Raw genomic sequence first — 57671 nt, forward strand, 5'->3', positions numbered from 1 at the left:
GAGCCGATCTGGTAGAGCGAGTCCGTGGTGGACTCGACGCCGGTGGCGGTGTTGAGGGTGCCGGCGGCGAACTCGTGCAGCTCTCCTTGGTGCAGGTACGCCAGCGCCGCGCCGGGAACCTCGTACTCGGCGATCAGCTCGGGGAGCCGCTGACCCATTGCTCCAGCCACGCGATGATCCTTTCGTTGTAGTCGAAGCGGTGTGAGGGCCGGCCGTTCAGGATGAACAGGTGGGAGGCCCCCGGGTAACGCACGAGCCTGGCGGGCACCCGCCGCTCGCGCAGCGCGGTGAACCACTGCTCGGCCTGGCCGACGGGGCACCGGTCGTCGTTCTCGCCGTGCAGGAGGAGGGTGGGCGCGGTGACCTCGCCGACGCGGGTCAGCGGGGACTGGGCGGCCAGGTCTCCCGGGCATTCGTACGCCGTGATCGCGTGCCCCATGTCGGACGTGCCGGACATGCTGGTCAGGTCGGTGACGGCGCCTCCGGCGATCGCCGCCTTGAACCGGTCGGTGGCGCCGCTCAGCCAGCACGTCATGTAGCCGCCGTAGCTGTAGCCGGTGACGGCCAGCCGGTCGGGGTCGGCGACGCCGTCGGCCACCAGCGTGTCGATGGCGGCCAGGAAGTCCTGGGTGTCGGCGAGCCCCCAGGAGCCGACGGCGGCGGTGTAGAACGCCTCGCCGTAGCCGTCGCTGCCGCGCGGGTTGAGCGCGAGCACCGTCCAGCCCTTGGCGGCCAGGGCCTGGTGGTAGAGGTGGAAGCCGTCGAGCACGGGGGTCCAGGCGTTGTGCGGGCCGCCGTGGACGTCAAGGAGGAGCGGGCCCGGGGCGGTGGCGTTCTCGTCGCGCAGCAGGTAACCCTCGACCTCGGTGCCGTCGGGGGCGGTGAAGGTGCGGCGGACCGGCACGTACGGGTCCAGGTCGGCGATCGCGTGATCGGTGAGCCGGCGCGCGGTCGTCCCGCCCGGCTCCAGGAGGTAGACCTCGCCGGCGCTGTGCGGGGTCGCGGCCACGTAGGCGACCCGGCCCGCCGCGGTGCTCGCGCCCGCCACGCTGACGTCCTCGGGGACGATCTTGCGGGCGAGTTCGCCGTCCGGGATCCGGTACAGGTGCGTGCAGCCGCCGTCGCGCACGCAGAACAGCAGGTCGCCGTCGCCGAGCAGGGCCGGGGAGGCGCCGGGGTAGCCGGGATGGCCGGTCATCACGTTGCGGTCCAGGCCCGTCTCGACCTCGGCCGCGCCGCCTGGACCCAGCGTGTACAGGCGGGTGTGGCCGACGGGGTTGCCCTTGAGCGCGGCGGTGACCAGCCGCTCGCCGAGCCACCACACGCCGGCGCAGATGAGCCCCGGCTCGGTCAGCCGCTCCGGCTCGCCTCCGGTGGCGGGCAGGACATATACGGCGCCGCCCGGCCGCAGGTCGCGGTCGTCGTCCGGGTTCGCCACGTACGCCAGCCGCGTGCCGTCCGGCGACCAGGACGGCGCCCCCGCGTGGAAGTCGCCCTCGGTGACCTGCCGCGTCTCCCCCGACCAGACGTCCGTCACGAACAGGTGCGTGGTGATCCCGCGCAGCAGCCCGCTGCCGTCGGCCTTGTGGTCGAGCCGGTCGGCGACGACGGGCGCGTTCGGGTCGGGCGCCCGGCCGCCGGGGCCGACCGGCCCGGCGTAGGCGATCCGGGTCCCGTCCGGCGACCAGCACGCGGGACCGGCGCCGAGCGCCGCCCCGGTCAGCAGGCTCGGCTCGCCGCCGTCCATGGGCAGCAGGTGCAGTTGCGGCGCGCCGTCCACCTGCCGCAGGAACGCCAGCCTCCGCCCGTCGGGCGACCAGCGGGGCGCGCTGCCCTCGGCCAGGCGGCGCGGCTCGGCGCCGGGGACGGCGAGCCAGATCTCGGTGTGGTTCTCGTCGGCGTCCCGGTCGATCGTGGTGAGCGTGTACGCGACCGCGCCGCCGTCCGGACGCAGGGCCGGGTCAGAAGGCACGGCGAAGCGGAAGAGGTCGTCGAGGTCGATACGAGGCATATCGAAACCGTAGGGCACCCGTACCCCATCTGCTTCGGTCTGCACGACGAACACCGGGCCCCGCGTTGTGTCCCACGCCAACCCGAGGGGCCGTGTGGGGCTCTGGTCGGGGACAATGAAGAAGAGGACGTTAGGGTGAAGATCCTCCGCCGGTTTCGGCAAGACTCACTCCCCGAGCAGCGGACCCCGCAGGGTGCCCGAAAGATTGGATGGTCAGCCATGGTTGGCAAGCCGGAACGGCAGGTGGCCGTGTTCGGTGCCGGCTACATCGGTCTGGTGACCGGTGCCTGCCTCGCCGAGCTGGGTCACCGGGTGGTGATCCGGGACATCAACCCGGAGAAGGTGGACCTGCTGCGCTCCGGCGACGTGCCGATCTACGAGCCGGGCCTCGGTGACATGATCGCCAGGAACAAGGAACGCCTGACCTTCACCCTGGATCTGCGGGAGGCGCTGGACGGCGCGGAGGTCGCGTACGTGTGCGTGGACACTCCCCCGTCGCCCTCCGGCGACGCCGACCTGTCGCGGCTCTGGACGGTCATCAGGTCCCTGGAGGGCGCCGAGCACCTGAAGGCCGTGGTGGTGAAGTCGACCGTGCCGGTGGGCACCGGCGCGCGGGTGCGGGCCACGCTGGACGAGGCGGGCCTGACCCACGTCGGCTACGCCGCCAACCCGGAGTTCACCGCCGAGGGACGGGCGGTCAGCGACTTCATGCGCCCCGACCGCATCGTCATCGGCTCCTCCGACGAGGCCACCGCCACGCTGATCTCGGAGCTGCACGACGGCGTGGACGGGCCGGTCGTGGTGATGGACGTGCGCTCGGCCGAGATGGTCAAGCTGGCCTCCAACGCCCTGCTCGCCACGAAGATCAGCTTCATCAACGAGATCGCCACCCTGTGCGAGAAGACCGGCGCCGACGTCGAGGAGGTCGCGCACGCCGTCGGCCTGGACCACCGCCTGGGCACCCACTTCCTGCGGCCCGGCATCGGCTGGGGCGGCTCCTGCTTCCCCAAGGACTCCGAGGCGCTGCGGCAGCTGGCCAGCAACACCGGCTACCACCTGCAGCTCCTGTCGGCCGTGATCGAGGTCAACAACCTGCAGAAGCGCCGCGCCATCCAGAAGCTGAAGGACGAGCTGGGCACGCTGGCCGGCACCCGGGTGGCGCTGCTCGGCCTGACGTTCAAGCCGGGCACCGACGACATGCGCGAGGCCACGAGCACGGTGCTGGCGAGCCGGCTGCTGGCGGAGGGCGCCGAGGTGCGCTGCTGGGATCCGATGGCCCGCCCGGCCGAGACGGACCCGTGGACCTCGACGACCCGCCACGACACGCCCGAGCTGGCGCTGGAGGGCGCCGACGCGGCGATCCTGGTCACCGAGTGGCCGCAGCTCACCGAGGTCGACTGGGCCAAGGCCGCCGCGGCGATGCGCCGCCCGGTGCTCTTCGACGGCCGCAACCTGCTCGATCCGGCGCGGATGCGCGCCCTGGGGTACACGTACATGAGCGTCGGGAGGCCGTAGTCCGCGCGGAATAATCCGTTGCGGTGCGGCGCTGTAGCCCGCACCATGTTGCTCATGTTCCTGCACGCTCACCTTGCGACGCCCGCGGCACTGCTGCCCGGCGCGTTCGAGCGTGCCTGCGACGGCCTGGAGCGCTGACCTCTTCCCGTTAGTCCCGGAGTGACCCGGCGGGGGGAGGTTGACGACCCTGACGGGTCACCGAGGCTTCGAGATCGCAGAGAAGGAATCATGGCCAAGCAGGCCTACGTACGTAACAAGCCGCATCTCAACATCGGCACGATGGGGCACGTCGACCACGGCAAGACCACGCTGACCGCGGCCATCACCAAGGTGCTGGCGGAGCGCGGGCAGGCCACGTACACGCCGTTCGAGCGGATCGACCGGACGCCTGAGGAGGCGTCCAGGGGCATCACGATCAACATCTCGCACGTCGAGTACGAGACCGCGACCCGGCACTACGCCCACGTGGACATGCCCGGGCACGCCGACTACGTGAAGAACATGATCACGGGGGCGGCGCAGCTCGACGGCGCGATCCTCGTCGTGTCCGCGCACGACGGGATCATGCCGCAGACCAGGGAGCACGTGCTGCTGGCCCGGCGGGTCGGCGTCGAGCACCTGGTCGTGGCCGTCAACAAGGCCGACGGCGCCGACCCGGAGCTGATCGACCTGGTCGAGCTGGAGCTGGGCGACCTGCTGACCGAGCAGGGCTACCACGGCGTGCCGATGGTCCGGGTGTCCGGGCTGCGGGCGCTGGAGGGCGACCCGGTCTGGACGGCCTCGGTCGAGGCGCTGCTCCAGGCGGTGGACGAGCACATCCCCGTGCCCGTGCGGTACGTGGACGCGCCGTTCCTCATGCCGGTCGAGAACGTGCTGACGGTCACGGGGCGGGGAACCGTCGTCACCGGCGCCATCGAGCGCGGCACGGTCCGCGTCGGCGACACCGTCGAGGCGGTCGGGTTCGGTGACGGGTTCTCCGCGGTCGTGACGGGCGTGGAGACGTTCGGCAAGACGATGGAGCAGGGCGAGGCCGGCGACAACGCCGCCGTGCTGCTGCGCGGGGTTCGCCGCGAGCAGGTCCGGCGGGGGATGGTGCTGGCCGCGCCCGGCAGCCAGCAGGCCCGGGGGTCGTTCACCGCGCGCGTCTACCTCCTGACGCCGGAGGAGGGCGGGCGGCGCCGGCCCATCGGCTCCGGGTACCGGCCGCAGTTCTACCTGCGCACGACGGACGTGCCTGGTGAGCTGGTCCTGCCCGGCGGTGACGGCGCCAGCCCGGGTGAGACGGTCGAGGTGTCGGTGGAGCTGGGCAAGGCGGTCGCGGTCGAGCCGGGGCTCGGCTTCGCGATCCGCGAGGGCGGCCTCACGGTCGGCGCGGGCACGGTACTCACCGTCCCGTAGCGGCGCTCACCGGCCGACGGTGCTCGCCGGGTGCTTCGAGGAGGGCCGGGTCCCGCGTTGTGCGGGGCCCGGCTTTTTCGCGTTATCGGGGGTCGAAGCGGACCCTGAGGGTGGCGCGGCGGGCCAGCAGGTCGTAGGCGGGCAGCGTGCCGGGGCCGCAGGTGGCCGTGCCGATGCCCTGGTGGGCGAGGTCCAAGTGCAGGTGCACCCGCTCCCCCGCCACCAGGTCGGGCCGGTGACGGGCCGCGGTCAGCTCGGCGTTGCTCCAGCGGCGCGCGGTCAGCGCGAACGTGGGCTCCCCCGACACCCGGAACCCGCCCAGCTCGGCCCACCGCACCTCACCCCGGCGCCCGTTCTCCTGCGGATACACGTACGGCGTCTGCAGCTCCTCCACCGTGGCCGACCAGCGGCCCAGGCGGGCACCCAGACCCGTGTCCGGGTACATCTCCCCCGGCCCCAGCCCGAACCACGTCACCCGGTCCACCGCCCGGCCCGGCAGCGTCATCGTCACGCCGAGCCGCGGGATCGGGGTGCGCCAGTCGCCCTGGGGCTCGATGTCCAGCAGCAGCCGCAGCCCGCCGTCATACGTCCACCGGTACGTCGCGATCATCCCGAGATCGGTGGCGGCCGCCGCGACCCGGGTCCGCACGGTCAGCCCTTCGGCTCCCTCGCCGGCCGAGACGTCGTCCACCCGGTGGGTGAGCCGGTGCAGGCCGAGCCCGCGCCACTGGCTCTCCAGGCCGCCGTACCTGTCGTTGTCGGTCGGAGCCCGCCACAGGTCGAGCCGCGGCCCCTCCACCTCCGTGCCGAACAGCCGCACGAGCCGTCCGGTGGCCGCATCGAACGCGCAGTCGCCCGCGACCAGCCGCCCGGCACCCGCAAAAGCCCCAGTGGAAGACCCAGCGGAAGACCCGGTGGAAGCCCCGGCGGCCTCGGGCGGCGCGGCGCTGTCGCGCACGAACGCCACGATGGTCTCCACCGGCCGGTCCGCGGGCCGCGCCAGCAGCGCCTGTCCCCAGGCGACCTCGTGCCCGGCCGCCGCCCACGGCTGGTCGGCGGCCAGTTCGGCGCGTACGGTCAGCCAGCGCTCGCCGGACGGGCCGGCCGACAGATCGGGCAGTTCGCACACGCCGCCGTCGGCGGGCACGTCGAGCCGGTGCTCGGCGATGGTCTCGCCCTCGACCTGCACGGTGGCCGTGAAGCGCAGCAGGGACAGGTCCGTGAAGCCGTAGCCGTTGACGACCCGCACCACCCCGTCGCCGAACTCGAACCTGACCGGCTCGAACACCTTCTTCAGGTCGATCAGGCCGGGCGAGGGCGTACGGTCGGGGAACACCAGCCCGTCGATCACGAAGTTACCGTCGTGCACGGGCTCGCCGTAGTCGCCGCCGTAGGCGTACCCGAGGCCGGGATGCGCCAGCCCGTGGTCGATCCACTCCCAGATGAACCCGCCGGCCAGCCGCGGATACCGCTCGAACAGCTCCTGGTACTCGGCCAGCCCGCCGGGCCCGTTGCCCATCGCGTGGGCGTACTCGCACTGCAGGAACGGCATCGCCCGCCGCCGCGCGTCCAGCCCGGGATCGTCCAGGGGGTCCTCCTCGCGCCGGCCGATGGCCTCGACCTCGGCGTGGGAGGCGTACATGCGGGAGTAGACATCGGTGTGCGCGCAGGAGCGGTCGCCCTCGTAGTGCAGCGGCCTGGAAGGGTCGCGCTCGCGGGTCCAGTCGGCCATGACGGCCAGGTTGCGGCCCACGCCGGCCTCGTTGCCCAGGGACCACATGATGACGCTGGGGTGGTTCTTGTCGCGTTCGACCATTCTGCGCATGCGGTCGAGCAGCGCGTCGGCGTAGCGCGGGTCGTCGGTGGGGTTGGCGCGCCAGCCGACCTGGCCGAAGCCGTGGGTCTCCAGGTCGCACTCGTCGATCACCCACAGGCCCAGCTCGTCGCACAGGTCGAGGAAGTCCGGGTGCGGCGGGTAGTGGCTGGTCCTGACGGCGTTGACGTTGTGCCGCTTCATGAGCAGCACGTCCTCGCGCATCGTCCCGTACGGCACCGCGCGGCCGTGCTCGGGGTGGAACTCGTGCCGGTTGACGCCCTTGAGCAGCAGCGGGCGGCCGTTGGCCAGGAGCACGCCGTCCTCGATGGAGATCGTACGGAAGCCGACGCGCAGCCGTACCGTCTCCTCCTGGCCGCTCACCACGGCCTCGTACAGGCGCGGCGTCTCCGCCGTCCACGGCTCCACGTCCACCGTGACCTCGCCGCCCGGCTCCAGCCCCGCGACGCCCAGCTCGGGGACGCTCAGCGTGCCCGAGCCCTCGGCGAAGGTCAGCGTGCCCCTTCCGCCGCCGTCGTAGGCGGCGCGGACGAAGACGTCCGCGGTGGAGCGGGTGAGGGTGACGTCGCGGAAGATGCCGGGCAGCCACCACATGTCCTGGTCTTCGAGGTACGTGGCCGCCGACCACTGGTGTACCCGCACGGCCAGCACGTTACGGCCCGGACGCAGGTACGGCCCGGCGTCGTACTCGACGGGCAGCCGGCTGCCGGTCGAGAAGCCCAGCTCGTGGCCGTTGAGCCAGACGCGGGCGAAGGACTCGGCGCCCTCGAACCGCAGCCGGCCGCCCGTCCAGCCCTCGGGCAGGTCGAAGGCGCGGCGGTAGTCGCCGGTCGGGTTCTCGTCGGGGACGCGCGGCGGATCCATCGGGATCGGGAAGGAAACGTTGGTGTAGGCCGGGGCGCCGTGGCCGTGCAGGACCCAGTGGGACGGGACGGGGAGGTCGTCCCAGCCCGCGTCGTCGTAGTCGGGGCGGGCGAAGTCGTCGGGGACGTTCGCGGCGGGCGACAGGCGGAAGCGCCAGGTGCCGTTGAGGTCGATGGCGGGGGCGTCGGAGCGGAGTGCGGCCCTGGGGGCGAGGCGGCCGGATCCGGGGGTGAAAGTGTGGAGGTCCATTTCCGCCGAGCCTAAGGCTTCACCCCGCCCCCGTCAGCGATGGGCCCCTCCAACGCCCGCCCGCCCCATCGACGCCCGGCACCCGGCCGCCCCTCCAGCGCCCGGCTGCCCCTTCAGCGTCCGGCCCTCCAGCGGCCCGCGCCCCATCGACGCCCGGCCCTCCAACGGCCGGCTGTCCCTTCAGCGTTCGGTTCCTGCGGGGCCTGAGGTCGAGGCTGCCAGGTAACCCGCCAGCAGGGCCTCCGCGACAGCGCCCACAGCGTCGTCGCCGGGCAGGAAGGAAGGGCTGTGCAGCCCGCTCTCGGTGTCCACGCCCACGAACATCATCAGCGACGTCGCCACGTCGCCGTAACGGGCGAAGTCGTCGGCCCCGCACGAACGCAGCTCGTCGTTCACCGTCCACCCGTGCTCCCGCAGCCTCTCGCCCGCCCGTACGGCCAGGTCGTGGTCGTTGACCAGGATCGGCTCCCCGTTCATGATCTCGACCTCGGCGGCGCAGCCGTACGCGCTGGCGGTGTCCTCGGCGACCTGCGCGAACCGGCCGTGCAGCCGCACGCGCCAGTCCTGCGACATGGTGCGCAGCGTGCCCCTGGCGACCGCCTCGCCGGGCACCGCGTTGGGCGTGGTGCCCGCGTTCACCGTGCCGAACGTGACCACGGTCGGCGTCATCGGGTCGGCGGCCCGGCTGACGAGCTGCTGCGCGGCCACGATCACCTGTGACATGGCCAGCACGGGGTCGCGGGTGAGGTGCGGGTACGCGGCGTGCCCGTCGGCCCCCTTGACGGTCACCCTGAACTCGTCGGAGGAGGCGTTCACCGGGCCCGGGGTGCAGGCGATGGTGCCCTCGGGCAGGATCGGCTGGACGTGGGCGCCGATCATGGCGTGCACGCGCTGCCGTTCGAGCACCCCCGATTCGACGACGTCGGACGCCCCTGAGGGGTAGGTCTCCTCGCGCGGCTGCAACACGACCACGAGCGGCGCGAGCCCTCCCCCGGTAACGGCCTCGATCGCCGCCGCCACGGCCCCTGCGGCCGCCGCCTCCGACACGATCTCCGCCTCGGCCTCGACGAACTCCTGCACCGCCTCCACAGCCACCCCGGCAGGCACACCTCCGGCAGGCCCTCCATCGCCCCGCCCGGCACCGCCTCCCCTCCCGGCCCCTTCAGCACGCTCAGCACCGCCGCGACCAGCGGTCCCTTCGACACGCTCAGCACCGCTGCGGCCGACGGTCCCTTCAGCACGCTCAGCGTCGCCGCGGGTGCCGGTCCCTTCGCCATCCTCAGCGCCGCTGCGGGTGGCGGCCCTTTCGGAGGGTTCGGCAGCGCTTCCTGTGGCGGCCTCTGCGGCGTTCTCGGGGCCGCATTCGGCGGCGGTCGCGGCGGCGGCGTCGGTGGCGGCCTTGGCGGCTCCCTCCGCCGCCGCTTCGGCGAGCACTTCCGGGTGCAGCTCGGGAACCTGCCCGGAGGCCGTGGCGGCGACGGCGCGGGCGAGCGCCACCACGGCGGCCAGGTGCACGTCGTGGCCGCAGGCGTGCATGGCGCCGTTGGCGGCGGCCCAGGGAACGCCGGTCCGCTCGACGATCGGCAGCGCGTCCAGCTCGCCCCGCACCCCGACCGCCGGGCCGGACCCGCCGATCCGCAGTACGGCCCCCGTACCGGCCACATGCTCAACCGCCCCGCCGGGCAGCGCGTCGAGCAGCCGCTTCAGCGTCGGCCCCTCCTGCCCGGACACGCGCGGCGCGGCGTGCAACTCCCGCCGCAGGGCCACGGCGGCGGGCAGTTCGCGCCGCAGCGCCGCCCGCAACGCCACCTCCACCCCGGCCCGGCGCCGCTCAAGACCCTCACCGGCACCGTGACCGGCCGTCGCCCCGCGATGCTCAAGCCCCTCGCCGGCGCCGTGACCGCCTCTCGTCCCGCGCGCCCGCGAGCCCCCGTTCATCCCGCGCCCGTCCGTGCTCATCCCCCGACCCCTGCCATGCAAAGTCCTTTCATCTCCGGCCCAAGCCGTAGACGCTTCCCCGTGAGGCGGCACTCAACCCGCACCCGTCCCTCTCATCCCCCGCTTCACAACCCATAGACCCGCCGCGCGTTCTCGACCCCCACCATGCCCGCCACCCGAACGGCCTGCGCCGCCGACCACTCCCCCTCGGTCACGAAGTCGCCCAGCACCCGGGCCATCGCTCGCCGCCACAACAACGCCCCCAGATAGTGCAGCTCGGCCGGCCCCCAGGCGTCCGACGAGAAGAGGATCTTCGCGAACGGCGCCACCTCCAGGCTCTCCGCCACCACCGCCACGCACCGCGCCCCCGTGTAGTTCACGCCCAGCCCCACGTCGAAGAACACGTTCGGGTACGCCTGCGCCAGAAACCCCGCCTGCCGCTGGTACGGATAACAGTGCAGCAACAACAGCGGCACCCCGGTGGGCTCGGCCAGCTCGATCAGCTCCCGCAGCAGCAGCGGATCCGAACGCCGCAGATCCAGGTCGGGATCCCCGTACCCGATGTGGAACTGCAACGGCAACCCCCGCTCCAGCCCCGCCCAGATGAGGTGCCGCAGCAGCACGGGATCGGCGACCCGCCCGCCCCCGCCGGCCAGCCACCGCCCGGCGGCGTCGGTGACCTCCGCCGGGGTGGGCGGCGCGGGGTCGAAGTCGAGCCCGCACCGGTAGGCGGCGACGGTCTTGAGCCCGCGCGCCGTACGCGTACGCTCCTCCAGCGCCTCCCCGAACCGATCCGCGAAGGACGCTGCCGTGCACCCGGCGGCGGCCACCCGCTCGGCCACGCTCTCCAGCCGCACCACCTCGTCCGCGGGCACCCCCGTGGCCTCGGCCATCCCGGCGGGCCCGAGCAGTTCCTCGCCCCGGTAGCCGGTCTCGACCAGCCAGTGCCCGACCCCGGCGGCGCCGAGCAGCAGCCGGTTGACCTCCACGGCGCCGAGCCTGGCGCGCCTGGCCAGGTACTCCTCGGGCGCGCAGAACGGGTCGAGCCCGAGCACGGGCGCGCAGTGGCGCAGGATGGCGTACCCGAGCTGGGAGTCGAACTGCGTCATCCACTCCGGCACGGGCCGGTCGGACTCGGTGATCATCTCCTCGAACGCCAGCCGCGACAGGTCGTGCGAGCAGGCCCCGTGCACGTGGTGGTCCACCAGCGGCAGTTCCTCGATGGCACGGGCGAGCCCGGTGGGCACGAGGTCGAGCTCAAGGGACATCGGCGTTCCTCCCACCGTGGGGTACCCCGCTCTCGTACCCGCGCCCCGGCGCCGGACACACGAGGGCCCCGTGGGACGAAGACCGTCCCACGGGGCCGACAGAGGAGAGGTCAGGCGGCGGCCCTGGCGGTCAGGGACACGTTCGCCTGCTTGGTGACCCCATTGACCGTGACGGCCACCGTCACCTGTCCCCGCCGTAGCGCCGTCAGCGTCCCGGCGGCCGGGTCGAGCACGGCGACGTGCCAGGGCTTGGCCGTCAGGCGGGTGCCGACGTGCAGGTTCGGCGAGCCGGACCACTTGGCCGACACCGGGTAGGCGGCCGGAACCGTCCGCGCGCCCTGCTTGACGGCGGCGCTCACCGTGCCGGGCGTGCCGAGGGCGACGGTGGCGGGCGCGGTGAGGGTGAGCTCGTCCACGTGCGGCCGCACCTGCGTGCCGATCCAGTCGGGCGCGTCGGCGAACCAGTTGCGCTTGACGTGCTCGGCCTCGGCCCGCGTCACCGGGTCCACGCCCCACAACGACCAGCCGGTGAACCCGCCGTCCTCGGGGGCGGTGGCGGGGTTCTTGCCGGAGTTGCCGTTGATGAAGTACGGCACCGCGTCCACCCGCGAGGCGTGGAAGGTCCCCACGTGCGCCCCGATGTAGGCGGCGCCCTTGCCGGTGGTGCGCTGGAAGTCGGCCAGCCAGCCCTCCACGAGCGCGGCCTCCTTGCGGTCGCCGAGCTGGCTGCCCTTGCCGGGCGTGGGGTCGCGCGGCGGCACGTGGAACAGCACCGCGACCGACCCGATCGAGCCGTCCTTGGCCGCCGCGTCGAGGCGGTCGCGCAGCAGGGCCACCTGGTCGTAGCCGCCGCCCCGCAGGTTCAGGCGGGAGGTGTCCAGGGTGATGAAGCGGGTGCCCTTGTGGTCGAAGGTCCGGTACGTGTCGCCGAAGGCGGCCTTGAAGTTGTCGATCTTGCCGCCCATGACCTCATGGTTGCCCGGAACATAGTGATATTTCACCGTTCCGCCGAGCTCCTCGTCGAGGATCTTCTTCGCCAGCGCGAAGTCCTCGGGAGACGCCTCGTCCACCAGGTCACCGTTGATCACCAGGAAGTCCGGCTTGGCGGCCTTGATCTCGCGCAACGTCCTGCGCGCGTTCTTGACGATGTCGCTGTCCGGGTCCCGGGCCACGAACTGCGCGTCGGACATGACCGCGAACCGCCACGGCATCTTCGACACCTCGGCCTGGACCACCGGGTCGGCCACCTCGGGCGCGGCCGGGGCCTCGACCGACGGCGGCACCTTGGCGACCAGGCCGTCGATGAGGATCTCGTTGGTGTACTTGACGTCGGCCTTGGTCTCGGCCACGTAGAAGCGCCGCAGCTTGAGCGGGTAGTTGACGCCCGGCGGCACGGTGAACTCGACGTACTTCCAGCCGGTCCACGTCATGTACGGCCCGCGCAGGATCTGCGACTGCCCGAGCGCGTCGTAGAACTCCAGGCTCGGCCACTCCCCCTTGCCGGTGGAGTGGATCCAGAGCCCGAACGCCTGCGGCTGCCCCGCAACCTCGATCTGCTGAGGCGGGCTGGCGTAGGCGGCGCGGGTGGCGGTGGAGGTGGTGAAGTCGTAGGAGAGCTTCAGCCCGCCCCCGGTCTGACCCGGCGCGGCCGACAGAGAGCCGGTGGCGCGGGCGGCGGCGAACGTCCAGGAGGCCGCGTCCTCGAAGTCGGCGACCGGCTTGTCCTCGAACCCGACCGTGACCGGCAGCGCGGTGGTCAGCCTGCCGACCTTGGCGGTGATCAGGCCGGAGCCGGTGGCCTGCTTGGCCTTGACGGTGAAGTAGCCCTGCTCGGCGGCGCTGACCTCGAAGAGGTTCTTGTCGTAGTCGAGCGTGAGGTCGCCGGGCTCGATCGGCGCGGAGTTGCCGTTGCGGTCGTATCCGACCACGCCGAACGTCGCCGTGCCGCCCTGTCCCGCCATGCCGATCCGGTCGGCGGTGACGCCGAGCCGCTGGAGGGGCTGCAGCACGGTCAGCTCGATGGTGCCCTTGGCGTTGCCGCGCGAGGCGGTGACCGTGCTCTGGCCGGGCACGAGGGCGTGGAACTTGCCGTCGCGCACGACGCCGTGCACGACCGGGCTGGAGCGCCAGGACGGCGTGCCGGCGGCGGGCCCGTACGTCTCGTCATAGCCGACGGCGGTCAGCCGCCTGGTGAGGCCGGGGAAGACCCGCTCGGGACGGCCGCCCGCGACGGGCCCGAGGCCGGGCGCCTTGGCGGGGTCGCTCGCGGTCTCCAGCCAGAAGCCCTTGAGCCTGCCGCTGCCCTCGGGCGCGTAGAGCGCCAGGCCGTTGGGGACGTGGCGCTCGCCGCCGTCCGACGGGCTGTTCTCCACCTGGACGCCGGCGGAGCCGGGCTCGCGGGCCAGCATCGTGGAGGAGCCGCCGCCGTCGAGGTTGAGCGCGTGGGCCGCGCCGAGGTCCTTCATCATCGCGGCCAGCTCGTTGAGCGTGACGCCGCGGCTGTCGACCTGGCGGCCGTCCACGGTCAGCAGGTACATCTTCCTGCCGTCGGCGGAGAACCCGACGGCGGTACGCGGGTGCGCGGCCGTGTCGGTGGAGTTCTGCACGGCGCCGTCCTTGACCAGCACCCAGTTGCCGCCCACGGCGGCCTTGACCTCGCCGCCTTCCGACGGCTTGGGCCGGTACTTCACGTCCACCCGGTCGCCGGCCTTCAGCGCGGCCAGCGCGGTGGCCCCGGCGTCGCGGCCCAGCAGGATGGTGGTGCCGGCGGGGATGGGGCCGGTGCCGGCGGCGGTGCGTACCTCGGAGACCACGCCGTCCACCAGCACGACCTCGGCGACGGACGTGGCGCCCTCGACGGCGCGGGCCCGGTTGTAGGAGCCCCACAGCGGCGTGAACAGCCCCGCGCCGTCGCGCTGCACGATCTGGTTGAACTGGGTGAGCGCGATCGGCGAGCCGCCGGCCGGGGTGGCGGTGCCCTCGAAGTACATCTTGAGCACGCGCCCGACGCCGTCACCGGTGATCGCGACGGCGTTCTCGTGGCCGGCGACCGGCGACTGGATCAGCTTGCCGTCCTGCACGCCGATGCCCTGGGCGGCGCCGGAGTTGTTGATGTCGAAGAAGTCGCCGTTGACGGCCGCGACGGCCTTCGAGCGCGTGGCGGGGCCGGACAGCGGCTCGGTCTTGGACACCTCGCCCGAAAACACGTAGTCCGCCTTCGCACCGCCGAGGTCGGCGGTGACGGCGTCCGCGCGCAGCCAGCCGGCGGCGTCGTAGGTGTCGAACGAGGTCAGCGAGATGCCCGGCGCGACGGGCCGGGTCTTCTTGGCGGTCTCCATCCGCTGCTGAACCGGCTGGGCCAGCAGTGTGGAGGAGGCCGGATAGGACGACGCCTGGGGCGTGTCCTCTGCGGGAGGAGCGGGGTCGGCCTGCGCGGGTGCGCCGAAGGCCACGGGGCCTAACACGAGCGCGGCGGCGGCCAGGAATCGGAGGGTCTGCACGACCGAACTCAATCGCTCGTGGATATAACTTTCAAGACCAAAGAGTGAACTAAAAGAAAATTTCAAAGCTTGTCCGCCCGCCACCTCGCCTTCAGGATGGGCGGAGTGGATCGAGAGGCGTTCTACCGCGACCCTTATCCCGTCTACGCCCAGGCCCGCGCCGCCCCCGGCCTAACCTTCGCCGACGAGCTGGGCGACTGGCTGGTGGTCAGGCACGCCGACGTACGCGAGGTGCTGAGCAGGCCCGCCGACTACTCCTCCCGGGGCGCGTTACGGCCGGACGTGCTGCCGGGCCCGCGCGCCCTGGCCGAGCTGGCGGACGCGCCCGGCGGCACTCCCGTGGTGCTGAGCAGCGACGGCGAGGCCCACACCCGTTACCGCAGGCCGCTGGGGCGCGGCCTGTCACCGGCGAGGGTCACGGCCGCGCTGCCGTTCGTGCGCGCCACCGCCGGCGACCTGATCGCCTCCTTCGCGCACGCGGGTGGCGTGGAGTGGATGTCCGGCTACGCCCGCCCGCTGCCCGCCGCCGTCATCGGCCACCTGCTGGGCCTGGACCCGGCCGACGTCCCCGCCGCCATCGGCGCGGGCAATCGCGCCGAGGAGCTGGTGTTCACCCCCATGCCGGAGGAGGAGCAGGTCGCCGCCGCCCGCGACGTGGTGGCGCTGCGGCACCTGCTGGACGCCCACGCCCGCGACTCGGCGGCGAGCGAGAACCTCACCGGCGAACTGGTCCGCGCGCTGAACGACCGGGACGAGATCGTGGCCAACGTGCAGAACGTCATGCTGGCGGGCCACCTCACCACGACGGCGCTGCTCGGCAGCACCGTGCACCACCTGCTGCGCGACCGCCGCCAGTGGGAGCTGCTGTGCGCGCGCCCAGAGCTGGCCTCCGCCGCGATCGAGGAGACCGTCAGGTACGAGGCGCCGGTGCAGGGCTTCCGCCGCACGGTCACCAGGCCGCTCACGCTGGCCGGCACGGAGCTGGCCGAGGGCGAGACGGTGTTCGTGGCGTTCGGCTCGGCCGGGCGGGACGCGACGGTGTTCGAGCGGCCGGACGAGTTCGACATCGAACGGGAGCCGGTGCGGCACCTGTCGTTCGGGCACGGGGTGCACGCCTGCCCCGGCGCGCTGCTGGCCCGCGAGCAGCTCAGGATCACCCTTGAGCTGCTCGCCCGCGAACTCCCCGGCCTACGTCTCGCCCGCCAGGACGTCGTCATGGCGGCCACGCTCATCCACCGGGCCCCCGAGGAGCTCTTCCTGACCTGGTGAGCCCGATGAGCGCACCCCCGCGTGCAGCACCAGCGGCACGGCGAGCGCCACCGCCATGGACAGCACGGCCGTGCCCGAGTCGTTGACCAGCATGCCCACGACGCCGCTGACCAGCGCGCCGATGAGCCCGGCCCGCAACATGGGCGCCCGCGCGAACGCCGCGGGCACCACGCCCGCGCTCACCTGCGCCGGCCGCAGCACCGCGAACACCAGGAACACCAGTCCGGCCAGCACGATCGGCATGAGGTTGGGCGAGAGCATGGTGTGCAACATGGCGCCCAGCTTGCGGCCGATCACGGGCATGAACGTGCCGTCGAGCACCTGGCCCACGAACCTGCCCAGGTGCGTCTGCGAGTCGGGCGGGCGCAGGTAGTCGAACACCGCGATGGCCATCACCGCCACCCCGCCCAGCACGCTGAACCCGGCCACCTTCAGCAGCGACACCCGCTGACCCGCGATGAGCAGCGCGGTCACGGCGATGCCCGGCGCGAACGCGATCACGCCGCCGAAGTCGCTGCCCACCCCCGGCCAGCCGGCCAGCAGCGTGCCGACCACGCCCAGCGCGGCGACCACGGCCACCGCCCGCCGCCTGTGCCCGGCGCGTACGAGGTGCTCGGCGGCCACGGCGGCGCCCATGAGCACGGAGGTGGCCAGCAGCGCGAACGGGATGTTCGCCAGCCCGTAGAAGCGCCCGCCGACCACGGCCGTGTAGCCCATGAGGGCGTTGAACTGCAGCGTCGTCCCGGTCAGCAGGTCGGCGACGAGCACGGTTGCGTTGATCACGGCGACCGCGGCGGGCGGCCCGAGCGGGTCGCGCCGCCACGGGCCCAGCAGCGCGATCGCGGCGAGCAGCGCCGTGACCGCCAGCACCGCGCCGATCAGCGTCACCACGATGTACGGGCTGCGGTCCCACGGCAGCAGGTTCACCACGTACGTGGAGACGGGCGCGCAGGCCATCACGATCGCGGCCGCGCCGACGAAGCCGAGCCTGCGGCGGCGGGTCAGCAGGAAGTAGGACAGGGCGTAGAAGGCGACCGTGATGGTGGCGAAAGCGGTGAAGAAGTAGCCCGTCATGCCGCGTACGGTGGTCCCCGCCACGTCGTCCCTGACCAGCTCCGTGGAGGTGATGGGGCCGCCGAGCCGCCATGGCAGGCCGATCACCTCGGGCGGCGGCGCGATGCCGGCGGCGGTCAGGATGGTGGGCGTGGTGTCGATCAGCAGGGTGAGGTCATCGCGCCTGCTGGAGTTCGACCCGATGGACGGCCCCGCCACCTCCCCTTCCCCGGCGGTCACCTTGGGGATGCCGGGGCGTTTCCAGATGGCGGCGCGCAGGTGCGGCACGGAGCCGTGGTCGCCGACCCCGGCCAGGATGATCTCGGTGTCGGCCGGCAGCCGGTCCAGCACGTCGCCGATCTCGGCGTCGGCCTGGCGGGCCCGCTCCCGCCGTTGTTCGGGCGAGAGCGCCTCGGCCTCCTGCGGCAGCCGCCCGTCCTTGAGGTACGGCGTCACGAGTTCGTCCACGTCCACGGCCGTCACCCGGCAGCGCGACCAGTCGGCCAGCTTGCCGGGCTCGGTGGCGTACAGGTCGACCTTGCCCTCCTTGTCGGCCAGCGCGAGCGCCGCGCCCCTGCCGACGGCGGCCGTGCACTGGCCGGCGGCGTGCACGGCGGCGCCGAGCGTGCCCGCGTGCGCCCCGTCCCGCGTGCCGAGCAGGTCGCGCACCTCGGGGACGACCGCGCCCTGCCCCCGGACGGCCGGTTCCGGCGGCAGCCCGCAGCGCCGCCCCACGGCCGCGCGCACGCCGGAGGCCACGCTCAGCCATCCGTCGTACGGGCAGGCCAAGGTGCCGACGGCCTTGACGGAGATGTTTCCGAGCCCGCTCTGCCCCGCCAGCTGCCATAATCGCGGCGTGTCACGCGGATCGAGGTCGTCCCACAGCAGCCCGGGCACTCCGATGAACGCCACCCGCCCGCCTGCCGACGTGTCCTCGGCGACAGCGGCGGCGGCCGGAGCCGACCACCACACCGCCGCGGCCACCAGCAGCAGCACCCACCTCACCATCGACCCCCATGCGTAAACGTGGCGTTCGATCCGGGACGCGGGCCACCCTACCCGGGCAGATCGTCCGGGTGGCGGATTTCACAATCATGATTTGTCCGGACGGATGCGCTCAGGCGGCGGGTTTGACGGTGATCAGCCGGTTCAGCGCCTCGTCGTAGACCGGGTCCAGCCAGTAACCGGAGTGCCACTCCGCCTCCGGCAGCGGCTCGCCCGGGGCGGGCAGGCGCGGATCCCAGCAGAACTGATCCACGCCGTCCGGCTGCCCGCCGGACGGCGGATCGACCCGGCGGAAGGCGGGCCCGCCGATGGGGTCGCTCATCCGGTAGAGGTTGCACCAGGTCACGGCCTCCCGTACGGCGTTCAGGCCGGGGGCGCCGAAGTAGGCGGGGAAGAAGGAGGCGTACAGGCGGCGCAGCGGCGAGCCGTGCGTGAGCAGCCTGACGCGCGCCCGCTGCTCGGAGCCGAGTTGCAGCACGAGGGCGGCGGCGATGACGCTGCCCTGGCTGTGCCCGGACAACACGACCTGGTCCCGTTCGGTCGCGGCGAGCCGGCCGACCCTGCTCAGGAGCTCGGGCACGACCCGCTCGGTGTAGCAGGGCGGCGCCAGCGGGTGCACGGCGCGCGGCCAGAACGTGGAGATGTCCCACAGGATCCCGATCGTCCTGCGCAACCGCCTGTCCCGGTACGTCCTGCGCCCGACCAGCACCAGGCCCACCACGACCGCCACCATCACCCAGCTGCCGATCGTGGCGAGCAGCCCGGCGACACCCCCGTCCGGCGTGAACAGCCGCAGCCCGTAGATCACCGTCACCACGGCGGAGCCCGCGGCCCCGATCCCGGTGAGCACGCCCAGCACGAGCCCGGCGCGGTCGGTCAGCGCGGCCAGCGCCCAGATGCGGCCGACCGCCTCGGCGTCGTCGCGTTCGGTGTAGTACGCCTTCAGATCCCGGGCCAGCAGCACCGCCTGCCCCTTGCGGATCAGCCACAACACGCCGGCGACGGCGGCCAGGCCCAGCGCCAGCAGCGGCACCAGGGCCGCCGTCCACCACACCTGGTCGTCGAGGAAGAGCTTCCTGCCGACCGGTTCGCGGGCGGCGGCGATCCCGGGCACCCCGAAGAACGAGGCGGTCCAGAACAACACGCCGAGCGCCAGCACGTTGGCCGCGCCCGCGGCCACCATGAGCACGAACCACGTGGCCATCCCACCCATGGCGGGCCGCTCCCCCGGCTGCTCCCCCGGCTGCCGCTTCCCGCGTCGCGCCCGCCGGTCCATGCGGGCCAGCCCGGCGGTGGCGACCAGGAGGAACAGGCCGAGCGCGATGGTCAGGGCGAGCTGGAACGTTCCGATCCCGACGCCGGGCAGCCGCCACACGGACGTCCCCGGCACGGCGGCCGGCATCCCGGCCAGCGCCACCCCGGCGGTGGCCAGGAACACCACGGGCGCGGCCACGCGCAGCACATGGCAGGCGAACGAGAGCGCCGGCGGTGTCCGACGGCCGCCGGCCGGGTCGAGCCGCCTGGCGATCGACGGCAGCAGGACCAGCACGGCGGCGGCGACCTGCACGACCGCGTTGGCCACGACGAGCACCAGCCCCCGCGTCGTCGCCGCGAACGGCCCCGACACGGCCACCCCGATGGAGGCGATCGAGAAGGACACGTGCACCACCCGCAACCGCCACACCGGCGGCCCGCCGTGCCACAGCCGCGGCCTGGCCAGCAGCACGCCGGTGGCCGGGCGGCCGTCGGGCGGCGGGGGCGTGTTCTCGTCACGCTGCCAGGTGCGCCGGGCGATCCACCACAACAACACGACGACCAGCAGCGGGACCAGCGCGGTGACGGCCAGCCGCCTGGACGGCTCCTCGCCCCACAACGCGCCGAGCCAGTTCACCCACACCGGGGCGGTGTCGAGAGTGCAGGCCCGGCCCGCGGCGGTGCACTGCCAGCCGATGAGGTCGACGCTCGCCCGGGTGACGGCGCCGACGAACGTGCCGGTGAGCAGCAGGGCGAACAGCCGTTGCGCCGCCTCGGCGGCGTGCCGCAGCCGGGCGCCGCCGACCGGCCTGGGCAGCATGAAGTAGGACAGGTTCGCCAGCGAGAACGGCAGCAGGAGCAGCCACAACGCGATCGTCCTGCCGCCGGAGGTGAGGTAACCCCAGGCGTAGGCTTCGCGGCGGCGCACGCCCGGCACGTCCGGATGCTCGCCCGATGGCCGGCCGCTCGCCCACCAGCGGCGGTAGAAGCCGGTGATGCCGTCGCCCGCGACGAGCCGGGGGGTGGGGTGGTTGAGTATGCCGGCCGGGGGCGTGCCGGAGACGCCGTGGACGCGTAGTTCGGTCATTCCTCCGTTGGTCCGGTCAATGAATCCATCCATGTGACCAGGGTTCCGGCCCGACCCTTGTCACGTACAGTAACTGATTCGTTACTCTTTAGGCTTTCGTGGCGCCGGCCGTGAGGCCGGTGATCAGGTGGCGCTGCACCAGCAGGAACACCGCGCCCGCCGGGATCGCGATGAGCACCGCCGAGGCGGTCATCAGCCCCCAGTCGGACCAGTGCTGGCCGACGAACTGCTGCAGTCCCACCCCGAGCGTGCGCTTGTCCTGCTGTGACATGAACACGGTGGCGTAGCCGACCTCGCCCCAGGCGGTGATGAAGCAGTAGAAGGCGGTCACCGCGACCCCCGGGCGGGCCAGCGGCAGCACCACCCGCCAGAAGACGCCGTACGGGGTCAGCCCGTCCACCATCCCGGCCTGGTCGATCTCCACCGGCACGCTGTCGAAGTAGCTCTTCATCATCCAGGCGCAGAACGGCACCGCGATCGTCATGTACGCGATCACCAGGCCCGGGATCTGGTTCAGCAGGCCGAGCGCGGCCATCAGGTTGTACAGCGGGACGATGAGGATGGCCACCGGGAACATCTGGGTGACCAGCAGCAGCCACATCACCGAGCGGTGGCCGGGGAAGCGGAAGCGGCTCATGGCGTACCCGGCGGAGGCGGACAGGAAGACGCCCAGCACCGTGCTCAGCCCGGCGGTCAGCGCGCTGTTGAGCAGCCACTGCGGGAAGGCCGTGCCGGTCAGCACGCGCGAGTAGTTGTCCAGGGAGGAGTCGTTGAAGAACTGCAGCTCGGCCGAGAGCCAGCTGTCGCGCGGCTTGAGCGAGGTCAGCACCAGCCACACGACGGGGAACAGGGACACGGCGACGGCCGCCAGCAGTCCCGCGTGCAGGCCGATGGAGGCCAATATGCTCCGCTCGCCGCGCCCGCGGCGCTTGCTCACCATGGGTCTCCTTGACGGCGCAGAGTACGGCGGTAGCCGATGGCCAGCACGACCAGCATGGCCAGGATGATCACACCCCAGGCCGCGGACCCGGAGTAGTTGCGGATCCCGGTGAACGCCTCGCGGAAGGCGTAGGTGACCAGGATCTCGGTCTCGCTGCCCGGCCCGCCGCCGGTGACCAGGAAGATCACGGGGAACATGTTGAAGGTCCAGATCGTGCCCAGCAACACGACCGTGCCGGACACCTGGCGCAGGCCCGGCAGCGTGATCGACCTGAAGCGCTGCCAGGGGTCGGCCCCGTCCACCTCGGCCGCCTCGTACAACTCGGCGGGGATCGACTGCAGGCCGCCCAGCAGCGCGACCATCATGAACGGCACGCCCAGCCACACGTTCACCGCGATCACCGCGATCTTCGCCGTGGTCGGGTCGTCCAGCCAGCCCACGCCGCCGAGCCCGGCCAGCTTGAGGAAGCCGTTGATCACGCCGTAGTCGCTGTTGTAGAGGTAACGCCAGATGAAGGCGGCCACGAACGGCGGCACCGCCCAGGGCAGGATCAGCAGCACCCGGTAGAGCGAGCGCAGGCGCATGCGGCGGTTGAGCATCACCGCCAGGCCCAGGCCGATGCCGTAGTGCAGGGCGACGCAGGCCACCGTCCAGATCACGGTCCACGCCACCTTGTCCCAGAACAGGCCGCTGCCCAGGATTTGCAGGTAGTTGTCCAGGCCGACGAACTCGTAGGTGGACGGGATGACGTTCACCCCGATGGTACGGCCGATGTTGGCCTCCGTCGCGTCCGTCAGCGACAGGTAGACGCCGCGGGCCAGCGGCCAGCCGATCAGCACCAGCATGACCACCAGCACCGGCGCGACCATCGTCCAGGCGTACCAGTGGGTGGCCAGGGAGCGGCGCAGCCGTCCGGGGCTGTCGCGGCGATGACCGCGGGCGGAGTCGCCCGCGGTCCTCACCTTCCCGGTCGAGACCGCCACCGGGTCAGCTCCAGTCCTTCATGATCCCGCGATAGCGCTCATCGACCTGCTTGAGCATGTCCGCGGGCGCCGACGTGCCACCGACCAGCGACTGGTAGCCCTCCAGCAGCGGCTGGAGGAGCTGGCCGCCCTCCGGGATCCACGGGCGCGGCAGCGCGGTGTCCATGATCGGCTTGAACACCGCAACGTCCGAGTTGCCCTGTACGTCGGAGTTGGCGTAGGCGGATTCGCGGGTGGGCAGGAGGCTGATCTCCTTGGCGATCTTCGCCTGCGCCTCGACCGTGGTCATGAAGCGTACGAACTCCTGCGCGGCCGGGATGTTCTTCGAGCCGGCGTAGATGGCCAGGTTCCAGCCGCCCGTGGGCGAGCCCGCCTTCTGCGAACCGGCCGGGACCGGCGCGATGCCCAGGTTCGCCTTGTCCTTGAACTCCTTGCCCTGGTAGATCTCCGACAGCGCCCACGGCCCGTTGTAGATCATGGCCGCCTTGCCCTCCTTGAGCGCGGTCATGGCGTTGGCGTAGCTCTCGGTGGTGGCGGGCTTGGGGGCGGCGCCCGAGCTGATCAGGTCGGCGACGGTCTCCATCGCCTTTACGTTCGCCGGGGAGTTGACCACGATCTTCCTGTTGGTCACGTCGAGCAGGTCGCCGCCCTCGCCGTACATGAAGGGCAGCAGGAAGTAGGCGTCCACGTTCAGCGCCAGCCCGGCCGCGCCGGTCTTGGACTTGACGTCGAGCGCGACCTGCTTGAGCTCGGCGATCGTCTTGGGCGGCTCCTCGTGCCCGGCCTCCTTCAGCAGCCGCTTGTTGTAGATCAACGCGAGCGTGTCGGTGACCTGCGGCACCGCGTAGGTCTTGCCGTTGTACTTGGTGCTGCTCAACGGCCCCGGCAGGAAGTCCTCGGCCTTGTCCACCGCGCGACTGCCGTCCAAGGGCTGCAGATAGCCGAGCGAGGCGAACTGCGACGTCCAGGCCACCTCGGAACGGATCACATCGGGCGCTCCCGTCCCGGCCTGCGCCGCGGTCTGGAACTGGTTCTGCGCCTGGTCCGAGGGCACGTTCACATAGTTGACCTTGACCTGCGGATACTTCGCCCGGAACTCCTTGATCAACGCCTGGAACGTCGGCCCTTCACTCTCCGGGCGCGTCGTGTCCCACCACGTCACCTCACCGCTCACCTTCGACGGATCGGAAACCGGCGCGGTGGACGCGGCGGGCTCGCCACCACCGCCGCCACAGGCGGACACCGCCAGCGCGAATGCCGCAACGACCGCCGCGGCCGGTAAAACTCGTCGCATGTCCTGCTCCTCACAACTGCTCGGTCGTCTGACTCGTCGGTCGTCTGACTCGTCGGTCGTCTGACTCGTCGGTCGTCTGACTCGTCGGTCGCCTGCTCGGTCGTCTGCTGGTCGCCTGCTCGGTCGTCGGAGTAAGCCGGAGGTTACGCCGCCGTGTGGCGTGCCGGTAGATGGCGACGCAAGGTTTCTGCAAGTTGTTACATGATCGATCGTCGTCGCGACCCTTCGTCTCTCACGGCGTTTTCGCAGTTCAAGACGGAGGACGATCGCCATTGTGAACCTCCGGGAGCCGCGCGTCTGCTGGCGTGCGGGCCAGAATCGGGTTTGGACGTTTCGGAAATTTCCTGAAAGCCTTGCAAAGATCGGGGCGGCTGAGTAACTTCCGGGCAACACCCTCGATACCGCGAATCTCGTGGAGGTCCCGGTGCTCTGGCCATCACCTCCCGCGTACCGGCTGCTGAGCACGGGTTGCGCGGCCCTGTTGCTCATCTCCGCCCTCGTCGCTCCGGCCACGGCGGCGGTTGCCGGCCGTGCGGACGGGAAGGACGACCGCAGGCAGCGGGTTGAGGGGGCGAAGACCCTGAGCGGCGAGGCGGACACCGACCTGAGCAAGGCCAGGGCCCACTGGATCGACCGGGGCACGGTGGCCTGGCGGGCGGACCCGTCGCTGCGGCACTTCCTGGCCTTCAGCGCCAAGGGGGACATCGCCATCGGCGGCGGCGACCTGACCGGTGACGTGCGGCTCATCAGGCTCGTCCCCGGCACGCTCAGCCGGGAGCAGCGGGCCAAGTGGCCGCACCTGGCCTCCTACCAGGCGTTCAAGGTGGACGAGCGGGACGCCGGCCTCGTCCGCCAGGCGCTGCGCGGCCAGGTGGTGGCCGTGGCGCGGGACGCGGCGGGCGCGCTGGCCGGCGCGACGGGCGTGCAGATCCCCGGGGTGCTGGACGACCTGTACGCCAAGGCCGCCACCGCCCCGCTGGGCCCGTCGGGCCGGGTGATCCCGAGGCTCGCGCTGTGGGCGCCGACCGCCCAGAAGGTCGAACTGGCCCTGTACGGACGCGGCGGCCGTGCCGTGGACGACACGCGGCCGGACGGCGACGCGAATGACGACGGCATGAATGACAGCGGCGGGAATGACGGCGAGGGCCGGAGCTTGCACGGGATGCGGCGCGACGGGGAAAGCGGCGTGTGGTCGGTGCGCGGGCTGCCGAACTGGCTGGACCGCGAGTACACCTACCTGGTCACGGTCTACTCCCCCAAGGCCGGAAAAGTCGTCACAAACGAGGTCACCGACCCGTACGGGCTGGACGTGACCGCCGACGGCGTACGCAGCAGGCTCGTCAACCTGGACGCCGCCCCGCTCAAGCCGCCCGGCTGGGACCGGCTGGCCAAACCGGCGGCGATGCCGCAGGACCGGGCCTCGATCTACGAGTTGCACGTGCGCGACTTCTCCGCCTCCGACGCCAGCGTGCCGGCCGCGCTGCGCGGCACGTACGCCGCCTTCGCCCGCCAGGACACGGCCGGGATGCGCGAGTTGCGCTCGCTGGCCGCCGACGGGCTGACGCACGTACACCTGCTGCCCGTCTTCGACCTGGCCACGATCCCCGAGCGCAGGTCCGACAGGACCGAGCCCGCCTGCGGTGACCTGGCCGCGCTGCCGCCCGACTCCGAGCTGCAGCAGGAGTGCGTGACGCGCACGGCCGCCAGGGACTCCTTCAACTGGGGTTACGACCCGCTGCACTACACGGTGCCGGAAGGCTCGTACGCGACGGAGCCGGACGACCGGGTCAGGCAGTTCCGCGGCATGGTCGCCGGGCTCAACCGGGCGGGCCTGCGCGTGGTGATGGACGTGGTCTACAACCACACGCACTCCACCGGCGTGCTCGACCCGATCGTGCCCGGCTACTACCACCGCCTGCTGGAGGACGGCACGGTGGCCACCTCCACCTGCTGCCCCGGCACCGCGCCCGAGCACCTGATGATGGGCAGGCTCGTGGTCGACTCGGTCGTCACGTGGGCGAAGCAGTACAAGATCGACGGTTTCCGCTTCGACCTCATGGGCCACCACCCGAAGGCGAACATGATCGCCGTCCGCCGGGCACTCGACCGGCTCACCCTGGCGAAGGACGGCGTGGACGGCAGGTCGATCATCCTGTACGGCGAGGGCTGGAACTTCGGCGAGGTCGCCGGCGACACCAGGTTCGAGCAGGCCACCCAGGCGAACCTGGCCGGCACCGGCATCGGCACGTTCACCGACCGGCTGCGGGACGCGGTGCGCGGCGGCGGCCCGTTCGACGCCGATCCGCGTGTGCAGGGCTTCGGCTCGGGGCTGGCCGGCGCGCCCAACGGATCGCCCGCCAACGGCGACGCCGGGCAGCAGCGGGCGCGGCTGGCGAACTACTCCGACCTGATCAGGGTCGGGCTGACCGGGAACCTGCGCGACTACGTGCTGCCGTCGGGCCGGAAGGGCTCGGAGATCGACTACAACGGCTCGCCCGCCGGGTACACGGCCGCTCCCGGCGAGGCGGTCACCTACGTGGACGCGCACGACAACGAGACGCTGTTCGACGCGCTGGCCTACAAGCTGCCGCAGGACACCCCGATGGCCGACCGGGTACGCATGCAGGCGTTGTCGCTGGCCACGGCGGTGTTGTCGCAGGGGACGACGTTCGTGCACGCGGGCTCCGAGCGGCTGCGCTCGAAGTCGCTCGACCGCAACTCCTACGACTCCGGCGACTGGTTCAACCGGCTGTTGTGGGACTGCGCGCAGGGCAACGGCTTCGGCGCGGGCCTGCCGCCCCGGGCCGACAACGAGAGCAAGTGGCCCTATGCCCGGCCGCTGCTCGCGGACCCTGCGCTGCGGCCCGGCTGCGCGTCGATCAACGCCGCGCGGGCCCGGTACGGCGAGTTGTTGCGGATCAGGGCGTCGTCGCCGGCGTTCGCGCTGGGGTCGCTGGCCGAGGTGCAGCGGCGGCTGTCGTTCCCGGCCTCGGCGGAGGGAGTGATCGCGATGCGGGTGGACACCGGCGGTCTCGACCCGCGCTGGAAGTCGGTCACGGTCGTCTTCAACGCCACACCTTCTGCGCACGCCCAAGCCATGCCGTCGCTGGCGGGGCATGAGGTGGCGTTGCATCCCGTACAGGCGGGCTCGGACGACCCGGTCGTGCGCGAGTCGTCGTTCGACCCCGCCACGGGCACGCTGACGGTCCCGGCCCGTACGGTCGCGGTCTTCGTACAACGTGAGGTGTTTTGAGTGGTTTGCGGGGAGGTGTGAGTGTGACTGTGGCGGGTAGCGGGAACGTTCATTCAGAACATCCCGGATCACTGGCATTGAGCCGCACTCCGGCGCAGACTGGTTAGGCAGATTCGTTAGACAGTCTGGTTAGACGGCGCTGGAGACGTGGCGAACGCGTGGAGCAGTGGAGCACCCGTGGACAATCACCTTGATCACATGCCGGTCCTTTCCCGCGGCAGGCATCGCAACCCTAAGCGTGGTGCCTGTTTCATGGAGCTGGCCTCCTACCTGGCAGGGGAGCGCTGGAGCGACCATCCGGCCTGCACGCACCCGCTGCTGGCCGCACTCGCCCGCCTGGTCAACGACAACACCGGCGACGCGAGCCGGGCCAAACTCGTCCACCTCGTACCGTCCATCATCGGGCTGGCCAGCGACGACCTGCGCGTTGACGCGCACATCGCCCTGCGCTGCGCCACCACCGCCCTGCCGGTGGCCGCCGCCGAACGCCAGCTCGCCCTCGCGGTTTCGGTCCTCGCGGCCGAGGAGATGCTGGCCAGACTCGACGGCGCCCCGTCCGGGCGGCTGAGCGAGCGCAGCCGGCTCGCCATGGAGGAGGTGCCACACGCGGCCGAACAGGCCAGGCGCTTCAGCCGCGCGGCCCGGATCACCCAGAAGGGCTTCCGCCGGTACGCGGCACCCAACGCGGTACAACTCGCAGTGGTCGGGATCGTACAGGCGTGCATCCAGAACCCGGACGCGTTGCTGCGCGGCCTGCTGGAGGAGACGATCTCCGACTGCGAGGCCCTGATCCGCGGCCAGGACACCGAGATCACCGCCACTCCGGCCCCGGCCCACGCCTGACCCCTGGGCCGCCGTTCAGCGCCTGCGGCGGCCAACCAGGATCGCCGGATCAAAGGAGACGGGGAACGGCTGAGTGAGAACGAGAATCTCACCGGCTTTGGCTGCCGTGGCGAGTTCGTAACGCCCATCGCGTAGATGGAACACTTCGACCCAGGGCGCGCCGTCACCTTCGATTTCGACGCGTATGAAGGTGGGGATGCCGGCTGCGGCGTATTTGGGTGGCTTGATCTCGTAGTCACGCTTCCTGTTGCCCACTCCGGGGCTGACGACCTCGCCTACTGCGACGACTTCGGGAAAAGAGATCTTCCGCTCGCCGGCGATCATGACCTCAGCATCCGCGACCACGATGTCCGAAATGAGCCCGTCCCCTCCCACCAGGGTGCCCACCGCTTCGGCCACCTCGAGATCGTCCGGCGCGGCGTCATCGAGCAGGCGCACCAAACGTTTCGCGCAAATGGCATCATTCGAGGCCGGCACGCCTTGCACCACGAAACTCCCGTCGATCAACTCTATGCGCTCCCCCGTCTGGGGGAGCTTGAGCCAGTCATCAACGGTGTAGCCAGTGGCTTCCGAGAGCGGGGACAGGAGCGCGCGACTGGGAGGCGGATGCGCCACCAACCAGCCCTCGATCGGCATTGCGCTCACGTCGTCGCCACCTTCCATATGCCGCGTCTCGCACGCCATGAACGGTCGCGGCCATACGCGGTCAGACGATCACACCGAGTGACACAGCGACATTACCGCCGCTTGACCCCGCCCAGCACCTCTTAGCAAACATTCATACACTCTCAGCGACATTGCGCAGGTCAGGCAAGCCTCCCCTTCGTTGCGAACTTTCGTTCGATATGCCACCTTTTTAGGGAGAGGTCCGTAATTGGAGGGCATTTATGACCATCGAGCTTGTCCGTCCGGAAACCCCCGAGCAGCACCACGGCCACCGTGACGTGACCGGCGGCTGGCTGCGGCCGGCGGTGTTCGGGGCCATGGACGGGCTTGTGTCCAACTTCGCGTTGATCGCCGGCGTCGTGGGCGCGGCCGGCGCCGGGCAGGGAGCGGTGCTGGCCGGATGCGCCGGCCTGGTCGCCGGCGCCTTCTCCATGGCGGCCGGCGAGTACACCTCCGTGAAGTCCCAGACCGAGCTGATGCGGGCCGAGATCGCCGTCGAGCGGCGCGAACTGGCCCGCAATCCCGTGGGCGAGCAGGCCGAACTGGCGGCGCTCTACCGCTCACGCGGCCTCGACCCCGAGCTGGCCGACCGGGTGGCCGCCGAGCTGTCGGCCGATCCCGAGCAGGCGCTGCGGGTGCACGTACGCGAGGAACTCGGCGTCGACCCCGACGACCTGCCCTCCCCCTACGTGGCCGCCGCCTCGTCGTTCGGCGCGTTCGCGGTGGGGGCGCTGGTGCCGCTGGTGCCGTTCATGTTCGGGGCGTCCGGGCTGATGGTGGCGCTGATCCTGAGCGTGGTGGCGCTGTTCGGGTTCGGGGCGGCGGTGGCGGTCATGACGGCGCGGCCGTGGTGGCTGGGCGGCCTGCGCCAACTCGCCCTGGGCGTGGGCGCGGCCACCGTCACATTCGGCCTGGGCCACCTGCTCGGCGTAACCGTCGCATAGAACGCCCCCAGCGCAAAGCACCCCGAACACCGCGACAACCGCACCCCCTGAACGACGCGACAACGGCACCACTCCCCCAGAACGGCGTGACGGCCGCGCCCCGCGCCTTGCACTCGGCGTAACCGTCGCGCCACCCGCCCCGAACAGCGTGACCGTCGCGTGGGCCGCCGCCGGCGACGCCTGGTTGGGGGGCGCTGGTCAGGGGGCGTGCACTGATCGAGGGCTGTGCGCTGGTCAGGGGGTGGTCAGGGCCTCAGGGTGCTGGGAAGCGAAATAGTCGGCGATCGACATGGGGTGGCGGCCGGTGAGGCGTTCGACCGCGTGCGTGGTCACGTCGAACCAGCCCTCTCGCTTGTACGCCCCCAGTCCCGTCCACCCCTGGACGTACATCTCAGGCAGCCCACGTCCGGACAACACCGCGGCCAGATCCTCGTCCGAGACCTGCTCGCAACGGACCGGACGCCCGGTGACCTGGGCAAGCGCGTCCGCCACGTCCGCGTCGGTCACCGCTGCCGGACCCGTGACCTCCAGGAGTTGCCCCTCGCAGCCACCCTCCGCCAGCACGGCCGCCGCCACGGCGGCGCTGTCCTCGCGGGTGACGTGCCCCACCCGCCCGTCCCCCGCGTTGCTGGGCAGCACCCCGGTGGAGACGGCGAGGGCGGGCACTCCCACAAGATTCCACATCTCCGGCCACTGGTTGAACCGCAGCGCCGTGTACGTCAGCCCCGACTCGGCCAGAAGATGCTCGGTCTCCTTGTGGTTCTGGATGAGCGGCTGCGGCTGGCCCGGTTCGCCCGCCCTGGCGAAGGAGGTGTAGATCACGTGACCCACCCCCGCCTTGACCGCCGCCTCGATGGCGTTGACGTGCCCGCGAGGCGCTCCTCCGAACGCGCCCACACTGAGCATGAGCAGCCGCTCCGCCCCCTCGAACGCGCCGGCCAGACCGGCCGGATCGTCGAAGTCGGCGTGGCGGGCGGCCACTCCGACGCCGGAGACGGCTTCGGGTGTACGGGACAACGCCACCACGCGGGCGGCGTCCACCCGCTGCAGAAGATGCCCGACAATGAGGCGTCCGAGCTGTCCGGACGCACCGCTGACCATGATCACGACGGATCCTCCTTGAACGTCGATGTGCGTACCCTGATCTTGGCCAGCAGGCGAAAGCTCCGAAAGAAGGCACATCCATGTCCACTGCCGCCATCACCGTCCCCGTCACGGTCTTCGAGCACGAGAACTGCCCCGCGACCAGCGTGATGCGCCGGGTGGGAGACAAGTGGAGCGTCGTGATCCTGTCGGTCCTGGCGGGCGGCGCGCACGGCTTCAACGAGTTGGACCGGTCCGTGGAGGGCCTCAGCCGCCGCATGCTCACCCGTACGCTGCGCTCCCTCGAAGCGGACGGGCTGATCAGCCGCACACTCCACCCGAGTGTGCCGCCTCGGGTCGACTACGCGCTGACGGACCTGGGCCGCTCCTTCCTGGAGCCGGTACGCGCCCTGGGCCTGTGGGCGCTCGCGCACCAATCCGATCTCGAGGCCGCGCGTGACGATCAGCGCTCCCGATAGCGGCACCCCTCCGCCGGAAGGACAGCGGAAACGAGCATCCGCCGAGGACCCAAAGGGGCGCAGACAGCCGCTGCAATGCCGAGACCCGCCTAAGGGACCAGGCGCAGGCGGCCAATTTGGGCGGGCGCCGAAGAGCCTGAGGGGGTGGGCGCAGCTGCCCTGTTCGACACCGACACCGACACCGACGCCAATGCCAATGCCAATGCCGAAATGGCTAAGGGCGGGTGGAGGCGGCCAGTTTGACGCCGAGGCCGATGAGGGCGGCGCCTGTCAGACCGTCCACGACCCTGCGGACGGCGGGCCGGGCGAACACCTTGCGCAGCAACCCCACCACGTTGGCCACCGCCAGGAACCAGGCGACCGTCGCCGCCAGCGCCACCGCCGACAACGTGAGCACGGACATCCCGGTGCCGAGGAACTGGGGCACCAGTGCGACCAGGAACAGCGCCGCCTTAGGGTTGAGCGCGTTCGTCAGCAGACCCTCCGTGAACGCCGCCCACGAGCCGCGCCCGCCGGGGTCGGGGATGTCCAGTTCCAGCTTCCCACCCCCGCGCCAGGCCGCGCGCAACGACTTGATCCCGAGGTAGAACAGGTAGGCCGCGCCGACCACCTTGAGCACGGTGAACGCCACGGCGGAAGCCGCGAGGAGCGCCGCGACGCCGGTGGCCGCTGCCACTACCCAGGCGAACACCCCCACCGCGATCCCCGCGGCGGCCGCCATGCCGTGCCCGCGCCCCGAGACGGCCGAGCGGCGTACCACCACCGCGAAGTCGGGTCCTGGCGCCATCGCCCCGAGCAGAACAACCCCGCCAAAACCCACGATCTGTGCCATAGAGCTCATGCCGTCCACCCTACGAGCACCCACCCTCCGGCATCACGTGCATGAGCACATGGTCCCCATGACATCCTCCCGACGAGCACTCTCCCCGCCGGGACCGGGACGAGGTGCGGGACCGGGGACCATCGCTGAGCCGACCGGCCTGGCTGACCGTCATCAAGGAGCCGCCCGGCCAGGTCGGCCGTACTGGCAGGTTGAACCCGGTTGCCAGGTGGGCGTGGCCGGGCGGCTCAACGTTGTCGAGCGGATCGATCGGCGCGGATGCCGTCCGGGAGTACCGTCAGCGCCTGCGGCGCCACTTCTTGAAGATGGTCCGCAGGGTCAGCAGCAACACGACCGCCACGACCTGCCCGCCGATGACGATGCGGTTGACGTCTACGGCGGGCCGCCACAGCACGTCGCCGTTCTTGAGCACGAAGACGCCCGCCGGCGTGGCGCCGAAGCCGAAGCCTCCCCCGCTGCCTCCTCCCTCCTCGCCCTTGTCACCCTTGCCCTGGCCCTGGCCTCCGCCACCGCCCTGGGTGACCCTGGCGACGGGAATGACGACGACGTCGCCGTGTTGGATCGGCTCGCCGAAGACGCGCTTGACGGTCGCGGCGTCCTTCGACTGTTCCACCAGTTCCATGATGTCCATGTCCCCATCGTGACCCCGGATGCCGTCTTCGTCGAACATCAAGCGGCGACCACCCCGCCTCCACCCCGAACCCGCACGAATCGCCCTTGGTGCGGGTCCTCGTGCGGGTCCTCGTGCGGGTCCTCGTGCGGGTCCTCGTGCGGGTCCTCGTGCGGGTCCTCGTGCGCCGCGCTTCGTGCGGGTCCTCAGGGGCGGGGGTCAGTCGAAGGTGGTGGAGATTTCGTGCCAGCCGCCCGGCGCGATCTGCGCCGCTGGCTCAGGGCCCCAGGAGCCCTTCGCGTACGGCAGTGGTGTCTCCGGAAGGTCCAGCACCGGCTGCACGATTCGCCACGACTCCTCCACCAGGTCGAATCGAGCGAATCTGCGCGGGTCCCCGCTGACGGCGTCGGTCAGGATGCGTTCGTAGGCGGCCTGCATCGGGCCGAGGACCTTGGTGAAGTCGACGCTGACCGGGACGGGGCGGGCGTGCTGGCGGCCCGGTTCCTTGACGAGCAGGTCGAAGGTCACGCCGGCGTCGGGCTGCAGGCGGAACCTGATGAGGTTGGGGCTGTCGGGGGCGCCGTCCACGCCGAACATCGTCACCGGCGGCCGGTGAAGCTCGGCCACGATCTCCAGGTCGGTGGTCGGCAGGCCCTTGCCGGAGCGGATGCACCAGGGCACCCCGGCCCAGCGCCAGTTGTCGATGTAGGCGCGCAGCGCGACGTAGGTCTCGGTGGTGGAACCGGCGCGTACGCCGTCGGTGCCGAGGTAGCCGTCGTACTGGCCGCGTACGACGTCGGCGGGGTCGATGGCCTGCACCGCCCGCAGCACCCGCCACTTCTCGTCGAGCTGGGCCCGCGCGTCGGTGGACGGCGGCGGGTCCATGGCGAGGATGGCCAGGAGCTGCAGCAGGTGGTTCTGGACCACGTCGCGGATGGTGCCGTTGGCGTCGTAGAAGGCGCCCCGGTCGCGCACGTCGAAGTCCTCGGCCATGGTGATCTGCACGCTGCGGATGTGGGAGCGGTTCCAGATGGGCTCCAGCAGCGTGTTGGCGAACCTGAACACCATGAGGTCCTCGACCGGCTCCTTGCCCAGGAAGTGGTCGACCCGGCGCACGTGGTCCTCGTCGAAGTGGCGCAGCAGCTCGCCGTTGAGCTCGCGGGCCGACTGGAGGTCCTCGCCGAAGGGCTTCTCCACCACCAGGCGCGCGTCGCGGTTGAGGCCCTCGGCGGCCAGCCCCTCGGCGACCGGGGAGAACAGCGACGGCGGCACCGCCAGGTAGTGGACGAGGAAGCCCTTGCCCGCCGTCTCCTCGCGCAGCGCCTTGAACGTGGCGGGGTCGCGGTAGTCGCCGGTGACCAGCCGCAGGTTGCCGGCCAGCTGCTCGAAGGCGGCGTCGCGCACGCCGCCGCACGCCTCGCGGGCGTGCTCGCGCAGCCCGTGCAGGTCGAGGTCGGTCTTGGCCACGCCGATGATCGGCAGGTCGAGGCGGCCGTCGGCGCTCAGGCGGTAGAGCGCGGGCAGGAGCATCTTGCGCGCGAGGTCACCGGTGATCCCGAACAGGACCAGCGCGCCTGCCTCTCCCATCTCAGACACGCCTTCCACGCAGCTCCCGGTATTTGCGGATGAGTTGTTCCGTCGAGGTGTCGGGGAAGCTGGTGGGCGGTTCGTCGGAGGTCAGCGCGGGCGCGAGGTCGAGGGCCATCTTCTTGCCCAGCTCCACGCCCCACTGGTCGAAGGAGTCGACGCCCCAGATGGTGCCCTCGACGAACACGATGTGCTCGTAGAGCGCGACGAGCTGGCCCAGCGTGTCGGGGGTGAGCTTGGGCGCGAGGATCGTGGAGGTGGGGCGGTTGCCCGGCATCACCTTGTGCGGCACGATCTGCGGCGCGGTGCCCTCGGCGGCGATCTCCTCGGCCGTCTTGCCGAAGGCCAGCGCCGTGGTCTGGGCGAAGAGGTTGGCGGTGAGCTGGTCGTGCATGCCCTCGCGGTCCTCGTGCGGCTCGGCGAAGCCGATGAAGTCGGCGGGCACGAGCCGGGTGCCCTGGTGCAGGAGCTGGTAGAAGGCGTGCTGGCCGTTGGTGCCCGGCTCGCCCCAGAAGATCTCGCCGGTGTTGACGGTGACGGGGGTGCCGTCGGCGCGCACGGACTTGCCGTTGGACTCCATGGTGAGCTGCTGCAGGTAGGCGGGGAAGCGGTGCAGCCGCTGGCTGTAGGGCAGGACGGCGCGGGTCTCGGCGTCGAAGAAGTCGGTATACCAGATGCCGAGCAGGGCCATCAGCACCGGCATGTTGGCCTCGAAGGGAGCGGTGCGGAAGTGCTCGTCCATGGCGTGGAAGCCGGCGAGCATCTCGCGGAAGCGCTCGGGGCCGACGGCGATCATCAGGGACAGGCCGATGGCGCCGTCGTAGGAGTAGCGCCCGCCGACCCAGTCCCAGAAGCCGAACATGTTGTCGGTGTCAATGCCGAACTCGGCCACCTTGGCGGCGTTGGTGGACACCGCCACGAAGTGCTTGGCGACGGCCTCCTCACCCAGCGCGTCGACCAGCCAGCGGCGCGCGACCCTGGCGTTGGTGAGCGTCTCCAGCGTGGTGAAGGTCTTGGAGCTGATGACGAACAGCGTGGTCGCGGGGTCGAGCCCGGCGAGGTTGCCGGTGATGTCGGCCGGGTCGATGTTGGAGACGAACCTGGCCGTGATGCCCGCGTCGGCGTAGTCGCGCAGCGCCTCGTAGGCCATGGCGGGCCCGAGGTCGGAGCCGCCGATGCCGATGTTGACGACGGTCTCGATCGGCTTGCCGGTGGCGCCCTGCCACTGCCCGGACCTGACCCGCCCGGCGAACTCGCTCATCTTGTCGAGCACGGCGTGCACGTCGGCCACGACGTCCTGGCCGTCCACCACCAGCTGCGCCTCGCGCGGCAGGCGCAGCGCGACGTGCAGGACCGCGCGGTCCTCGCTGACGTTGATGTGCTCGCCGCCGAACATGGCCGTGATCCGCTCGCGCAACCCGGCGCGCTCGGCCAGCGCGGTCAGCAGGCCGAAGGTCTCCTGCGTGGCGCGGTGCTTGGCGTAGTCGAGGTAGAGGTCGGCGGCGGTCACGGTCATGCGCGTGGCTCTGCCGGGGTCGGCCGCGAACAGCTCGCGCAGGCTGGTGCCCGCCAGCTCCTCGTGGTGTTTGCCCAGTGCCGCCCACTCCTGGCTCTGGGTGATGTCGCCGTTCACGCGTGCCTCCTCGTGTCGCCAAAACCGATGTGTCGCCGAGCCGATCTGAGGCGAACCGGTGTGCCGCGAGCCGGTGCCGCCGAGCCGATCATGCCTGGTCCCATCGTCCCGTAACCCCGTACCCTCCGTGGTTGATTCCGCGCATGGCGGAGGGACGTCTTTGGAACGCTCTCCCGGGTTTCAGATGAGGCGATGGGGATTGCGCGCCTTCTGTGGAGGAATCAGCAGGGGATGGAGCATATAGACGCGTACTGGCGGGCGGCGAACTACCTGTCCGTCGGGCAGATCTACCTGCTGGACAATCCGCTGCTCACCGAGCCGCTGCGACCGGAGCACATCAAGCCGCGCCTGCTCGGCCACTGGGGTACGACGCCGGGGCTGAACTTCTGCTTCGCGCACCTCAACCGGGTGATCCGCGAGCGGGACCAGGACATGATCTACATCGCCGGCCCCGGTCACGGCGGCCCCGCGGCGGTGGCGCACGCGTGGCTGGAGGGCTCGTACTCGGAGCGGTACCCGGACGTGTCGCAGGACGTGGAGGGCATGCGGCGGCTGTTCCGCCAGTTCTCCTTCCCCGGCGGCATTCCGAGCCACGTCGCGCCGGAGACGCCCGGCTCGATCCACGAGGGCGGTGAGCTGGGGTACGCGCTCGCGCACGCGTACGGCGCCGCCTTCGACAACCCCGACCTGGTCGTGGCCTGCGTCATCGGGGACGGCGAGGCCGAGACGGGCCCGCTGGCCGCGAGCTGGCACTCCAACAAGTTCATGGACCGCCGCCGCGACGGGATGGTCCTGCCCATTCTGCACCTCAACGGCTACAAGATCGCCAACCCGACCGTGCTGGCGCGGATCCCCGAGGGGGAGCTGCTCAAGCTCATGGAGGGGTACGGCTACCGCCCCCACCTGGTCGGCGCCGACCACGAGGAGATGGCCGGCACGCTGGACACGGCGTTCGAGGAGATGGCCGCGTACAAGGCGGGCGACGCCGACCGCCTGCCGATGATCATCCTGCGCACGCCGAAGGGCTGGACGGGACCGCGGGAGGTGGACGGCAAGCCGGTCGAGGGCACCTGGCGCGCGCATCAGGTGCCGCTGTCCAAGGTCCGCGAGAACCCGGCCCACCTGGGCATGCTGGAGGAGTGGATGCGCTCCTACCGGCCGGAGGAGCTGTTCGGCTCCGACGGGCGGCCGGTCGAGGGCATCCTCGGGACGGTGCCGCGCGGCGAGCGCAGGATGAGCGCCAGCCCGCACACCAACGGCGGTGAGCTGCTGGAGCCGCTGCGGCTGCCGGACTTCCGCAGGGCGGCGGTCGAGGTGAAGTCGCCGGCCGCGCAGTCGAGCGAGCCCACGCGGGTGCTGGGCGGGTTCCTGCGCGACGTGATCGCCGCCAACCCGCGCACGTTCCGGCTGATGGGGCCGGACGAGACCGCCTCCAACCGGCTGTCGGAGGTCTTCGAGGTCACCGACCGGGCCTGGGACGCCGAGTTGCTGCCGACGGACGAGAACCTGGGCGAGGGCGGCCGGGTCATGGAGGTGCTGAGCGAGCACCTGTGCCAGGGCTGGCTGGAGGGCTATCTGCTGACCGGGCGGCACGGGCTGTTCAACTGCTACGAGGCGTTCATCCACATCGTGGACGCGATGTTCAACCAGCACGCCAAGTGGCTGGAGGCGTCGCAGAAGATCCCGTGGCGGCGGCCGGTGGCGTCGCTGACGTACCTGCTGTCGTCGCACGTGTGGCGGCAGGACCACAACGGGTTCAGCCACCAGGACCCGGGCTTCCTGGACGTGGTGGTGAACAAGAAGGCGTCGGTGGTGCGCGTCTACCTGCCGCCGGACGCCAACACGCTGCTCTCGGTGGGCGACCACTGCCTGCGCTCGCGCGACTACGTGAACGTCGTCGTGGCCGGCAAGCAGCCGGTGCTCGACCTGTTCACCATGGAGGAGGCCATCGCGCACAACACGCGCGGCCTGGGCATCCTGCCGTGGGCCTCCACCGACCAGGGCACAGAGCCCGACGTGGTGCTGGCCTGCGCGGGCGACGTGCCCACCCTGGAGACGCTGGCCGCCGCCGCGCTGCTGCGCGAGCACCTGCCCGAGCTGAGGGTGCGGGTGGTCAACGTCGTGGACCTCATGCGGCTGCAGCCGCCGTCCGAGCATCCGCACGGCATGCGGGACGCCGAGTTCGACACGCTGTTCACCACGGACAAGCCGGTGATCTTCAACTTCCACGGCTACCCGTCGCTGATCCACCAGCTCACCTACCGCCGTCGCAACCACGCCGGCCTGCACGTGCGCGGTTACAAGGAGGAGGGCACCACGACGACGCCGTTCGACATGTGCATGCTCAACGACATCGACCGGTTCCACCTGGTCATCGACGTCATCGACCGCGTTCCCGGGCTCGGCGCCACGGCCGCGCACCTGCGCCAGCGCATGAGCGACGAACGGCTGCGGGCGCGCGCGTACACGCGCGAGCACGGCGAGGACCCGGCGGACATCAGGTCGTGGACGTGGCCGGAAGCGTTCTCACCGCGCGACTGAGACGTGACCGGAGGCGTTCTCACCCCGCGACCGAGACGACGTGACCAGAGACGTTCTCACCCCGCGACCGAGACGACGTGACCGGAGACGTTCTCACCGCCCGACCGAGACGTGGCCGGAGGCGTACTCACCCCGCGACCGAGGTGCGCGGCACGGCGGGAACCCAGAACTCCACCGTCGTGCCCGCGCCCGGCGCGCCCCGGATCTGCCACCAGCCGCCCGCCGCCTCCGCGCGCTCCCGCATCTCGATCAGCCCGAAGTGCCCCGCCTCCCCGTCCACCGAGGCCGGTCCCGCGCCGTCGTCGCGGATGCGCACGTGCACGCCCAGATCGAGCGAGGCCAGCTCAACGGTGACCCGCCCGGCTCCGGCATGCTTGCGCACGTTCGTCAGCGCCTCCTGGCAGATGCGGTAGACGGTGATCATGGCCTCGGCGGGCGGCTCGCCGTCCAGGACGCCGCGCAACTCGTACGCCACTCCCGCGCCCGGCATCGTCTGCTCCAGATACCCCCCGAGGCTCTCCATCAGGCCGTCGGCGGGCGGACGCAGGTCGAAGGCCAGGTCGCGCAGGCGGTGCACGGCTCCGTCCACGGCGGCGCCGAGCGCCCGCACGGCGGCGGCCTGCGCCCCGGGCAGCTCCTCGCCCCACAACCGCAGCCGCATCCCCACCTCGACCATGGACTGGATGGTGTCGTCGTGTACGCCGGAGGCGATGCGGCGGCGCTCGTGCTCCTGGGCCTGGACCAGCCGGGCCAGCAGCACGCCGCGTTCGTCCAGCGCCCTGGCCATGCTGCGCCGCTCGGTCAGGTCGCGCGTCACCTTGCCGAATCCGCGCAGGTGACCGCCGTCGTCGTAGAGGGCGGTGATGACCACGCTGGCCCAGAACCTGGTGCCGTCCTTGCGCACCCGCCAGCCCTCCTCCTCCCACCGGCCCTCGGTGGAGGCGGCCCGCAGGCCCTCGGCGGGAATGCCGGCGGCCACGGCCTCAGGCGGATAGAAGACGGAGAAATGAGTGCCGATGATCTCTTCGGCGGTGTACCCCTTGATGCGTTCCGCCCCGACGTTCCAGCTCACGATCACGCCGTGCGGGTCGAGCATGAAGATGGCGTAGTCACGGATGCTCTGGACGAGCAGCCTCATATCCTCCTGCGGTTGGTCATCGCCGGGCATACCGCAGCCTTGCACGACCTGGCCACAGAGCCAAACTCGATCACGCTTCGGCGGGCCGGACCTGTACCGAGGCGAGACGCTCCGCCAGCTCGCACCACACGACCTTACCGCCATCGCCGGAGGAGATTCCCCACCCGGTGGACAGCAGCCGGACGACGTGCAGCCCCCACCCGCTCGACGGGCCGGGTTCGCGGGCCCGGGGCAGGCTCTTGCCCGAGTCGCCGACCTCGACCCGTACATGCGAGGTGTTGGCCCGCATCCTGAGCGCGGGCCGGCCGTCCCCGTGGACGAGCGCGTTCGTCACCAGCTCCGAGACCACCAGCAGGACGTCCTCGTGGCGGCCCTGGTAGCCGTGTTCGCGCAGGGCCGTGCCCGCCAGGTTTCGCGCCACCGTGATGCTGCCCAGCTCCTGGGGCAGATGGGTGTCCACCTGGTACGTCTCATCCTCCTTACTTTCCACGACTCTACTTTCGAGTAGTCCGGCGGCCCGTCACGAGACGCAAGCGCCCCAGCTCTCCTGATACAGATGTGGGACGTCTCCTGATGCGTTTGCGTCATACCGGCCGATCATCGCGGCGGTTTCAGTCCAGCAGCCCGTCCCTGCGGGCGAACGCCACCGCCTCCAGCTTGGACCTGGCGCCCAGCTTCTCCAGGACGTGCTGGACGTGGTTGCGCGCGGTGTTGTGGGCCACGCCCAGGCGGTCGCTGATCTCGTGCGTGCTGACGCCCTCGGCCAGGAGCAGCAGCGTCTCGCGCTCGCGGGCGGTCAGCGCCGAGCCCAGGTGACCCGCGCGGCCGGTCAGCCGGTCGAGCACGCCGGGCAGCAGCCCCGGCGCGAACACCACCCCGCCCGCCGCCACCTCACGCACCGCCGACTCCAGCTCGCCCAGCCGCGAGGACTTGACCAGCAACCCCGCGCCGCCCGCGGCCACCACCCTGGCCGCGACGGACGCGGTCGCCTCGCCGGTCAGCACCAGCACCCTGACCCCGGGCGCGACGGCGGTCAGCCGGCCGATGGCCGAGACGCCGTCGCCGTCGGGCAGCCGGCGATCGAGCACGACGACGTCGGGCTGGCAGCGGCCGGTGTCGGCCAGGGCGCCGGCGATGCTGCCCGCCTGCGCCACCACCTCGATGTCCGGGGTACGGCCGAGCGCCAGGCCGATGGCCTCCGCGACCATGGCGTGATCTTCCACGAGTACCAGCCGGATCGAGGGGGCGGTCGGCATGGTGCGTTGTCCCAACTGGTGGCGCTGCATCTGACGACCAGTCTCGCACGGCCGGCGCGCCACGCGCAGGAGGCCCGCTCACGCGTCCATCCCGTCAGCGAGACGGGGTCAACCAGCAGGACATAACCCCATGAGCTATGAGTTATTGGTGCAGACCATGGCGGTATATGACATTGGTAGGGTTGTCCGGAAATTTATGGATCTGGACGGGTGGGTTAGGTGGAGGTCGAACAAACAGCACTGCCGGGGATCGGGCTACGACACGATTTCACCACCCGCAAAGGACAGCGGGTAGGCGTCGTGTCCCACCGAACCGGCCGCCGGGATCTGGTCATCTACGACAAAGAAGACCCGGACGCCGTCTGCCAGACGGTCAAGCTCAACGACGAGGAGGCCGACGCCCTGGCCGAGATCCTGGGCGCGCCCCGCATCGTGCAGCGGCTCAACGCACTACATCAGCAGGTCGAGGGCCTGGTCAGCGTGCAGCTCCCCATCCCGGCCGACTCCCCTTACGCGGGCCGGCCCATGGGCGACGCCCGGGTGCGGACCCGTACGAGCGCCTCCATCGTCGCGGTGGTCCGCGGCGGCCAGGTGTTCGCCAGCCCCGGGCCGGACTTCGTGTTCGGTGCCGGGGACGTCGTGGTCGTCGTGGGCAGCGAGGACAGCACGGCTGAAGTCGCCGGCATTCTGGCTGAAGGGTAGGGCCGCGGGTGCATCACACCGCGGTCATCTTTCTCGAGTTCGGTGCTGTCCTTCTCGGTCTGGGGGTTCTCGGCGCGCTGTCGTTGCGCATCGGCATCTCCCCCATTCCGCTCTATCTGATCGCCGGCCTGGCGTTCGGCACCGGCGGCGTGCTGCCGCTGGCCACCAGCGAGGAGTTCCTCTCGGTCGGCTCGGAGCTGGGCGTGGTCCTGCTCCTGCTCACGCTGGGCCTGGAGTACAACGCCGACGAACTGGTCACGAGCCTGACGAGCAACGCGCGCGCGGGCATCGTGGACCTGGTGCTCAACGCGGCGCCGGGCGCCATCATCGCGCTGCTGCTGGGCTGGGGCCCCGTCGCGGCCGTGGCCATGGCGGGCGTCACCTACGCCACCTCGTCGGGCATCACCGCCAAGGTGCTGTCCGACCTGGGGTGGCTCGGTAACCGTGAGACGCCGACCGTGTTGTCGCTGCTGGTGTTCGAAGACCTCACGATGGCGATCTACCTGCCGGTCCTGACGACCATGCTGGCCGGGCTGAGCCTGGTGAGCGGGGCCATCTCGGTGGGCATCGCGCTGCTGACGGTCAGCGTCGTGCTGGTCGTGGCGCTGCGCTTCGGACGCTGGATCGAGGCGTTCGTGAGCAGCCCCAACTCCGAGGTGCTGCTGCTCAAGGTCGTCGGCCTGGCCCTGCTGGTGGCCGGTCTCGCGCAGCAGCTGCAGGTCTCGGCGGCGGTCGGCGCGTTCCTGGTGGGCATCGCCCTGTCGGGCGAGCTGGCCGAGGACGCGCAGGCGCTGCTCGCGCCGCTGCGCGACCTGTTCGCGGCGGTGTTCTTCGTCTTCTTCGGTCTGCAGACCGATCCGGCGAAGATCCTGCCGGTGGCCGGGCTCGCCGCGCTGCTGGCCCTGGTCAGCATGGTCACCAAGCTGCTGACCGGCATGTACGCGGCCAAACGCGCGGGCATCGCCAAGGCGGGCCAGGCGCGGGCGGGCATCGCGCTCATCCCGCGCGGTGAGTTCAACATCGTCATCGCGGGCCTGGCGGTGGGCGCGGGCGTCCACCCCGACCTGGGCGCGCTGGCGGCGGCGTACGTGCTCATCCTGGCGGCGTTCGGCCCCCTGGCGGCCAAGCTGGTGCAGCCGTTCATCACGGCCATCGCCAAACGCGCCTGAACCGGGCGGCTCCCGGGCGTGCACACGTCCGGGAGCCGCCCGGTCACGCGAATGTGCCGCATCCGGCCCCTGATTCACCCAAGATGTCCCTGTGCAAAACGCCGAACTCACCCCCGCAGAACAGGCCGTCACCGCCGCGATCGCCCGTGGCCAGGACGTGGACCTGCGCTCGGGAGATCCCGCCCACGACTCCCCCGCCAACGCCGCCGCCTGGGACCCGGACCGCGGCATCAGGGCGGAGGTGCTGGCGGGACTGCTGCTCGGCGAGTACACCGGCCCCGGTGACAAACCCGCCCTGCGGCTGACCGGGGCACGGATCACCGGCGAGCTGCACCTGGCGTTCGGCGAGGTGGACCTGCCGGTCACGTTCAGCAGGTGCGCCTTCGACGAGACGCCCGACCTCTACCAGGCGCGTACCCGTTTCCTCAGCTTCACCGGCTCCAGCCTGCCGGGACTGGTCGGCTCGAACCTCCAGGTCGAGGGCGACCTGCGGCTGACCGGCTGCCATGTCACCGGGCAGCTGCGCCTGCGCAGCGCCAGGATCAGCAGCAACCTGTCGCTGAACGGCGCCCACCTGGAGCACCCGGACGGCCTCGCCGTCAACGCCGAGCACCTCGATGTCGGCAGCAACCTGATGGCCACGGACGGCTTCATCTGCGACGGCGGGATCGATCTCACCGCGGCCAGGATCGGCGCGGCCGTGAACTTCGACGGCGCCCGCCTGCGGGCTCCGGGCGGTTCGGCGTTCGGCGGCTCGAACATGATCGTCCAGGTCGGCCTCTTCGCGCGGCGGATGGAGGTGGACGGGGAGTTCAGCCTGCGCTTCGCGCGGGTCAGCGGCCCGCTCACGCTGCGCGGCTCGCGGCTGCGCAACCCCGGCCGGCTCGCGGTGCGCGGCGGCGGGCTGAACGCCGAGAGCGGCCTGTTCCTGTCGCTGATCGAGACCGAGGGCATCGTCTGGCTGGAGGCCGCCACCATCGGCCGCACGCTCAACCTGAACGGCGCGCGCCTGAACAACCCCGGTGACCTGGTGCTGGCGGGTGACGGCCTCGTCGTGGACGGCATGCTGCAGGCCCGTGAGGGGCTGACGGCCGAGGGCGAGATCAGCCTGATGGACGCCTCCGTGACCGGCGCCGTACGGTTCCACGGCGCCAGGCTGGTCAACCCCGGCGGCGCGGCGCTGTCGGCCAACGGCATCACGGTGGGCAAGGTGCTCAGCCTGTCCGAGGGTTTCTCCGCGCAGGGCCGGATCCGGCTGGCGAACGCGCGGATCGGCAGCCGGCTGAGCCTCTACGACGCCACGCTGGAGGCGCCCGGCGGCAAGGCGCTCAACTGCCGCCGGCTGGAGGCCCAGGAGCTGGGGCTGCGTACCGCCAAACCCATCGCGGGCACCGTCGATCTGCGGCACGCGCGCATCGGGGTGCTGCAGGACGACTCCGAGGTGTGGCCTGACCGGCTGCGCATGGACGGGCTGGCCTACGAGGTGCTCGATCCCATGTTGCCCGCCGCCGAACGGCTGGGCTGGCTGCGCCGCGACCCGGACGGCTACCTGCCCAACGCCTACGAGCAGCTCGCCGCGACCTACGGGCGGCTGGGCAGCGAGGCCGACGCCCGCGAGACGCTCCTGGCCGGTCAGCAGCAGCGCCGCACCACCCTGCCGTGGTACGCCAGGTTCTGGGGCCACCTCCAGGACGCGACCGTCGGCTACGGCTTCCGCCCGCTGCGCGCGGCCGGCTGGCTGCTGGCGCTGCTGGTGCTGGGCACGGTGGTGTTCGGGCTGGCCGAGCCGCCGCCGCTGAAGCGCGGCGAGTCGCCGGCGTTCAACGCGCTGGTCTACACGCTGGACCTGCTGCTGCCGATCATCGACTTCGGGCAGGAGAAGGCGTTCAATCCCGGCGGGGCGACGCAGTGGCTGGCCTACGGGCTGATCGTGTCGGGCTGGGTGCTGGCCACGACGATCGCCGCCGGCCTGACCCGCTCCCTGCGCCGCGCCTGACCCGAGCTGCCTGACCCGAGCTGCCTGACCCGAGCTGCCCGACCCGAGCTGCCCGACCCGAGCTGCCCGATCCGAGCTGCCCGATCCGGGGTTCAGGCGTTGACCGCGCGCAGGCCGCCGGGGTGGCGGCCGGTCAGGAGGTCCAGGGCGGTGGCCGTGGCGGTGTCGGCGGGCAGGTAGACGAGCAGGCGCTGCTCGCCCGCCGACAGGTCGAGCGTCTCCCTGGCCAGCCGCAGCTCCCCGGCCCGCGGGTGGACGACGCGCTGCACCGGGGCGATCCGCGGCGGCGTGGACGGCCCGCCCATGCGCCCGGTGAACGCCTCACCCGCCGCGAAGGACAGCGTGTCGATCAACTCGGTCGTGTACGGATCGTCGGGCCCCATGTCGTACTTGAGCGCAGCCGCCTGCTCGTCGGCCACCCTGTCCCAGTCCGGGAAGGCGACCCTGGCACGCGCGTCGGTGAAGACGTACCAGATCAGGGAGGGGTACTCCTCCTCCAGCAGCCCGACGGGGCCGAACAGCCGCTCGAACCCCGCGGTGCGGCAGAGGATCTCCCCGAGCCGGTTGAACAGCGCGGCGGGCGCGGGCTCAAGGCTGTCCAGCAGCGCCCGCACGGTCGGCCGTACCGTGCGGGAGGGCGCCAGCCCCGTGCCGGGGCACAGCGCGACGGCGCCGCTGGTCACCTTGGCCAGGAAGCGCAGGTGGACGCGCTCCTCGGGGGTCATGCGCAGGGCCTCGGCGAGCGACACGAGCACCTGCACCGACGGGTTGCGGTCGCGGCCCTGCTCCAGCCTGGTCAGGTATTCGACGCTCACTCCCGCCACGGTCGCCAGCTCGGACCTGCGCAGCCCCGGCGTGCGCCGCCGGCTGCCGTCCGGCAGCCCGACGTCGGCGGGCTTGAGTGCCTCTCGGCGGTCGCGCAGGTAGGCGCCCAGCTCGTTGTCGCTCACGTCACGGAGTCTACGGGCGCCCACGGCCGTTATCGTGTCCCTCCCAAGGCCAGTCTGAGCTCGGCCTTCCTCGTCGCGCGGCGGTTCGGGCAGGCTGGTGACCATGACGAACCCGAAATCGACGATGGTCACCGGGCGGGTGGTCTAGTGCGTTACCGTCTGCTGGGCCGTACCGGCCTGCGGGTCTCCGAGTTGTTCCTCGGCGCGATGACCTACAACGAGGCGTCGCCGGAGGTGCGCGGCATCTTCGACCTGTACGCCGAGTCCGGCGGCAACGTGGTGGACACGGCCTCGATGTACGGCGAGAGCGAGAACGTCGTCGGCGAACTGCTCCAGGGCCGCCGCGATCGTTTCGTGCTGGCCACCAAGTACACCCCGACCCGCGACCGCACCGACCTGAACGCGGCCGGCAACCACCGCAAGAACCTCGTCCTGTCGCTGGAGCAGAGCCTGCGGCGGCTGCGTACCGACTACATCGACCTGTTCTGGGTGCACGTCTGGGACCGGCACACCCCGATCGAGGAGACGATGCGGGCGCTGGACGACGTGGTCCGCTCGGGCAAGGTGTTGTACGTGGGCATCTCCGACGCGCCCGCGTGGGTGGTCAGCAGGGCCAACACGCTGGCCGAGTGGCGCGGCTGGACGCCGTTCGCGGGGCTGCAGGTGCCCTACAGCCTGCTGTGGCGCGACATCGAGCGGGAACTGCTGCCGATGGCGCGGGCCCAGGAGATCAGCGTGGCGGCCTGGGGTGTGCTCGCGCGGGGGGTGCTGTCGGGCAGGTACGCCGTGCCGGGGGCGAGCGCCTCCCGCGTGTCACCCGAGTCGATCAGCGAGCGGGACCGGGCGGGGGCCGCCGCCGTGATCGAGGTGGCCGGGGAACTGGGCGTCACGCCCTCGCAGGTCGCGCTCGCGTGGGCGCTGCGGCGCGGGGTGCTGCCGATCCTCGGTACGAGCAGCGCCGAGCAGCTCAAGGACAACCTGGGCGCCTCCGGGGTGGAGCTGCCCGATGAGGCGGTGCGGCGGCTGGAGGCGGCGGTGCCGTTCGAGCTGGGCTTCCCCGGCGACTTCGTCGGCGAGGCGGACCGCAGCCCGGACCTCTACGGCGACGCGCTCCCCCGCCTGTCCGGTCGCTAGAACTCGGGGCCCGGAGGGCTCAGCAGAGCCCGGTGGCCGTCTGCCAGAGTCCCGGCAGTGCCGCGAGGACCCGGTCCCCGCGGCGCCGCCGGTCGGCGAACGTCTCGGCGCCCAGGTCCGCCAGCAGCGCCCTTAGGCCGTCCTCGTACCCGCTCTCGCCGGCCGCCGCCCGCTTGGCCAGGCACCGCACGTACGTGACGACCAGCCAGAAGACCGCCTCCCTGTGCAGCCCGGCGGCGATCAGCTCGCGGGTGCCGTCTATGGCGGCCGGCCTGGCGACGGCGGAGACGTCGGAGTCGAACCGGTAGGACGGCACGCGCAGCGCGGCGGCCGCGTCGAACACCTTCTCCAGCTCCGCCAGGTGGTGCGCCACCCGCGCGGCGCCGAGGTCGGCGCAGCCCAGCAGGTCGAGCAGGCCCTCGTGGAAGTCGAGCCGGCCGTGCTCGGCGAGCAGGCCGCGCACGGCCGCGTACCGGCGGCGCACCGTGGGGTTGCGCAGCCCGGCCACCAGCAGCACGTGCGTGGTCACCCCTGTGCCGAACAACCAGGCGTTGACCTGCTCGGGCAGCGGCGCGGACTCGTCCATGCCGTTGATCCAGCCCCGCACGCGGTCCATGGCGTTGGTGCAGCGCGCCAGGATCCACGGCCGGGCGGCGAAGTCGCGCGCCACCACCCGTTGCAGCTCGCCCAGCCGCCCCGACGGGTCGGCCAGCACGCACGGCAGGTGGAAGCTGCCCGCCAGGTGGTAGTCGCTCAGCACCTCGTGGGAGGAGCCGGGCGCGGCCATGGAACCGACCTCCAGCAGCACCCCCTCGTACCGGAATTTGCCGATGTGAGGGAGGTCCGCCTCCGCGTTGGTGACGATCATGACGTCCACGTCGGAGGTGGGGGCCAGCTCGTCACCCGGGTCGGCCCACAGCGCCGACCCGGTCAGTACCGCGCCGCCGAAGCCGGGCAGCGCGCTGCCCTCCTCCCGCACCCACTGCCGAGCGACCTGTCTGGCCTGCTCAATCAGCATTCACTTCCTCCCGATCAGAGCCCCGGCGCGAACTCCTGAGCCAGACGGCCGCGCCCAGCACGACAAGCACCACCAGCCCGCCCCAGACCCAGCCGGGGACGCCGGTCGCCGCCGGCGTGGCGTCCGCCGCACCCGCGGTCGGCCCCGCAGCCGGCCCCGCGGACGGTGCCGTGGCTGTTGGGGCCGCCGGTGACGGCGTGGCCGCCGCGGATCCCTCACCGGTGGGCGAGGGCGAAGCCGATCCTTTCACGCTAAAGGGAATTTCGCCCTCAATCGGATGTCCGTCGGACGAAACGACACGCCAGGCGATCACGTACGAACCGGGCGTGAGCGGCTGGGGAACGTCGGCGAACACCTTGGGCCCGTCGGAGCGCGCCTTGCCGAGCTCGACCTCCTTGCCCGCCGCGTCGTGCAGCACGACGAACGGGAACTTGATGCTCGCGGTGTATTCGAGCTCGATCTCCTTCACCGAGGAGACCTCGGCGCCATTGGCGGGCGAACTGCTCTTGAGCTTGTCGTGGGCGTAGGCGGGCGCGGCGGGGACGGCCAGCGCGAGGGCGCAGGCGAGCACGACCGGTGCCGCCCTGCGGATGTGTCGCGGCAGGAATGCCATGATGGGGTCTCCAGAGATGATCTTCCGGACGACCGCGCCCGTGGCGCCGGACGTCCGGACACAGGCAAAGGGCGAACAAGGCGTCACAAACGCGTCGTCGCGGGCGGCCCTCGCCTGGTGATCGTGCCGGAGATGATCCTGCCCCGGCCCACGGGCGGCGGGCCGGCGGTGATCGGCCGCCGGATCGGTGGCGGCGCGCCCGCCGTCGCGCCGATGGGGACGAACAGCCGGATGGCCGGGCGCGGCGCGCCGTACAGGCGGATCATCAGCCACAACGCGCTCTCACCCCGGTGCAGCCACCACGCCGTCAGCGCCGCCACCGTGAGATGGACCAGCAACATCCCCGGCGCCGGGTGGGCGTGCGCGAGGCCGGCCCCCTCGCCGGGGGCCAGCCGTTCGAAAAGCTGGTGCAGGACGGTCTGGGTGCCCACGGTCGCGGCGAGCACCGCCGCGGGGCCGCGTTCGCGGCCGTCGATCAGGTACGCCAGCGCGAGCGCGGCCAGCACCGCCGCCAGGTAGACCCCGAACGGCACGAGCCCCCCGCCGGCCAGCGCGTGCCCGCCCGCCGACACGGCGCCGCAGACCGTCGCGAACACGACGGCCCGCGACAGGCGCAGCACCGCCGACGCCCGCATGGGCGCGGTGTGCCGGGCAGAGGACACGGCGCAGGACACAGCCGACATCTTTCCACAGAGTTCGTCGGCGTCCGGAGGTTCGGAACGCGTCTGTGAGGGCAGCGGATCCGGATGGACATCGTCACGAGCGCCGGACAGGACCTGGAGCGCACGGTCCGCCGGGAGCTTTCGGACGCGGGTTTCACCGTCGAGCCTTCGCTGATGTCCGCCGACGGCGGGCTCGGCGTGTGGCACGACCCCACGCGCGGGGTGGTCATCACCTGGGGCACCTCGGCCGACCACCTTGTCAGGCACGCGACCATCAGGGCCGCGGTCCAACTGGCGCTGCGGACGATCCTGGCCGACGCCGGCCATCAGATACGGGAGGACTTCAACGGGCGGGAGCTGGTCGTCACGTCTTGACGGCGCGCAGCGGACGGCCCGCCTCGTGCAGGTGGCGCAGCGCCTGTCCCCATGACTCCAGCAGGCCGCACTCGACGTAGTCGACGCCGAGCGAGGCGCAGTAGTCGCGCACGATGGGCTGTGCCCTGCGCAGGTTCGCGGAGGGCATGCTGGGGAACAGGTGGTGCTCGATCTGGTAGTTCAGGCCGCCGAGCGCGGTGTTGACGACGTGCCCGCCGCGTACGTTGCGTGAGGTCAGGACCTGGCGGCGGAGGAAGTCCAGCTCGTCCTCGGCGGTGAGCACGGGCATGCCCTTGTGGTTGGGCGCGAAGGTGCAGCCCAGGTAGATGCCGTAGCACGCCTGGTGCACGGCCAGGAACAGCAGCGCCTTGGGCAGCGGCAGCACCAGGAACACCACCCCCAGGTAGGCCAGCACGTGCGCGCTCAGCAGCAGCCCCTCGGTCCCCCGGTTCTTGAGCGTCTTCCTGCGCAGCGCGCGGAAGCTGGACACCTTGAGGTTGATCCCTTCGAGCGTGAGCAGGGGGAAGAACAGGAACGCCTGGTAGCGGCCGATGAACCGGGGCAGCCCCCGGCTGGCCTCGGCCTGCTTCTGCGACCAGATCAGGACGTCGGGCGCCACGTCGGGGTCGTGGTCCTCGTGGTTGGGGTTGGCGTGGTGACGGGTGTGCTTGTCCATCCACCAGCCGTAGCTGAGCCCGACCGCCAGGTTGCCGACGATCAGCCCGGCGGTCCTGCTGGTGCGCCGGGACCGGAAGATCTGTCCGTGCGCCAGGTCGTGGGCCAGCAGGGTGACCTGCGCGAACGCCACCGCCAGCAGCACCGCGACGGGGAGTTGCCACCAGGAGTCGCCCACTGCGGCGAACACCGCCCAGGTCCCCGCGAAGAAGGCGGCCACCAGGCCGATCCTCACCGCGTAGTAGCCAGGCCGCCGGTCGAGCAGGCCCTCCTGGGCGATGCGCCGCGACAGCTTCGCGAAGTCGCTCCCCCGCTCCTTCGCGGGCGGGCTGGGAGTTTCTGTCACTGTCACGTTTCGTCTCCGATGCCGAGAAGAGATTGATCTGTCCTCAGGATCGCCAGAGACGGTGTACGGGCGGACCCCCGCTGTCACCCGTTGTGTTGGTAGTGCCCGCCCTACCATGCCGGGGGCGCCCCCGCCGCCTGGGATCGGGCCGGCCCATGGCACTCAGCGTGGCACTGGACGACGACTCTCACCTGGTGGGAATGGCGGGCGGCGGGGGTGCCGGCTCAGGCCGGCTGCAGGGCGGGCAGCGGTTCCGGTGCGGCCGCCACGCCGTGGACGTGCAACTCCGGGCGGAAGGCCGCCAGGTACGCCTCCCGGTCGCGGAAGGTCGCGGCCAGGGCGTCGCCGTAGTCGATGAGCTGGCGGTGCGCGTGCCTGCGGGGTTCGTAGCGGGCCTGGAGGAGCCGGTCGAGCAGTTCGGGATCGCCGGCGGCGGCGCAGATGACGTCGGCCAGGATCTCGGCGTCGTACAGCGTGTAGCTCATGCCCATGCCCGTCATCGGGTGGCAGGCGAACGCGGCCGAGCCGAGCAGCGCGGCGTTGCCCCTGTGGTAGGACTCCACCCGCAGCGAGGAGACCTTGATGCGCTGCCAGGTGGCGGGCTGCAGGGAGTTGAAGGCGTCGGAGCTGTCGGTGACGAACTTCTTGAGCTCGTCCAGCAGCGCCGGGATGCCGTCCTGGAAGATCTCCTTATCGTCCTCGGGGGGCAGGCCGACGAACACGCGGGCCTGGTCCCTGTCGATCGGGTAGAGGTAGGTGAGCCAGCCCTCGGAGCTGAAGTAGAGCCTGTTGAGCCGGGCGACGCTGGCACTCAGCGGCACGGTGGCCACCCGCATGAGCAGCCGCTCGTACGGCATCGTGCGCTGCTCGATGCCCAGTGCCTGGCGCACGGCCGACTTGGTGCCGTCCGCGCCGATCACGACCCCGGCCCGTAACCTGCGCCCGTCCGCCAGCATCAGCTCTTCCACCTGCTGTCCCACCGGGCCCTCGCCAACCGCGATGTCGGCGATGCTGGCGTCGAACCAGAACTCGACGCCCTCCATCGCACAGGAGGTGTAGATGAGCTCGACCAGTTCCCGGTAGGGACGGATGAGGAAGCCGCCGTCGGGGAAACGGCACTCCTGGATGGGGTCGCCATCATGGTAGTAGCGGATGATGTCACGTCGCAGGCCATGGCGTCCGACGAGGTCGGCCAGCCCGTGCCTGGCGAGCACCCGCAGCCCCGGGGGCTTGAGGAAGTCCGCGCCCGCGCTCGGGATCGACGGTCCCTGCTCGATGACGACGACGTTCTGGCCGCGGCGCCCCAGCAGGAGAGCCAGGAAGCAGCCGCCGAGTCCGGCGCCGACGATGGCCACGTCGCACGATGAGGTTGCCATGACGAGAGCCCTTTCGAATGGTTGAACTAGTTCGTATGCCCGCGGATTCCGGCGAGCGGGCCGGGTTCGGCCGCCCTCGGCCGCGGGACGTGGTTGTCGGCGAGGGGAGTGCGGGTCTCGACTGGCAGCAGCGCGTCGGCCTCCGCCGCGACAGTGGCGAGGGTCGTGCGCAGTTCGATCAGCAACCTGCGAGGCACTTTGATCATGACGTCACCCGGGTCCGGTCGCAGCCGGGTGATCTTGGTCAGGGCCAGTGCGCCGATCAGCACCGAGATCGCCACACAGGTGGCGAGCGCGCCCGCCAGACCGGCGAAGGGGCCGGTCATGAACGGGTGGTCGATCACGACGGACACCACGGCGATCCCCACGGCGCCGCCGACCATGCGGGCCATGGTGGCCGCGCCGACGGCGGAGGCGTACTGGTGGGGGCGGGCGGCCAGGGTGGTGGCGACGGAGGTGCCGGGCGCGAGCGCGCCGACCCCGATGCCTACCACGACGCTGGCGACCAGGCCCCACACGGTGGGACCCGCCTGCGTCAGCACGAGCACGCAGGCGCCGCCGCAGAGCAGCGAGCCGGTGTAGATGAGGCCGTACGCGCCGATCCGTTGGACGACCTTTCCGGCCAGGAAGGCCGTCACGACGACGGCGACCGAGGTGGGGGTCAGCCACATGGCCACTTCGAGCATGGGGTAGCCGAGGTGCAGCAGGTAGAGCGGCTGCACGGTGAGCAGCCCGTACGACAGCGCGCCGAACCCCCAGGTGGCCAGCCACCCCCAGACGAACCGGGGCCGCCGCCACAGGGCCAGGTCGATCGCCGGCAGGCGATGGTGCCTGGCCTGCGCGAGCGCGCCGCCGATCAGGGCCAGCGCGGCCAGCGCCAGCCACACCACGTCCATGCCCCAGGCCATGGCCTTGGAGATGGCCAGGACCACCACGGCGATCCCGGCCGCCAGCAGCCAGGCGCCGAGGATGTCCGGCATGCCCCTGGCGCCGGAGCGCCTGCCCTTCGGGAGCGCGAAGCACGCGATCAGCAGGGCGACGCCGATGACGACGTCCGGCACGAACAGCGCCCGCCAGCCGACGGTGGCGGCCAGCCAGCCGCCGCCCGCCTGCATGAGCAGGCAGCCCAGGCCGGAGGCGGAGCTCCACAGCGCGATCGCGCCGCGGCGCTGCGACTCCGGCAGCTCCCCGAGCAGCAGCCCGAGACTGGCCGGGATCATCGCCGCGGCCCCGGCGCCCTGGACGGCCCTTGCGGCCAGCACGTACGACCAGGGCTCCACGGCGACGGTGGCGATGCCGCCCAGCACGAACACCACGAGCCCGACCGCCAGCACACGGCGGCGGCCGAACAGGTCGGCCCAGCGGCCCGCCGTCGCCAGCAGCGCCGCGATGGGGATGAAGGCCGCGCTGGTCAGCCAGACCAGGTCACCCAGCGGCATGGCGGCGCCGGCGGGCGTGTAACGCAGCACTCCCACTGCCAGGGTGGTGGCCGTGGTGTCGGCCATCACCGTCAACATGACCCCGGCGCCGACCAGGCGCAGCATGACCGCGTGACGCCGGTTCACACTGGTCGGTCCGGTCGCACTGACGGCCGCTGGTGACGAACGCACGTGTCCTCCCATATAGGCGTCGCTTCTTCTCCGCCGCGGGCACGTCTCCGGCTGTGCGGGCGGCGGAGCCGGACGTTCTCAGGCGCCGTACCGGCCGGGCGAGATCAGCCCGTCCGGGTCGAGCGCCGTCTTGAGCCTGTGCAACATGCCGAGGCCGGCGGTACTGGTCTCGGACCAGACGTCGGCGGCGGCGTGGTCGATGTCGGAGCGGTAGATGGCGCAGCCGTTCCCGCGCAGCAGGCAGTTGCCGTCGTTGCGGAGCTGGTGCGCGCGGTGGGGGGCGCCGGGCGCGCGGCGGTCGAAGAAGATCTGGATGACGCCGTTGGCCATGTGCCTGCCGACGAGGTTCCACTCCATCATGAGTGCGGTGCCGTATCGGTCCACGGCCGTCTGCAGGGCGGCCAGGATGTGCTCGGTCCTGCGCGCGTGCATGGGCATCAGCGGCAGGAGCGCCAGGAAGCCCATCGCGCCCTCGTCGATCTGGTCGCACGAGGTCACGCCGAGCGCGTTGTGCACCCCACGGCAGGTGGGGATGCCCTGCGCCATGAGCGCCCTGGGGTAGAGCGGGTCCTCGGGGCTCACCTCCGAGGCGTCAACCACGCGCACCGCCTCGGCCCCCTCGACCTCGATCAGCGCCTTGCGCAGCAGTTCCTCGGCCAGCTCCACGGTGGCGTCGCTGCCCATGAGGGGGCCGAGGATGGTGAACAGGCCGGGGTCGACACCGGCCGGCAGCGTCCAGTCTCCGCCGCCGGCGACGGCGCCGGCCCCTGCGCCCGTCCCCTCGATCGCCCCCCAGTCGTTCCCCTCCGTGGGGACGAGCGACAGCTCACGTACGCGCAGCAGGCCCTCGGCCGGGTTGCCCCTGCGCAGGAACGCGGTGAGCGCGCCGAGCGCCACGCCGATCTGGTCGCGCTGGAGCCGGCCGTGCACCAGGGCGACGGTCTGCGGGCGCGGCACCAGCGCCACGGCCATGGCGGTGATGACGCCCAGGTTGTGCTGGACGAACGCGGGAGTCAAGTCGGGCCCGGCGACCCGGCCGTGATAGCGCCCCGCCGGGTCCAGCCCGCCGGTGGTGACCACGCTGCCGTCGGCCAGCACGGCCTCCAGCCCCGCCACGTCGTGCACGCGCGAGCGGATGCAGCCGTCACCTCGGTCGAGCCCGTTGCCGACGACGGAGGTGTCGGCACAAGAGGCGGTGACGTTGAGCATCCACGGCGTGTCGCGCAGCAGCGCGGCGAGTTGCCGCTGGGTGACCCCGGGTTCGATGACCGCGTAGCCGGCCTCCAGGTCGAGGCTGCGCACCCGGTTCATGCCGCTGAGGTCCACGACCAGGTTGTCGTCGCTGACCGGTACGGCCGAGCCCATGCCCCAGTTCCTGCCGGTGCTGATCGGGTACAGGCGGGCCCCGGTGGCCATGGCCTGGCGGACGAGCGCCCGTACCTCGTCGAGGCCGCGTGGCGTTTCGACGCCCGCCACGGTGCGCGGCTGGTGGCCCCCCACATCACGCGACCTCAGCTCCAGTCGCGATGGTCCCTGCATGACTCTCCTCAAAGGTGCGGATCGCGCTTCCGGCTCCCGGGGTCGGGGCCGCTGGGGGCACACCTCAGGCGGTGTGCGTGAGAAGGTCGTCGATGGAGCCGATGGCCTGGTTGGACATCTCCCTGATGTCGAGCAGCCGCTGCTCGACGTGCGTGTCGGGGGGCGGCGTGGGGTCGATGAGGTCGAGCGTGTCGCGCAGCCCGTACGGATGACGCCGTACGGCATGGGCGGCGGCGTCACCGTGCTCGCGCCTGGAGCGGGCGGGAAGATGCGGGGGGGTTCGCATGACGGGAGCTCTCCTACCGGACTCGTGTGTGGTTTTCCGGGCGACCGCTCGCCGTTGAGCGGCTTGTCGTCAGCGCGCGCCCTCCTCGAGGTCGGCGTTGACGACTCGTGGAGCGGCGGCCCCGGGGGTGGCCCTGGGCACGCCGTGGTTGATGACGCTCGCGGCGATACGGCGCTCGGCCAGCCCCATGTGGGGACGGCCGGCGCCGGCGGAGCCCGGCCGTGCGCCGGCCGAGCCTCTGATCATGGAACTGGCGTGCACCCAGCGGCGGGTCTCCAGCAGCACCTCACGCTGCGCGCGGGCCAGGTCCGCGTGCCGCGCGTAGTGCTCGCAGACGGCCCGCGCCAGCACCCGCGCCATGACGAGATGCTCTCTGCAGGCGCCCGCCACCTTCGCCTCCAGGCCGGTGACCTGGGCGAGGAGCAGTTGCAGGTGCGGCAGGCCCGAGCTGCGCTCGAACCCGTCGAGCTCGGCCAGCCGCAGCGGCCAGCGCAGCCGACGCTCGATCGCGGCGCACACGCCGTCCACGAGCGGCGCGGCCGGCCGGTCGTCCGGGTCGCCGCCGTCGAGTTGCACGGCCCGCTGCGCCGTCGGCTCGAAGTCGGTGAGCCTGCGCAGCCCGCTCTGCAGCAGGCGTACCCGGTTGTGCAGGCACGCCGCGCTCCAGCCCAGTACCAGCAGGCGGTCGGCGTCGGCCTCACAGTGCCAGCCGACCAGCGCGACCTCGCGGGCCATCCGGTGGTGCAGCACCCATGACTCCTGCCCGGCCACCGGCTGCGGGGTGTCGATCCACACCTGCAGCCCGCCGGGGGGCAGTTCGGCGACGCCGACCTCGATGCCTTCCGGCGCGACCCTGGTGCAGATGCGCCGTACGACGCGTTGCTGGGCGGCGGTCTCCGGCGCCATGGGCGCCGGGCCGGGAAGCACTCGCAGCGGGGCCACTCTCGCCCGCGGCTCGATGCTCATCTTGGGCCACCTCCTGACCCGTACGGCCGTCCTGGCCGACGTAAATTGACACTTAATAGTGCCGCCCCGATCGTCGTCAGACTGGGCATTTCTGTCAACTGTCACTTAACGCCTACAGGTTGACTCCCCCGCGCCCCCCGGGGTGGCCCGCGTGAACCCGCGACTTCCCGCAGGTGAATGCCGTGTTACGGCAGGCGGATGATCTAAAGTCCGGTAGGTGCGGCAGATCGTGGACGACAGCCGAGGAGCGAGCCCTTGCCGGTGACCAGAGCCGTGGTCGTGGCCATGTCGGTTGCCGCGGGACTGCCCGCGCACCCCGGCCCGGCGCAGGCCGGAGGCGGTTACTGCGTGCTACCTGATCACTCCCCCGAGTCCGGGGGTAACCTGATCGATACTGCTTCCTTCCTAGACTGGATTCATCCGAATCCGCCGCCGGAGGAGCGGGAGCCGACGGCCACGCAGCGGCTCGACTTCGCCGGGTTCCCGAACGTGTCGGCCCTCGACGTGACCGGCCCCGGCGGCGCCCCCGCGCAGAAGGTGATCGCCACCTACACCACCAACGTGGACAGGGTCGTCTCACTCAACAGCGACGCGGCGGTCTCGGACGACGGCGGGCGCACCTTCGGCCCCGCCTCCCCCACCCCACTGCGCGAGTCGCCGATCGAGCTGCACGACGGCCGGTTCTTCGCCACCGAGTACTACCCGGACAGGACCGGGCCGCACACCGCGGTGCTGGGCGTGCTGACCTCCTCGGCGCTGGACGGCGAGAGCTGGCTGCGCTCCGAGGCCACCCTGTCCACGCCCGACGGCGACCTGCTGCCCGGCGGGGCCGCGCACGGGGCTCCGGTCCAGCTCGCCGACGGGACAATCCTCATCACGCTGTACGCGCGTTACGCCCGTACCGGGACCTACCAGGCCGAGGTGTACGCCAGCCGCGACGGCGGCCGCAGATTCGAACGCCGCGGTGTGATCGCCGAGCCCGAGCCGGGGTTCGCCTACACCGAGGCGGCGATCGAGCAGGCGGTGGACGGCAGCCTGGTGGCCGTGCTGCGGCGCGACGGCGGGCCGTACGCGACGCTGCGCCAGAGCCGCTCCCTCGACGGCGGCCGCACCTGGTCGCCGGTGCGCGAGTTGCGCTTCGCCGGCATGGACTGCGTGGCGCGCGGCGTCGCGCCGCGGTTGTTGCTGATGCCCGGCGGCGTGCTCGTGCTGAGCGCGGGCCGCCCGGACAACTGGCTCGCGGTCTCCCCCGACGGGCTGGGCGAGGAGTGGCTGCAGCCGCAGGTGACCTATCACAACCGCGACGGCGTCTGGGACACGCACGGCTCCTCCGGCTACACCGGCCTGGCCGCCGTCGGGACGCACCGGCTGATCCAGGTGTTCGACAACTGCAAGCTGGCGGGAGTGCGCCCGGACGGGCACCTCGACGAGACCGCGTGCCCGGCGCACGGGCTCTTCGAGCACGGCGGCTGGTACGCGATCAAGCGCCTGCTGTTCGACGTCCGCACGCCCGGCACCCGGCTGGACCTGGCCGGCCTGCGCAAACGCGGCGACCTGCGGATCTCCACCACGATGCGGTGGTCGAGCCGCGAACGGCCCAGAACGCGCCCCCGTGGCGCCCTGGACGGCGGCACCGGCTACTGGTCGAGCGCCGTGGCCAAGGGGCGGGGCCAATACGTGCTTAGCCTGCACAAGCCGTACCCGCTGCGCCGGATCGGCCTCAGCCTGCGCCCCGGGCGTCCGGCCGGCGCCCGCGTGTACGTCTCCATGGACGGCCGTTCCTGGGGCGAGCCGGTCGTCACGATCAAGAACAGGACCGACCACGCGCTGCGCTACGACGAGATCGGCCGCACCGCCCGGCACGTCAAGATCGTCACCAGTCCCACGACGGACTGCGACCGGGAGATAGGCCGGACGT

General features: G+C 71.7%; 44 protein-coding genes (2 of these 44 running past the window's edge). 14 read left to right on the forward strand and 30 right to left on the reverse strand.

Translation table 11 applies throughout. The features are described from left to right. Positions 1 to 170, reverse strand: the 5' end (the start) of a protein-coding gene (locus AB0I81_RS03595; RefSeq protein ID WP_360649221.1) for a serine hydrolase domain-containing protein. It extends 1141 nt beyond the left edge of the window; the window shows 170 of its 1311 coding nt (coding positions 1-170); the start codon lies at positions 168 to 170; the stop codon falls past the left edge of the window. Beyond that, positions 134 to 2011: a S9 family peptidase gene (locus AB0I81_RS03600; RefSeq protein ID WP_360649224.1), complete on the reverse strand. Its 1878-nt coding sequence runs from the start codon at positions 2009 to 2011 to the stop codon at positions 134 to 136. Before AB0I81_RS03600 ends, AB0I81_RS03595 begins: the two co-directional genes overlap by 37 nt. Positions 2012 to 2230: 219 nt before the next feature. On the opposite strand from AB0I81_RS03600, the gene AB0I81_RS03605 reads away from it, so the two are divergent. Further along, positions 2231 to 3526 (forward strand): UDP-glucose/GDP-mannose dehydrogenase family protein, encoded by a 1296-nt coding sequence (locus tag AB0I81_RS03605; protein ID WP_360649227.1) that lies wholly within the window; start codon positions 2231 to 2233, stop codon positions 3524 to 3526. Between the two features lie 228 nt (positions 3527 to 3754). Further along, complete coding sequence (gene tuf, locus AB0I81_RS03610) at positions 3755 to 4924, forward strand: elongation factor Tu (protein ID WP_360649230.1); 1170 nt, start codon at positions 3755 to 3757, stop codon at positions 4922 to 4924. An 82-nt stretch (positions 4925 to 5006) separates the two neighbouring features. On the opposite strand, the gene AB0I81_RS03615 is transcribed toward tuf, so the two are convergent. From AB0I81_RS03615 to AB0I81_RS03630, 4 genes are all read right to left on the reverse strand, one after another. Continuing rightward, on the reverse strand, positions 5007 to 7871 hold the full coding sequence (locus AB0I81_RS03615; protein WP_360649233.1) for a glycoside hydrolase family 2 TIM barrel-domain containing protein: 2865 nt from the start codon (positions 7869 to 7871) through the stop codon (positions 5007 to 5009). 180 nt (positions 7872 to 8051) lie between these two features. Next, on the reverse strand, positions 8052 to 9830 hold the full coding sequence (locus tag AB0I81_RS03620) for an amidohydrolase (RefSeq protein ID WP_360649236.1): 1779 nt from the start codon (positions 9828 to 9830) through the stop codon (positions 8052 to 8054). Between the two features lie 104 nt (positions 9831 to 9934). Then, positions 9935 to 11077 (reverse strand): amidohydrolase family protein, encoded by a 1143-nt coding sequence (locus AB0I81_RS03625; protein ID WP_360649239.1) that lies wholly within the window; start codon positions 11075 to 11077, stop codon positions 9935 to 9937. Positions 11078 to 11187: 110 nt separating this feature from the next. Next, entirely contained in the window at positions 11188 to 14577 is a 3390-nt protein-coding gene (locus AB0I81_RS03630) for a phosphodiester glycosidase family protein (RefSeq protein ID WP_360649242.1), read from the reverse strand. A gap of 69 nt (positions 14578 to 14646) precedes the next feature. Here AB0I81_RS03630 and AB0I81_RS03635 point away from each other — a divergent pair, with 69 nt between their 5' ends. Further along, entirely contained in the window at positions 14647 to 15846 is a 1200-nt protein-coding gene (locus AB0I81_RS03635) for a cytochrome P450 (protein ID WP_360649245.1), read from the forward strand. On the opposite strand, the gene AB0I81_RS03640 is transcribed toward AB0I81_RS03635, so the two are convergent. From AB0I81_RS03640 to AB0I81_RS03660, 5 genes are all read right to left on the reverse strand, one after another. Then, positions 15766 to 17907 carry a hypothetical protein gene (locus AB0I81_RS03640; protein WP_360649248.1) on the reverse strand — a complete coding sequence of 714 codons (2142 nt, stop codon included), beginning with the start codon at positions 17905 to 17907 and terminating at the stop codon, positions 15766 to 15768. The genes AB0I81_RS03635 and AB0I81_RS03640 overlap by 81 nt on opposite strands. Positions 17908 to 18016: 109 nt before the next feature. Beyond that, positions 18017 to 20278 carry a hypothetical protein gene (locus AB0I81_RS03645; protein WP_360649251.1) on the reverse strand — a complete coding sequence of 754 codons (2262 nt, stop codon included), beginning with the start codon at positions 20276 to 20278 and terminating at the stop codon, positions 18017 to 18019. Between the two features lie 55 nt (positions 20279 to 20333). Continuing rightward, on the reverse strand, positions 20334 to 21185 hold the full coding sequence (locus AB0I81_RS03650; RefSeq protein WP_360649254.1) for a carbohydrate ABC transporter permease: 852 nt from the start codon (positions 21183 to 21185) through the stop codon (positions 20334 to 20336). Further along, positions 21179 to 22168 (reverse strand): sugar ABC transporter permease, encoded by a 990-nt coding sequence (locus AB0I81_RS03655; RefSeq protein WP_360649257.1) that lies wholly within the window; start codon positions 22166 to 22168, stop codon positions 21179 to 21181. The genes AB0I81_RS03650 and AB0I81_RS03655 overlap by 7 nt, the downstream gene beginning before the upstream one ends. A gap of 4 nt (positions 22169 to 22172) precedes the next feature. After that, on the reverse strand, positions 22173 to 23462 hold the full coding sequence (locus AB0I81_RS03660; RefSeq protein ID WP_360649260.1) for an extracellular solute-binding protein: 1290 nt from the start codon (positions 23460 to 23462) through the stop codon (positions 22173 to 22175). A gap of 424 nt (positions 23463 to 23886) precedes the next feature. Here AB0I81_RS03660 and pulA point away from each other — a divergent pair, with 424 nt between their 5' ends. Both pulA and AB0I81_RS03670 read left to right on the forward strand, forming a co-directional pair. Beyond that, complete coding sequence (pulA, locus tag AB0I81_RS03665; RefSeq protein ID WP_360649263.1) at positions 23887 to 26715, forward strand: pullulanase-type alpha-1,6-glucosidase; 2829 nt, start codon at positions 23887 to 23889, stop codon at positions 26713 to 26715. 252 nt (positions 26716 to 26967) lie between these two features. After that, complete coding sequence (locus AB0I81_RS03670; RefSeq protein ID WP_360649266.1) at positions 26968 to 27558, forward strand: hypothetical protein; 591 nt, start codon at positions 26968 to 26970, stop codon at positions 27556 to 27558. Between the two features lie 15 nt (positions 27559 to 27573). On the opposite strand, the gene AB0I81_RS03675 is transcribed toward AB0I81_RS03670, so the two are convergent. Further along, positions 27574 to 28194 (reverse strand): Uma2 family endonuclease, encoded by a 621-nt coding sequence (locus AB0I81_RS03675; protein WP_360650179.1) that lies wholly within the window; start codon positions 28192 to 28194, stop codon positions 27574 to 27576. 251 nt (positions 28195 to 28445) lie between these two features. On the opposite strand from AB0I81_RS03675, the gene AB0I81_RS03680 reads away from it, so the two are divergent. Then, a complete protein-coding gene (locus AB0I81_RS03680; protein ID WP_360649269.1) occupies positions 28446 to 29168 on the forward strand; it encodes a VIT1/CCC1 transporter family protein in 723 nt (240 codons plus the stop codon). Positions 29169 to 29402: 234 nt separating this feature from the next. On the opposite strand, the gene AB0I81_RS03685 is transcribed toward AB0I81_RS03680, so the two are convergent. Then, the gene (locus AB0I81_RS03685; protein ID WP_360650182.1) at positions 29403 to 30269 is read right to left on the reverse strand and encodes an NAD(P)H-binding protein; all 867 of its coding nucleotides are present in this window, start codon (positions 30267 to 30269) and stop codon (positions 29403 to 29405) included. A gap of 83 nt (positions 30270 to 30352) precedes the next feature. Between AB0I81_RS03685 and AB0I81_RS03690 the strand changes: the two genes are divergently transcribed. Next, positions 30353 to 30730 (forward strand): helix-turn-helix domain-containing protein, encoded by a 378-nt coding sequence (locus AB0I81_RS03690; protein ID WP_360649272.1) that lies wholly within the window; start codon positions 30353 to 30355, stop codon positions 30728 to 30730. Between the two features lie 214 nt (positions 30731 to 30944). On the opposite strand, the gene AB0I81_RS03695 is transcribed toward AB0I81_RS03690, so the two are convergent. The 4 genes from AB0I81_RS03695 to pgi all read right to left on the reverse strand — a co-directional run bounded on the left by AB0I81_RS03695 (position 30945) and on the right by pgi (position 35401). Then, on the reverse strand, positions 30945 to 31571 hold the full coding sequence (locus AB0I81_RS03695; RefSeq protein ID WP_360649275.1) for a LysE family translocator: 627 nt from the start codon (positions 31569 to 31571) through the stop codon (positions 30945 to 30947). 277 nt (positions 31572 to 31848) lie between these two features. Next, a complete protein-coding gene (locus AB0I81_RS03700; RefSeq protein ID WP_360649278.1) occupies positions 31849 to 32202 on the reverse strand; it encodes a spore germination protein GerW family protein in 354 nt (117 codons plus the stop codon). A gap of 198 nt (positions 32203 to 32400) precedes the next feature. After that, entirely contained in the window at positions 32401 to 33768 is a 1368-nt protein-coding gene (zwf, locus tag AB0I81_RS03705) for a glucose-6-phosphate dehydrogenase (RefSeq protein WP_360649281.1), read from the reverse strand. A gap of 1 nt (position 33769) precedes the next feature. Beyond that, entirely contained in the window at positions 33770 to 35401 is a 1632-nt protein-coding gene (pgi, locus tag AB0I81_RS03710; RefSeq protein ID WP_360649284.1) for a glucose-6-phosphate isomerase, read from the reverse strand. 231 nt (positions 35402 to 35632) lie between these two features. On the opposite strand from pgi, the gene AB0I81_RS03715 reads away from it, so the two are divergent. Continuing rightward, complete coding sequence (locus AB0I81_RS03715) at positions 35633 to 37942, forward strand: phosphoketolase family protein (RefSeq protein ID WP_360649287.1); 2310 nt, start codon at positions 35633 to 35635, stop codon at positions 37940 to 37942. A 127-nt stretch (positions 37943 to 38069) separates the two neighbouring features. On the opposite strand, the gene AB0I81_RS03720 is transcribed toward AB0I81_RS03715, so the two are convergent. The 3 genes from AB0I81_RS03720 to AB0I81_RS03730 all read right to left on the reverse strand — a co-directional run bounded on the left by AB0I81_RS03720 (position 38070) and on the right by AB0I81_RS03730 (position 40336). Beyond that, a complete protein-coding gene (locus AB0I81_RS03720) occupies positions 38070 to 39080 on the reverse strand; it encodes a PAS domain S-box protein (RefSeq protein ID WP_360649290.1) in 1011 nt (336 codons plus the stop codon). Between the two features lie 70 nt (positions 39081 to 39150). Further along, positions 39151 to 39570 carry an ATP-binding protein gene (locus AB0I81_RS03725; RefSeq protein WP_360649293.1) on the reverse strand — a complete coding sequence of 140 codons (420 nt, stop codon included), beginning with the start codon at positions 39568 to 39570 and terminating at the stop codon, positions 39151 to 39153. A 121-nt stretch (positions 39571 to 39691) separates the two neighbouring features. Then, entirely contained in the window at positions 39692 to 40336 is a 645-nt protein-coding gene (locus tag AB0I81_RS03730) for a response regulator transcription factor (protein WP_360649296.1), read from the reverse strand. Positions 40337 to 40555: 219 nt separating this feature from the next. On the opposite strand from AB0I81_RS03730, the gene AB0I81_RS03735 reads away from it, so the two are divergent. The 3 genes from AB0I81_RS03735 to AB0I81_RS03745 all read left to right on the forward strand — a co-directional run bounded on the left by AB0I81_RS03735 (position 40556) and on the right by AB0I81_RS03745 (position 44203). Next, positions 40556 to 41038, forward strand: coding sequence for a cation:proton antiporter regulatory subunit (locus AB0I81_RS03735; RefSeq protein WP_360649299.1), 483 nt, complete (start codon positions 40556 to 40558; stop codon positions 41036 to 41038). 8 nt (positions 41039 to 41046) lie between these two features. Next, positions 41047 to 42207, forward strand: coding sequence for a cation:proton antiporter (locus tag AB0I81_RS03740; RefSeq protein WP_360649302.1), 1161 nt, complete (start codon positions 41047 to 41049; stop codon positions 42205 to 42207). A 91-nt stretch (positions 42208 to 42298) separates the two neighbouring features. Beyond that, on the forward strand, positions 42299 to 44203 hold the full coding sequence (locus tag AB0I81_RS03745; RefSeq protein ID WP_360649305.1) for a hypothetical protein: 1905 nt from the start codon (positions 42299 to 42301) through the stop codon (positions 44201 to 44203). Positions 44204 to 44295: 92 nt separating this feature from the next. Here the strand turns inward: AB0I81_RS03745 and AB0I81_RS03750 are convergent, their stop codons facing one another. Beyond that, positions 44296 to 45153, reverse strand: coding sequence for a helix-turn-helix transcriptional regulator (locus AB0I81_RS03750; RefSeq protein WP_360649308.1), 858 nt, complete (start codon positions 45151 to 45153; stop codon positions 44296 to 44298). 147 nt (positions 45154 to 45300) lie between these two features. Here AB0I81_RS03750 and AB0I81_RS03755 point away from each other — a divergent pair, with 147 nt between their 5' ends. Next, positions 45301 to 46287, forward strand: coding sequence for an aldo/keto reductase (locus tag AB0I81_RS03755; RefSeq protein ID WP_360649311.1), 987 nt, complete (start codon positions 45301 to 45303; stop codon positions 46285 to 46287). A 19-nt stretch (positions 46288 to 46306) separates the two neighbouring features. On the opposite strand, the gene AB0I81_RS03760 is transcribed toward AB0I81_RS03755, so the two are convergent. The 3 genes from AB0I81_RS03760 to AB0I81_RS03770 all read right to left on the reverse strand — a co-directional run bounded on the left by AB0I81_RS03760 (position 46307) and on the right by AB0I81_RS03770 (position 48592). Continuing rightward, positions 46307 to 47305, reverse strand: a complete 999-nt coding sequence (locus AB0I81_RS03760; protein ID WP_360649314.1) for a hypothetical protein — start codon at positions 47303 to 47305, stop codon at positions 46307 to 46309. Then, positions 47295 to 47918 carry a copper resistance protein CopC gene (locus tag AB0I81_RS03765; protein ID WP_360649317.1) on the reverse strand — a complete coding sequence of 208 codons (624 nt, stop codon included), beginning with the start codon at positions 47916 to 47918 and terminating at the stop codon, positions 47295 to 47297. The genes AB0I81_RS03760 and AB0I81_RS03765 overlap by 11 nt, the downstream gene beginning before the upstream one ends. A gap of 83 nt (positions 47919 to 48001) precedes the next feature. Next, a complete protein-coding gene (locus AB0I81_RS03770) occupies positions 48002 to 48592 on the reverse strand; it encodes a hypothetical protein (RefSeq protein WP_360649320.1) in 591 nt (196 codons plus the stop codon). Between the two features lie 72 nt (positions 48593 to 48664). Between AB0I81_RS03770 and AB0I81_RS03775 the strand changes: the two genes are divergently transcribed. Continuing rightward, positions 48665 to 48955 (forward strand): hypothetical protein, encoded by a 291-nt coding sequence (locus AB0I81_RS03775; RefSeq protein WP_360649323.1) that lies wholly within the window; start codon positions 48665 to 48667, stop codon positions 48953 to 48955. On the opposite strand, the gene AB0I81_RS03780 is transcribed toward AB0I81_RS03775, so the two are convergent. From AB0I81_RS03780 to AB0I81_RS03805, 6 genes are all read right to left on the reverse strand, one after another. Then, entirely contained in the window at positions 48945 to 49982 is a 1038-nt protein-coding gene (locus AB0I81_RS03780) for an acyl-CoA desaturase (RefSeq protein WP_360649326.1), read from the reverse strand. The two genes, AB0I81_RS03775 and AB0I81_RS03780, sit on opposite strands and share 11 nt — an antisense overlap. 218 nt (positions 49983 to 50200) lie before the next feature. Beyond that, entirely contained in the window at positions 50201 to 51352 is a 1152-nt protein-coding gene (locus tag AB0I81_RS03785) for an FAD-dependent monooxygenase (protein WP_360649329.1), read from the reverse strand. Positions 51353 to 51378: 26 nt separating this feature from the next. Beyond that, positions 51379 to 52917 carry an MFS transporter gene (locus tag AB0I81_RS03790; RefSeq protein WP_360649332.1) on the reverse strand — a complete coding sequence of 513 codons (1539 nt, stop codon included), beginning with the start codon at positions 52915 to 52917 and terminating at the stop codon, positions 51379 to 51381. 123 nt (positions 52918 to 53040) lie between these two features. After that, on the reverse strand, positions 53041 to 54501 hold the full coding sequence (locus tag AB0I81_RS03795) for an FAD-binding oxidoreductase (protein ID WP_360649335.1): 1461 nt from the start codon (positions 54499 to 54501) through the stop codon (positions 53041 to 53043). 64 nt (positions 54502 to 54565) lie between these two features. Continuing rightward, positions 54566 to 54787 (reverse strand): hypothetical protein, encoded by a 222-nt coding sequence (locus AB0I81_RS03800; protein ID WP_360649339.1) that lies wholly within the window; start codon positions 54785 to 54787, stop codon positions 54566 to 54568. Between the two features lie 69 nt (positions 54788 to 54856). Further along, positions 54857 to 55753 (reverse strand): hypothetical protein, encoded by an 897-nt coding sequence (locus AB0I81_RS03805; RefSeq protein ID WP_360649342.1) that lies wholly within the window; start codon positions 55751 to 55753, stop codon positions 54857 to 54859. Between the two features lie 261 nt (positions 55754 to 56014). On the opposite strand from AB0I81_RS03805, the gene AB0I81_RS03810 reads away from it, so the two are divergent. Further along, on the forward strand, positions 56015 to 57671 hold the 5' portion of the coding sequence (locus tag AB0I81_RS03810; protein ID WP_360650185.1) for an exo-alpha-sialidase. Its footprint extends 35 nt past the window's final position; only the first 1657 of its 1692 coding nucleotides appear in the window; it begins with the start codon at positions 56015 to 56017; its stop codon lies beyond the right edge, outside the window.

Origin of the sequence: Nonomuraea sp. NPDC050404, from assembly GCF_040655495.1 — a bacterium.
Taxonomy (GTDB): domain Bacteria; phylum Actinomycetota; class Actinomycetes; order Streptosporangiales; family Streptosporangiaceae; genus Nonomuraea.

Bases quoted from the DNA above. Each gene is read 5' to 3' on its own strand.
- AB0I81_RS03600 (WP_360649224.1), bottom strand. From the start codon at position 2,011: ATGCCTCGTATCGACCTCGACGACCTCTTCCGCTTCGCCGTGCCTTCT.
- AB0I81_RS03605 (WP_360649227.1), top strand. From the start codon at position 2,231: ATGGTTGGCAAGCCGGAACGGCAGGTGGCCGTGTTCGGTGCCGGCTAC.
- tuf (WP_360649230.1), top strand. From the start codon at position 3,755: ATGGCCAAGCAGGCCTACGTACGTAACAAGCCGCATCTCAACATCGGC.
- AB0I81_RS03615 (WP_360649233.1), bottom strand. From the start codon at position 7,871: ATGGACCTCCACACTTTCACCCCCGGATCCGGCCGCCTCGCCCCCAGG.
- AB0I81_RS03620 (WP_360649236.1), bottom strand. From the start codon at position 9,830: ATGAGCACGGACGGGCGCGGGATGAACGGGGGCTCGCGGGCGCGCGGG.
- AB0I81_RS03625 (WP_360649239.1), bottom strand. From the start codon at position 11,077: ATGTCCCTTGAGCTCGACCTCGTGCCCACCGGGCTCGCCCGTGCCATC.
- AB0I81_RS03640 (WP_360649248.1), bottom strand. From the start codon at position 17,907: ATGGTGAGGTGGGTGCTGCTGCTGGTGGCCGCGGCGGTGTGGTGGTCG.
- AB0I81_RS03645 (WP_360649251.1), bottom strand. From the start codon at position 20,278: ATGGATGGATTCATTGACCGGACCAACGGAGGAATGACCGAACTACGC.
- AB0I81_RS03650 (WP_360649254.1), bottom strand. From the start codon at position 21,185: ATGGTGAGCAAGCGCCGCGGGCGCGGCGAGCGGAGCATATTGGCCTCC.
- AB0I81_RS03660 (WP_360649260.1), bottom strand. From the start codon at position 23,462: ATGCGACGAGTTTTACCGGCCGCGGCGGTCGTTGCGGCATTCGCGCTG.
- AB0I81_RS03670 (WP_360649266.1), top strand. From the start codon at position 26,968: ATGGAGCTGGCCTCCTACCTGGCAGGGGAGCGCTGGAGCGACCATCCG.
- AB0I81_RS03675 (WP_360650179.1), bottom strand. From the start codon at position 28,194: ATGCCGATCGAGGGCTGGTTGGTGGCGCATCCGCCTCCCAGTCGCGCG.
- AB0I81_RS03680 (WP_360649269.1), top strand. From the start codon at position 28,446: ATGACCATCGAGCTTGTCCGTCCGGAAACCCCCGAGCAGCACCACGGC.
- AB0I81_RS03685 (WP_360650182.1), bottom strand. From the start codon at position 30,269: ATGGTCAGCGGTGCGTCCGGACAGCTCGGACGCCTCATTGTCGGGCAT.
- AB0I81_RS03690 (WP_360649272.1), top strand. From the start codon at position 30,353: ATGTCCACTGCCGCCATCACCGTCCCCGTCACGGTCTTCGAGCACGAG.
- AB0I81_RS03695 (WP_360649275.1), bottom strand. From the start codon at position 31,571: ATGAGCTCTATGGCACAGATCGTGGGTTTTGGCGGGGTTGTTCTGCTC.
- AB0I81_RS03700 (WP_360649278.1), bottom strand. From the start codon at position 32,202: ATGGACATCATGGAACTGGTGGAACAGTCGAAGGACGCCGCGACCGTC.
- zwf (WP_360649281.1), bottom strand. From the start codon at position 33,768: ATGGGAGAGGCAGGCGCGCTGGTCCTGTTCGGGATCACCGGTGACCTC.
- AB0I81_RS03715 (WP_360649287.1), top strand. From the start codon at position 35,633: ATGGAGCATATAGACGCGTACTGGCGGGCGGCGAACTACCTGTCCGTC.
- AB0I81_RS03720 (WP_360649290.1), bottom strand. From the start codon at position 39,080: ATGAGGCTGCTCGTCCAGAGCATCCGTGACTACGCCATCTTCATGCTC.
- AB0I81_RS03730 (WP_360649296.1), bottom strand. From the start codon at position 40,336: ATGCCGACCGCCCCCTCGATCCGGCTGGTACTCGTGGAAGATCACGCC.
- AB0I81_RS03760 (WP_360649314.1), bottom strand. From the start codon at position 47,305: ATGCTGATTGAGCAGGCCAGACAGGTCGCTCGGCAGTGGGTGCGGGAG.
- AB0I81_RS03765 (WP_360649317.1), bottom strand. From the start codon at position 47,918: ATGGCATTCCTGCCGCGACACATCCGCAGGGCGGCACCGGTCGTGCTC.
- AB0I81_RS03775 (WP_360649323.1), top strand. From the start codon at position 48,665: ATGGACATCGTCACGAGCGCCGGACAGGACCTGGAGCGCACGGTCCGC.
- AB0I81_RS03785 (WP_360649329.1), bottom strand. From the start codon at position 51,352: ATGGCAACCTCATCGTGCGACGTGGCCATCGTCGGCGCCGGACTCGGC.
- AB0I81_RS03795 (WP_360649335.1), bottom strand. From the start codon at position 54,501: ATGCAGGGACCATCGCGACTGGAGCTGAGGTCGCGTGATGTGGGGGGC.
- AB0I81_RS03800 (WP_360649339.1), bottom strand. From the start codon at position 54,787: ATGCGAACCCCCCCGCATCTTCCCGCCCGCTCCAGGCGCGAGCACGGT.
- AB0I81_RS03805 (WP_360649342.1), bottom strand. From the start codon at position 55,753: ATGAGCATCGAGCCGCGGGCGAGAGTGGCCCCGCTGCGAGTGCTTCCC.